This is a genomic window from Pedobacter sp. UBA5917 (assembly GCF_002432345.1).
Lineage (GTDB): Bacteria > Bacteroidota > Bacteroidia > Sphingobacteriales > Sphingobacteriaceae > Pedobacter.
In genome coordinates this window covers 1-44,216 of the sequence record NZ_DJDT01000173.1, presented here as the reverse complement: position 1 = coordinate 44,216, position 44,216 = coordinate 1, and the positions used below count along the sequence as shown (strand labels likewise).

41 protein-coding genes and 1 riboswitch are annotated in these 44,216 nt (G+C 37.9%); of the genes, 34 read left to right on the top strand and 7 right to left on the bottom strand.

Going from position 1 to position 44,216, the window contains the following annotated elements; genetic code table 11:
* Window positions 1–228: 228 nt before the first annotated feature.
* The 5 genes from pepT (at window position 229) to B2V92_RS11015 (ending at window position 5,167) form a co-directional block, all read left to right on the top strand.
* On the top strand, window positions 229–1,482 hold the full coding sequence (gene pepT / locus B2V92_RS11035; RefSeq protein ID WP_293307818.1) for a peptidase T: 1,254 nt from the start codon (window positions 229–231) through the stop codon (window positions 1,480–1,482).
* Between the two features lie 112 nt (window positions 1,483–1,594).
* Window positions 1,595–2,461, top strand: coding sequence for an aldose 1-epimerase family protein (locus tag B2V92_RS11030; RefSeq protein ID WP_293307816.1), 867 nt, complete (start codon window positions 1,595–1,597; stop codon window positions 2,459–2,461).
* 123 nt (window positions 2,462–2,584) lie between these two features.
* The gene (locus tag B2V92_RS11025; RefSeq protein WP_293307814.1) at window positions 2,585–3,013 is read left to right on the top strand and encodes a DoxX family protein; all 429 of its coding nucleotides are present in this window, start codon (window positions 2,585–2,587) and stop codon (window positions 3,011–3,013) included.
* Window positions 3,014–3,422: 409 nt separating this feature from the next.
* On the top strand, window positions 3,423–3,848 hold the full coding sequence (locus B2V92_RS11020) for a VOC family protein (protein ID WP_293307812.1): 426 nt from the start codon (window positions 3,423–3,425) through the stop codon (window positions 3,846–3,848).
* A 200-nt stretch (window positions 3,849–4,048) separates the two neighbouring features.
* The gene (locus B2V92_RS11015) at window positions 4,049–5,167 is read left to right on the top strand and encodes a TlpA family protein disulfide reductase (protein ID WP_293307810.1); all 1,119 of its coding nucleotides are present in this window, start codon (window positions 4,049–4,051) and stop codon (window positions 5,165–5,167) included.
* A 61-nt stretch (window positions 5,168–5,228) separates the two neighbouring features.
* Here B2V92_RS11015 and B2V92_RS11010 read toward each other — a convergent pair whose 3' ends face one another.
* Entirely contained in the window at window positions 5,229–5,795 is a 567-nt protein-coding gene (locus B2V92_RS11010; protein ID WP_293307808.1) for a Crp/Fnr family transcriptional regulator, read from the bottom strand.
* 179 nt (window positions 5,796–5,974) lie between these two features.
* On the opposite strand from B2V92_RS11010, the gene B2V92_RS11005 reads away from it, so the two are divergent.
* A complete protein-coding gene (locus tag B2V92_RS11005) occupies window positions 5,975–6,637 on the top strand; it encodes a DUF1349 domain-containing protein (protein WP_293307806.1) in 663 nt (220 codons plus the stop codon).
* Window positions 6,638–6,773: 136 nt separating this feature from the next.
* Here B2V92_RS11005 and B2V92_RS11000 read toward each other — a convergent pair whose 3' ends face one another.
* Together B2V92_RS11000 and abc-f are read right to left on the bottom strand one after the other, a co-directional pair.
* Complete coding sequence (locus B2V92_RS11000; RefSeq protein WP_293307804.1) at window positions 6,774–8,066, bottom strand: leucine-rich repeat-containing protein kinase family protein; 1,293 nt, start codon at window positions 8,064–8,066, stop codon at window positions 6,774–6,776.
* A 59-nt stretch (window positions 8,067–8,125) separates the two neighbouring features.
* A complete protein-coding gene (abc-f, locus tag B2V92_RS10995) occupies window positions 8,126–9,715 on the bottom strand; it encodes a ribosomal protection-like ABC-F family protein (RefSeq protein WP_293307802.1) in 1,590 nt (529 codons plus the stop codon).
* Window positions 9,716–10,010: 295 nt separating this feature from the next.
* Window positions 10,011–10,099: riboswitch (TPP riboswitch) on the top strand.
* A 64-nt stretch (window positions 10,100–10,163) separates the two neighbouring features.
* On the opposite strand from abc-f, the gene thiS reads away from it, so the two are divergent.
* The 7 genes from thiS (at window position 10,164) to moeB (ending at window position 16,615) form a co-directional block, all read left to right on the top strand.
* The gene (thiS, locus tag B2V92_RS10990; RefSeq protein WP_293307800.1) at window positions 10,164–10,367 is read left to right on the top strand and encodes a sulfur carrier protein ThiS; all 204 of its coding nucleotides are present in this window, start codon (window positions 10,164–10,166) and stop codon (window positions 10,365–10,367) included.
* Between the two features lie 194 nt (window positions 10,368–10,561).
* Window positions 10,562–12,445, top strand: coding sequence for a phosphomethylpyrimidine synthase ThiC (gene thiC, locus B2V92_RS10985; RefSeq protein ID WP_293307798.1), 1,884 nt, complete (start codon window positions 10,562–10,564; stop codon window positions 12,443–12,445).
* Between the two features lie 6 nt (window positions 12,446–12,451).
* Complete coding sequence (locus B2V92_RS10980) at window positions 12,452–13,066, top strand: thiamine phosphate synthase (RefSeq protein ID WP_293307796.1); 615 nt, start codon at window positions 12,452–12,454, stop codon at window positions 13,064–13,066.
* On the top strand, window positions 13,063–13,698 hold the full coding sequence (locus B2V92_RS10975) for a thiamine phosphate synthase (RefSeq protein ID WP_293307794.1): 636 nt from the start codon (window positions 13,063–13,065) through the stop codon (window positions 13,696–13,698). The genes B2V92_RS10980 and B2V92_RS10975 overlap by 4 nt, the downstream gene beginning before the upstream one ends.
* Before the next feature lie 10 nt (window positions 13,699–13,708).
* Complete coding sequence (locus tag B2V92_RS10970; protein ID WP_293307792.1) at window positions 13,709–14,479, top strand: thiazole synthase; 771 nt, start codon at window positions 13,709–13,711, stop codon at window positions 14,477–14,479.
* A complete protein-coding gene (thiH, locus tag B2V92_RS10965) occupies window positions 14,466–15,590 on the top strand; it encodes a 2-iminoacetate synthase ThiH (RefSeq protein WP_293307790.1) in 1,125 nt (374 codons plus the stop codon). The genes B2V92_RS10970 and thiH overlap by 14 nt, the downstream gene beginning before the upstream one ends.
* Window positions 15,584–16,615: a HesA/MoeB/ThiF family protein gene (gene moeB, locus B2V92_RS10960; RefSeq protein WP_293307788.1), complete on the top strand. Its 1,032-nt coding sequence runs from the start codon at window positions 15,584–15,586 to the stop codon at window positions 16,613–16,615. The genes thiH and moeB overlap by 7 nt, the downstream gene beginning before the upstream one ends.
* A 341-nt stretch (window positions 16,616–16,956) precedes the next feature.
* Here the strand turns inward: moeB and B2V92_RS10955 are convergent, their stop codons facing one another.
* Window positions 16,957–18,183: a hypothetical protein gene (locus B2V92_RS10955; protein WP_293307786.1), complete on the bottom strand. Its 1,227-nt coding sequence runs from the start codon at window positions 18,181–18,183 to the stop codon at window positions 16,957–16,959.
* Window positions 18,184–18,549: 366 nt separating this feature from the next.
* Between B2V92_RS10955 and B2V92_RS10950 the strand changes: the two genes are divergently transcribed.
* The 17 genes from B2V92_RS10950 (at window position 18,550) to B2V92_RS10870 (ending at window position 37,042) form a co-directional block, all read left to right on the top strand.
* The gene (locus B2V92_RS10950) at window positions 18,550–18,744 is read left to right on the top strand and encodes a hypothetical protein (protein WP_293307784.1); all 195 of its coding nucleotides are present in this window, start codon (window positions 18,550–18,552) and stop codon (window positions 18,742–18,744) included.
* A 105-nt stretch (window positions 18,745–18,849) separates the two neighbouring features.
* Window positions 18,850–20,511, top strand: a complete 1,662-nt coding sequence (locus B2V92_RS10945; protein ID WP_293307782.1) for a tetratricopeptide repeat-containing sensor histidine kinase — start codon at window positions 18,850–18,852, stop codon at window positions 20,509–20,511.
* A 10-nt stretch (window positions 20,512–20,521) separates the two neighbouring features.
* Entirely contained in the window at window positions 20,522–21,187 is a 666-nt protein-coding gene (locus tag B2V92_RS10940; RefSeq protein ID WP_293307780.1) for a response regulator, read from the top strand.
* A gap of 676 nt (window positions 21,188–21,863) precedes the next feature.
* Window positions 21,864–22,196 carry a YegP family protein gene (locus B2V92_RS10935; RefSeq protein ID WP_293307778.1) on the top strand — a complete coding sequence of 111 codons (333 nt, stop codon included), beginning with the start codon at window positions 21,864–21,866 and terminating at the stop codon, window positions 22,194–22,196.
* A 9-nt stretch (window positions 22,197–22,205) separates the two neighbouring features.
* The gene (locus B2V92_RS10930) at window positions 22,206–23,270 is read left to right on the top strand and encodes a type I restriction endonuclease (RefSeq protein WP_293307776.1); all 1,065 of its coding nucleotides are present in this window, start codon (window positions 22,206–22,208) and stop codon (window positions 23,268–23,270) included.
* Between the two features lie 301 nt (window positions 23,271–23,571).
* Entirely contained in the window at window positions 23,572–23,901 is a 330-nt protein-coding gene (locus B2V92_RS10925; RefSeq protein ID WP_293307774.1) for a hypothetical protein, read from the top strand.
* Between the two features lie 188 nt (window positions 23,902–24,089).
* Window positions 24,090–26,084, top strand: a complete 1,995-nt coding sequence (locus tag B2V92_RS10920) for a phospholipase D-like domain-containing protein (protein ID WP_293307772.1) — start codon at window positions 24,090–24,092, stop codon at window positions 26,082–26,084.
* A complete protein-coding gene (locus B2V92_RS10915) occupies window positions 26,084–27,022 on the top strand; it encodes a hypothetical protein (protein WP_293307770.1) in 939 nt (312 codons plus the stop codon). The genes B2V92_RS10920 and B2V92_RS10915 overlap by 1 nt, the downstream gene beginning before the upstream one ends.
* Window positions 27,023–27,035: 13 nt before the next feature.
* Entirely contained in the window at window positions 27,036–27,248 is a 213-nt protein-coding gene (locus tag B2V92_RS10910) for a hypothetical protein (protein WP_293307768.1), read from the top strand.
* Complete coding sequence (locus tag B2V92_RS10905; protein ID WP_414691894.1) at window positions 27,236–27,754, top strand: thermonuclease family protein; 519 nt, start codon at window positions 27,236–27,238, stop codon at window positions 27,752–27,754. Before B2V92_RS10910 ends, B2V92_RS10905 begins: the two co-directional genes overlap by 13 nt.
* A gap of 114 nt (window positions 27,755–27,868) precedes the next feature.
* Entirely contained in the window at window positions 27,869–28,276 is a 408-nt protein-coding gene (locus tag B2V92_RS10900) for a hypothetical protein (RefSeq protein WP_293307764.1), read from the top strand.
* Window positions 28,277–28,322: 46 nt separating this feature from the next.
* Window positions 28,323–29,552 (top strand): 5'-nucleotidase, encoded by a 1,230-nt coding sequence (locus tag B2V92_RS10895; RefSeq protein WP_293307762.1) that lies wholly within the window; start codon window positions 28,323–28,325, stop codon window positions 29,550–29,552.
* Between the two features lie 308 nt (window positions 29,553–29,860).
* Window positions 29,861–30,736, top strand: coding sequence for a DUF4007 family protein (locus B2V92_RS10890; protein WP_293307760.1), 876 nt, complete (start codon window positions 29,861–29,863; stop codon window positions 30,734–30,736).
* The gene (locus tag B2V92_RS10885; RefSeq protein WP_293307758.1) at window positions 30,729–33,965 is read left to right on the top strand and encodes a hypothetical protein; all 3,237 of its coding nucleotides are present in this window, start codon (window positions 30,729–30,731) and stop codon (window positions 33,963–33,965) included. The genes B2V92_RS10890 and B2V92_RS10885 overlap by 8 nt, the downstream gene beginning before the upstream one ends.
* Window positions 33,949–35,064, top strand: coding sequence for a phosphoadenosine phosphosulfate reductase family protein (locus B2V92_RS10880; RefSeq protein ID WP_293307756.1), 1,116 nt, complete (start codon window positions 33,949–33,951; stop codon window positions 35,062–35,064). Before B2V92_RS10885 ends, B2V92_RS10880 begins: the two co-directional genes overlap by 17 nt.
* A gap of 7 nt (window positions 35,065–35,071) precedes the next feature.
* The gene (locus tag B2V92_RS10875; protein WP_293307754.1) at window positions 35,072–36,127 is read left to right on the top strand and encodes a DUF262 domain-containing protein; all 1,056 of its coding nucleotides are present in this window, start codon (window positions 35,072–35,074) and stop codon (window positions 36,125–36,127) included.
* 3 nt (window positions 36,128–36,130) lie between these two features.
* Window positions 36,131–37,042 (top strand): protein kinase family protein, encoded by a 912-nt coding sequence (locus tag B2V92_RS10870; RefSeq protein WP_293307752.1) that lies wholly within the window; start codon window positions 36,131–36,133, stop codon window positions 37,040–37,042.
* A gap of 220 nt (window positions 37,043–37,262) precedes the next feature.
* Here the strand turns inward: B2V92_RS10870 and B2V92_RS10865 are convergent, their stop codons facing one another.
* Both B2V92_RS10865 and B2V92_RS10860 read right to left on the bottom strand, forming a co-directional pair.
* On the bottom strand, window positions 37,263–39,707 hold the full coding sequence (locus B2V92_RS10865) for a hypothetical protein (RefSeq protein ID WP_293307750.1): 2,445 nt from the start codon (window positions 39,705–39,707) through the stop codon (window positions 37,263–37,265).
* A gap of 85 nt (window positions 39,708–39,792) precedes the next feature.
* Entirely contained in the window at window positions 39,793–40,962 is a 1,170-nt protein-coding gene (locus tag B2V92_RS10860; protein WP_293307748.1) for a putative phage abortive infection protein, read from the bottom strand.
* Window positions 40,963–41,338: 376 nt separating this feature from the next.
* Between B2V92_RS10860 and B2V92_RS10855 the strand changes: the two genes are divergently transcribed.
* The 4 genes from B2V92_RS10855 to B2V92_RS10840 all read left to right on the top strand — a co-directional run bounded on the left by B2V92_RS10855 (window position 41,339) and on the right by B2V92_RS10840 (window position 43,864).
* The gene (locus B2V92_RS10855) at window positions 41,339–41,497 is read left to right on the top strand and encodes a hypothetical protein (RefSeq protein ID WP_293307746.1); all 159 of its coding nucleotides are present in this window, start codon (window positions 41,339–41,341) and stop codon (window positions 41,495–41,497) included.
* 84 nt (window positions 41,498–41,581) lie between these two features.
* On the top strand, window positions 41,582–41,917 hold the full coding sequence (locus tag B2V92_RS10850; protein WP_293307744.1) for a YegP family protein: 336 nt from the start codon (window positions 41,582–41,584) through the stop codon (window positions 41,915–41,917).
* 620 nt (window positions 41,918–42,537) lie between these two features.
* Entirely contained in the window at window positions 42,538–42,816 is a 279-nt protein-coding gene (locus B2V92_RS10845) for a helix-turn-helix domain-containing protein (RefSeq protein ID WP_293307742.1), read from the top strand.
* Between the two features lie 403 nt (window positions 42,817–43,219).
* A complete protein-coding gene (locus tag B2V92_RS10840) occupies window positions 43,220–43,864 on the top strand; it encodes a DUF6266 family protein (RefSeq protein ID WP_293307740.1) in 645 nt (214 codons plus the stop codon).
* Window positions 43,865–43,927: 63 nt separating this feature from the next.
* Here B2V92_RS10840 and B2V92_RS10835 read toward each other — a convergent pair whose 3' ends face one another.
* A complete protein-coding gene (locus B2V92_RS10835; protein WP_293307738.1) occupies window positions 43,928–44,134 on the bottom strand; it encodes a hypothetical protein in 207 nt (68 codons plus the stop codon).
* Window positions 44,135–44,216 lie beyond the last annotated feature (82 nt).

Here is a 44,216-nt window from a genome sequence, read left to right as displayed (position 1 = left end):
CATAAGCAGTGTAGCCATAACTGCCCTTGTAAACGTCGGTGTAAGATTTGTTTATACCACCCCCAAAACCAGCCGACAGTTTGAAATAGTTAGACTGTGCAAAAGAAAAACTTCCGATAAAAACAAGCAGAATGGTGGTGTATGTAGCTCTCGGCAAATTAAAAATCATATCGTTTTTTTACAAAAATAATATGTTTATCCAATATCTATAACTTTTACCTTTGAATTATGAGCACTTACAGCAACTTTAACAAATCATTAGAAGAACGTTTTATAAAATATGCAAAGATTGATACCCAATCTGATCCCACTTCGCCTACCTGTCCATCAACCCTAAAACAAAAGAATTTAGGACGCGAACTGGTAAATGAATTATTGGAAATCGGCGTTTCTGATGCGGAAATGGATGAAAATGGTTACGTGTATGGTACCATTCCATCAAATACCGATAAGCAGATCCCGATTATTTTTTTCTGTTCGCATATGGATACTTCGCCTGATAGCAGTGGCGAAAATGTAAAACCGATTATTCATGACAAATATCAAGGGCAGGATCTGATCCTACCGGATGATCCGAAAATTGTGATCAAAATGGCCGATCATAAAGACCTGAAACATCAGATCGGAAATGATATTATCACAGCCAGCGGAACCACTTTGTTAGGTGCCGATAATAAAGCTGGTTTAGCCGAAATTATGGAGGCCGCTACTTTTTTTATGAAAAACCCGGAAGTAAAACATGGAACTATTAAAGTCCTTTTTACACCCGATGAAGAAATAGGAAGAGGCGTTGATAAAGCTGACCTGAAAAAATTGGGTGCCGACTTTGGATATACCATAGATGGCGAAACTTTAGGTTCTATAGAAGATGAAACTTTCTCTGCAGATGGCGCTGTACTTAAAGTTTATGGGGTGAGTACCCACCCGGGTTTTGCAAAAGGGAAAATGGAAAGCGCCATTAAAATCCTTGCCGAAATTCTGGATACCTTACCAAAAGATACCTTAACCCCTGAAGCCACTCATCAAAAAGAAGGTTTTATCCATCCGGTAAGCATGCACGGACAGGTGGAGGAAGCAGAAGCGCAGTTTATCATCAGGGATTTTACCGACGAAAAACTTGCTGAACACGGTCGCTTTTTAGAAGAAACAGTAAAACAGGTAATGGCTAAATATCCGAAATCGACCTATACTTTAAACATTAAGGCACAGTACCGGAATATGAAACAGGTGTTGGATAAACACCCAAAAATTGTACAATATGGGATTGAGGCTATTGAGAGAGCCGGCGTTGTTCCAAAACAACAAAGCATCCGCGGCGGAACGGATGGATCAAGACTTTCGTATATGGGATTGCCCTGCCCGAATATTTTTGCCGGAGAACATGCTTTTCATAGCAAGCAGGAATGGGTAAGTGTACAGGATATGGAAAAAGCCGTGCAAACGATTATCAATATTGCCTGTATCTGGGAAGAGAGAGGCTAGTTTGGAGTTTTGAGTTACAAATCGCTTAAAACGCCCAGCGCTAGCCGCCAAACAAAATGTTAATAAAAAATAATACCCCCAAAGCATATCTTTTTGCTAATTTAGATTGCAAATGATTACTCTCGAAAACGACTATATAAAAGTTAACCTGGCGGCTAAAGGCGCAGAACTTCAAGGCTTATTCAGTAAAGAAACCAAACTGGAATATTTATGGAATGCCGATCCGAAATATTGGGCAAAACATAGCCCTGTTTTATTCCCTATTGTAGGCTCTTTAAAAAATAACAGCTTTAATTACCAGGGTAAAAATTACGAACTGCCGCGGCATGGTTTTGCCCGCGACCATGTTTTTAATTTCGAAAAAATAAGCGAAACAGAAGCCGTTTTTACTTTAACCCAAACAGAGGAAACCTTAAAAGTATATCCTTTTTATTTTGGCCTGAAACTGAAATATCAATTGATAGACCGTAAGCTGAATTTAACTTATGAGGTAATCAATACCGGTACGGATGAACTATTGTTTTCATTGGGCGCACATCCTGCATTTGCGGTTCCCAATACACCCGGTACAGTTTACGAAGATTATTACCTGGCGTTTAATGCCGATGATAAATTGACTTTTTGGAAACTGGATGACGGTTTAGTAGCTGATGAAACCGAAAATATCGAAATGGGTGCACATAAGCTAAAACTTAAACACGACCTCTTTTATAACGATGCCCTGGTTTTTAAAACCCTGCAGAGCAATTGCATCAGTTTATTGAATACCAAAAATGATTATGGGCTGCACTTCCATTTTGAGGATTTCCCTTTCTTTGGCATATGGGCAGCAACCGATGCTCCTTTTGTTTGTTTAGAACCCTGGTGCGGCGTAGCAGATGGTGTTAACCACGATCAGGAACTTGAACATAAAGAAGGTATTGTTAAATTAGATGCCGGCGAAAAATGGTCGAGGTTTTGGGAAGTAGAATGCTTTTAAGCCGGTTTTTCCTGGCGGATTAATTTTCGCAAGGGCCATTTCTTAATCTAGTTTAAGAAAGTTATGATGTTTAGATGCTAAATTGCCCTAATTCTATTCATTAAAAACAAGCCGTTAAACAAGATGAAAAATACACCGCATTTTGCACAATTATTCCTTAGACTAGCCCTGGGCATTGGTTTTATTCTACCCGTTATGGACCGATTCGGCTGGTTGGGCGCACCTGGTTCGCCAACTGTTGGCTGGGGCAGTTGGGCTATATTTTTAGATTATACCAATTCGCTTATGCCTTATTTAAGCCGCCCCCTGGCCAACATCATGGGCATTATTGCTACCGCAGGAGAATTGGTTTTTGGCATTTTGATGATTATCGGTTATAAAATTAAACCCGCAGCTATAGGCAGCTTTTTACTTACCCTGGCTTTTGCGTTATCGATGCTGATTTTTGCAAATTACAGGGCGCCCTTTAATTATTCGGTTTTTGTAGTAAGCGCTTCGAGTTTGGTGCTGGCCACTTTGCCGGGTTATAAATGGAGTATTGATGGAAGGTAGTCTGAAAGTCGGAAGACCGATGTCCGAAGTCTAAATTGTTAAAAAAGCATGGTTTGACCATTAAGAAGTTAAGGTAATTAAGCTGGACCTAGTCCCTCTGTGTTCTCGGTGCCATTTCTCTGAGGCCTCAGTGGTAAAAAAGTGAATTAGTCTGAAAGTCGGAAGACCGATGTCCGAAGTCTAAAGTGTTAGAAAAGCATGGTTTGACCATTAAGAGGTTAAGGTAATTAAGTTAAACAAAGTACCTCCGTGATCTGTGTTCGCATAGATCACCCAAAACTAATCACGCAAACCATCCGCATCACCCGATATATTTGGATGTTCGAATCACCCTTAAATTTGTCCGTTCTGCACCCATTTCGTTGTTTTTTGTCGCCGTAACTTAGTCTTAAACAAAACAAATAAGATTATGGCAACTATGCACCCTTACTTAAACTTCGATGGCAAGGCCGAAGAAGCATTTAATTTTTATAAGTCGGTATTTGGTGGAGAATTTATCTTCTTGGCAAAAATGAGCGATGCGCCAGAATCCGATAAATTATCAGACGAAGAAAGAAACCGGGTAATGCATGTGGCCTTACCGATTAATGAGCATACCATTTTAATGGCTTCTGATTGTGTACCTTCTATGGGGCATGTACTTAAAGAGGGTAATAACATGTATATCAACATTGCCGCCGAAAGCCGCGAAGATGCCGATCGTTTATTTAATGGTCTCTCTGCCGGCGGTACCATCGAAATGCCTATGGAAGACATGTTCTGGGGCGATTATTTTGGAAGTTTTAAAGATAGGTTTGGAATCCAGTGGATGGTTAACTTCGGAAGTTATAAATAAGCATGATTAAAATCCAGGGTAAATCTATTCTGGATTTTTTTATTCTCCACTTACATTTTTCCTTTCTGATAAAGGGGAGTTCAAATCTTTTTATCATGGCTATTCATATTGAAGCTGATTACCAAATCAATTATATAAAGCTGGTAGTTAAAGAGTGTTAAATATCTGATTTAAAGGAACTGATTTACCATTTTTATTGAATGAAAAATCTAAAGATGTCGCTTTGTTTCATCATGCTATTTATCTCCCCGCTCATTTACGGTCATGTTTCCAATGACTCGGTTCGTGTAAGTATTAGTATTGCCGACACCTCATTTCAACATAAGGTGCCAAAACTTTACCTTCAGAAATTGGGAGGTCAGGTTCGAATACCGATCAAGCCTAGCGGAATGAAGAATGGTCAGTTCCTATTTACCTTTAAAAATGAGAATTATTTTGAGTGCATATTAAGGTTTGATACTGATAACACCCCATTCGTACCCTTCTACTTATCACTTGAAAGCGATCATGTGCAGATAGAATATACTTTCCCTTCAAGTACAAAAATGGCCTTTGTTAGCCGTTCGAGTGGTTCTAAAGCGCAAGACGACCTAGCAAGGATCGAGAAGGGAATCAGCGAGATACTAAATAAAAATGATGAGCAACTTAGGCTAAAATATGAAAATTACGATAATATAGCTTCGCGGATTGATATTCGAAATGAGCACTACAATCTTGATTTAAATGAGAAGTTTCTTTTCATAAAAAAAATGTCTCATGACCCCAGTATCTATGCACCAGTTTTATATTTGTATATTGTTAATTCAATTGAGGATTGGTCTGTTGATCAGCTAAAAGAATTTTTATCCAATCACAACCCAAGAGAAGGTGGTTCTTATCACAAGCAAATTAAGGCGAGCTTAGCAATTAAGGAAGCCGCATATCGAGATGATAAACTTAGAACGATACTTAATAAAAATCTCGAAATACAAAGCGCTATTAAGTCTATTGATCAGAAATATATTTATCTCTCATTATGGGCATCTTGGTGTGGACCTTGTCGGTCACATAACAAAACGCTTATATCAGCAAACTATAAAAATTTAGGCTTTATAGGTATCTCATTCGATAAAAATTTGGCTGATATGCTTAGAGCAAGCAAAGAAGATAATATTGACAAGTGGAAACAGATTCAGATGAAGAAAGGCTTTGAATCTGAAATAGCTAAAAGCTTTGGTATTAATGCTCTGCCCGGAAATATTCTTTTAAACGATAAAAGAGAAATAATTGGCATTAATATTTCTGATCAAACATTGGAGCACGTCATCTTTCAAAAGTAGTTCAGATATGAAAATATTTGACCTCTAATCAATTTAAAACAGACGAGATTTTGCTTGTAAATTAGACCGATAACCTGCTCAAAGTCTCCCTTGTTACACCCAAATAAGAAGCAATAAGGGTTTTAGAAATCCTTTTCTGCAATGATGGATATTGGTTACGCCATTGTTTATAACGCTCGCCTGCATTATTGCTCAACAGGGCCAATACGCGTTTTTGCAAAGCCATATTGCCAGTAGTGTATTTTTTTCTGAAAAAATATTCCATTTTTCGCGAGGAGGCACACAGTTTTTCCTTGTTTTCAAATGAGATGGAAAGTGTTGTGGTATCCTCAATGCAATCAACATTTAAGGTAGCTGGCATACCGGTATTAAAAGCGTTCGGATCAGAGAACCACCATTCTTCCATAGCCAATTGTAAAATATATTCTTTCCCTTCGTTATCGGTGTATGAAGATTTTACTATGCCTTTAACAACAAAATGTTCCATACTTGCAGTATCACCTGCCTGAACGATGTACTGGTGTTTTTTGTATTTTCTTTTGGTGAAAAAAGATGCCGCATAATCAAATTCTTCGTCTGTTAAACAAACAATCTGGTGGATATGCGCTCTTAAAAAATCTAATTCCATGTTTCTGATACGGACAAATGTACAGTTTATTGAAGATTTACAAAACGGATCTGTTTTTCGTAGTCAAATATAAGCGTGATAATCATCACATTAAAATAGTGATGTATGTCCTTTCCTAAAGTTTGCCCTTGCATTATGTTTGCAGAACACAACACACAAAACCAACCAATAACACACAAATGAAACCTAAATTACTAATCCTTATTGCCGTATTATCCTATTTATTGGCCCCAAAAGCCAATGCCCAGAGTTTGGCCAAAATGAACTGGTTTAACGAACCAGAAAAGTGGGAAATTAAGGATAAAAACACTTTTAGCATGTTCGTCCCCGCCAAAACCGATTACTGGCGTATTTCGCATTACGGTTTTACGGTTGATGATGCCCCTTTTTATTATGCTACTTATGGCGGCGAGTTTGAAGTGAAGGTAAAAATCACCGGAAATTATGTAACCACTTTCGACCAGATGGGACTAATGCTCCGTATTAACGAAGAAGAATGGATTAAGGCCGGTGTCGAATTTGTAAACGGAAAACAGAATGTAAGTGCCGTGGTAACACATAAAACCAGCGATTGGAGCGTGGTTGAACTGGAAAAGGCACCAGCATCAATCTGGATGAAGGCCGTTAGAAAGCTCGATGCGGTAGAGATTTTCTATTCGTTTGATGATCAGAAATATACTATGCTGCGTACATGCTATTTTAAAGATAATGCGCCTGTAATGGTGGGTTTAGTGGCGGCTTGCCCTGATGGAAAAGGATTTAACGCCACTTTCGAAAACTTTAAGGTAACAACTACTCCTGATCAGCGCAGATTAGATTGGGCCAAGAAACAGCAGCATTAAAAATAATCCCCAAAACCGTCATTGCGAGAAGGCTTTTTCAGCCGACGAAGCAATCTTACTACGATCGCTACCAGACATGCGCTTTAAGATTGCTTCGTCGTTCCTCCTCGCAATGACGTACTCTTTTTATGTTCCATTAAATCTCAGCCAACGCCTCAACCAAATCTTTAAAACCTGGCCTGTTTAAAGGTATTTCAGACAAACAGGCATCCCTAAGCTTTCCTAGAGTTCTGTAAACCTCATTATCATCCTCTTTCAGCGAAAGTAAATCATCAAGTAGATAACCATAAGCACTTACTTCTATCCTTTCGAGTGCTTTGGCAGTTTGGGCAGTTTTATCATAAAAACTAGCCGCACCAAAATCCCCGAACAAAGTACTGCCTTCATCATCAATCAAGGTGTTATGTGCATATAAATCGCCATGCATAATGCCAGCTTCATGTAACTGTGCGGCTAATGAGGCAATGGTTTTGGCAATCCCTATAATCTGTTCTTCAGAAAGCTTCCTATCCGTAGGAAAAACATCTCTTGTACAGCTTTCTAAACTTGGTGGATTGCCGAGATTATAAAAATGATGCGGGATCAGGTCCATCACCAATCCTTTTTTATCCTCAGGATGGTGGGCAATCTGTCCGATAAGGTTAACCAAACCCGGATGGTAACCTGCGGCAATGTAAGCTGTCATTTCATCCTCGGGCAGGCCATCGCTGGTTACATTTCCCTTAAAAATTTTAACGGCCACTTCGGTAGTCTCTTCGCCGATGGTCCTGTTTGCTTTCGAAATGATTCCCGATGCACCTTCTCCCAATAAATGGTTAATCTCTAAATCGTGCCAGTGGATCAGCGAAAGTGTTTCAACAGCCGGTGTTTTGCTAAAATTATTGCCCGAAAATGCAATCCACGATAGCTTTGGCATTGCTGTTACCCATTGCGGTAATTCGTGTAATTTATTCGCTGCAATGCGTAATAAGGCCAGATTCAGGCAATTGCCCAATTCTTCAGGTAAAGATGATAACCTGTTGCCCGAAAGCATCAGTTTTTGCATCCGTTTACAAAGCCCGATTTCTTTTGGTAATTCGGCAATATTGTTATTTGTTAAAATCAACCAACGGATATTTGGATTGAGCGATTTCGGTGGAACTGTTTCAATCCGGTTCGATTTAAAACCAACAATATCCAGTAAAGGGCAATCGGCCAGTACCTCCGGCATTACCGTAAAAAGGTTTTCTGAACAGAAGAAAATACGTAGCTTTTTTAATCTACCAAAATCTGCAGGCAGGGCGCTCAGTTTATTAAAAGATAAATCCAGCACTTCCAGTGTATCGGCCAGTCCGAATATTTCTTCCGGAAATTCCGTCAGGTTTTCAGAAAGTTTTAACGATACTGCTCCTTTTAGTTCGCCGTTTTGTAGTGCTAACAGGTTTTGCATAGGTTGTGCCGGTTTTAATAATTTGAAACGAAGATAAGGCTAAGTTTTATCTTTAAGGATTAATGTAAATCGATTGTGTGTTCTATCTGGATCTGGTCCAGAAAATATGCATCATGCGATACCACGAAAAGCGTACCCTGGTATTCGTTAATCGCATTGGTTAAAATCTCCACATTTTGTATATCGAGGTTGTTGGTCGGCTCATCAAGAATAATCAGATCGGGCGATTGCTTGCTGATGGTTAGGGAACAGAGAATCAGCCGCATTTTTTCGCCACCGCTTAATGCCGAACAGGGTTTATCCCAATCGGTTTTGCCAAATAAAAACCTGTTTAAGCGTATTTTTACTTCATGTTCCTGCAATTCGCCCGGGTTATATTGCTGTGCCTGTTCGTAAACCGTAAGCTGATTATCGATCAACGAATAATCCTGATCAATATAAATGGTTTTAATATCTGCTTTGTTTATCACACCGGTTAAAGGCTCTATTTCTCCCAAAATAATTCTGATTAGTGTGGTTTTACCAGAACCGTTCGGCCCTTTTAGCACATATCGCTCTCCACTAAAAATCTGAAAACTGACCGGAGCTTCCCACAGCAACTGATCATGAAAACCAAAATTGATTTCCCTTGCCTCAACAATACTTTTGCCTTTGTGCAACGTAACCTGATTAAAACCTATTTTCATTTTATCTGCATCGGGCAGTGCCGAACGGAGCTGTGTGAGTTCGGTTGAAATATGGTCGAGTTTTTCAGTATGCACACCTTTTATTTTTGCCGTGCTTTTCTCCGCATTGTTTTTTAAAGTGTTCATCGCAATGGTGGGCAAACCTGCTTTTTCCTGCTTCTTTTTTCCCCTGGCATCGAGTTTCTGTTGACGTTCTATCGACTCCCGCTCTACTTCTTTTGCCTTGCGCAATGCTTTTTCTTTGGCTTTTAAATCGTTATTCAAGGCATCGTTTTCAATTTTTTTCTGTGCAGCATAAAAATCATAATTCCCGCCATAAACAGTTATTCCCTTAGTACTAAGCTCGCAAACTTTATTAATCAGGTTCAGCAGGGTACGATCGTGACTTACCACAACCAAAGTATTCCTGGTTGATCGGATGTAGTCGTATAACCTGTTTCTACCTTTCAGATCCAGGTGATTGGTCGGTTCGTCCAATAAAACAATTTCTGGGCGATGGATGATGATGCCAGCCAAAAATACACTCGTTTTCTGTCCGCCACTTAAATTCCCCATTTTTTGATTTAAGTCCAGTCCGGTTAAGCGCCAATAACCAAGCGCTTCCTGGCAACGTTCTTCGATGGTCCAGTCGTCGTTTAGCGTGGTTAAATTTTCATCCGTTACCTCTCCGTTCAGGATTTCAGCTAAAGCTTTTAATTTATCTTCAATTTTTAGTGCCTGTGCAACGGTAAAATCATTAAACTGACCGAAAAGCTGGGGTATGTAATATGGCGTCGATTCTGTTTTTACATGTCCTGCGGTTGGTAACAGTTTACCTGCCAAAATTTTTAAAAGTGTCGATTTCCCAACCCCATTATGGCCAATGAGTGCAATTTTTTCGTATTTGTTGATGGTGAGATTTAAATCTGAAAACAGTAAATCTCCATTAAGGTGGATATAGGTAGCCCCTTGTAGATTAAGCATAAATTTCTTTTTTATCGGTAAATAATTGCAGCAACGGAACCGTTCTGCCTGTTATCTATAGTCTGAAAAGAAATGAATCCTACATTTATCGGGTGATTTTGGTGATGGTACAAAGGTAGAAAAAGTTTTGCGTTTTGCGAAAAGCGGTTGGTTAGTCCATAGTCTTTAGTCCGAAGTCGGCAGTTTGGTGAGCGAAAAATTGTGCGTTCTCTACCTCCGGTTTGTCATCGACAAACTATAGATTTTATCTATATCATTTTTTATTTGCAATAGAAATTTAATCCTATATATTTACAAAAAACTTTAGGGGTGCCTACGCGCTGAGAAATACCCTTTGAACCTGATGCAGTTAGTACTGCCGAAGGGAAAAGTGAAGGCAATTGCGATTGCTGTCTTTTCGATCTCCATATTTGGGGCAATCTCTATAGTTTTTCCAATTTTTTAAAATATGGAAGTAACTATCAACAATCAGAACCATCAATTGAACGAAGCCTGTTCCATCGAACAGATGCTCGCTGCTGTAATCTCAACCGGAACGGATGGCCTTGCCATAGCCGTTAATCAAACCATCATTTCCAAATCTGCCTGGGCTGAGCATGTGTTGCATCCCGGCGACCAGATCATACTCATTAAAGCCACACAGGGAGGGTAAAAGGGAATTATTGAATGATTGAGTTTTGAATGAGTGAATGGAAGATGCAGTTTAATCAATCTTTCCTTCAATAACTCACTCACTCAATCTCTCAATCAATAATCCTCTCATTTGGTCAATCAATCATTCCCTCACTCAATCAATCTCTAATTCAACCATTCATTCTGTAATTCAACCATTCTATCATTTTAAATATGAAACAAGAAAAAACACCAAACCAGGAAGTGATTAGCCGCAGTCCATTTCCGGCTTCACGAAAGATATTTGTACCTGGAAAAATCCACGATATTCAGGTGGCTATGCGCGAAATCAGCTTGTCGGAAACCAAAATCCACAATGGATTCGGCCTTACGGAGCCTAACCCTCCCGTAACTGTTTATGATACCAGCGGACCTTATACCGATCCGAATGCAGAAATTGATGTTCGGAAAGGCCTTCCGCGCTTAAGGGAACAATGGATTAAAAACAGACAGGATGTAACCCAGCTCGACCAACTGTCGTCTGCCTACGGACAGCAGCGCCTGGCTGATGAGAAACTCGATGTTTTACGTTTTAACTATACCAATAAACCCTATAAGGCCCAGCCGGGCGCCAATGTATCGCAAATGCATTATGCCAAAAAAGGGATTATTACCGCCGAAATGGAATACATTGCCATCAGGGAAAACCAGCGGATTGAGTTGTTGAACGCACAATTGGGCGATCAGCATGAGGTAATGAACCACCAACACAACGGTAACAGTTTTGGAGCCAATACGCCAAAAGGTTACATCACGCCAGAATTTGTACGTGCAGAAGTTGCTGCCGGACGTGCTGTAATCCCCTGCAATATTAACCACCCTGAATTGGAGCCAATGATTATCGGGCGCAATTTTCTGGTAAAAATAAATGCTAATATTGGTAACTCGGCGGTTACTTCTACCATTGAGGAAGAAGTGGAAAAAGCCGTTTGGGCCTGCCGTTGGGGTGCCGATACCATTATGGATCTTTCTACAGGGAAAAATATCCACGAAACCCGCGAATGGATTATCCGCAATTCGCCTGTGCCGATCGGTACTGTTCCCATTTATCAGGCGCTCGAAAAAGTGAACGGAAAAGCCGAAGACCTTACCTGGGAAATTTTTCGTGATACTTTAATTGAACAGGCCGAACAGGGTGTTGATTATTTTACTATCCATGCAGGTGTGCTGCTCCGCTATGTACCTTTAACCGCCAAGCGGATAACCGGAATTGTTTCGCGCGGTGGATCGATCATGGCGAAATGGTGTTTGGCGCATCACAAAGAAAATTTCCTTTATACCCATTTCGAAGAAATTTGCGAGATCATGAAAGCTTATGATGTGGCTTTTTCTTTAGGCGATGGTTTGAGGCCGGGCTGTATTGCGGATGCCAACGATGCTGCACAGTTTTCGGAACTCGAAACCCTTGGCGAACTCACCAAAATAGCCTGGAAACACGATGTGCAGACCATTATCGAAGGTCCTGGGCATGTGCCGATGCACCTGATCAAAGCCAACATGGAAAAACAGCTTGAACATTGCTCAGAAGCACCATTTTATACCTTGGGTCCATTAACGACCGATATTGCCCCTGGTTACGACCATATCACCTCGGCCATTGGTGCGGCAATGATCGGCTGGTTCGGAACAGCGATGCTCTGTTATGTTACACCTAAAGAACACCTGGGTTTACCGAACAAAAAAGATGTGAAAGATGGTGTAATTACCTATAAAATTGCTGCGCATGCGGCCGATCTGGCTAAAGGCCACCCTGGTTCACAATACCGTGATAATGCCTTGAGCAAAGCAAGGTTCGAGTTTAGATGGGAAGACCAGTTTAACTTGTCGCTCGATCCGGATACGGCTAAAGAATTCCATGATGAAACCCTGCCTGCAGATGGTGCCAAGATTGCACATTTCTGTTCGATGTGCGGACCAAATTTCTGTTCGATGAAAATTACACAGGATGTACGCGAGTATGCCGCACAGCAGGGGGTTGAGGCAGACGAGGCCCTGGCCAAAGGCATGGCCGAAAAATCGAAGGAGTTTACCGAAAAAGGAAGCGAAATTTATTCTTAAACCATCATGGAACTGATCGTAATAGCCAAACCAACTGTTTTTAAGGAAGAAAGTGATCTTGTAAATCGGCTTTTTGAGGCTGGTTTGCAGGTTTTTCACCTGCGTAAAGAAAATGTTGGAGAGGCCGGTTACCGGAAAATAATAGAGGGGATTTCTTCTGAATACCATCCGCGGATCGCTTTGCATCATTTCCATTCGCTTGCCAACGAATACCATATCAACCGGATCCACCATACTGAAAGTTTCCGGAAAGAAAGAAATCATGAAGCATTGGCCGAAAATAAAATCTATAGTACCTCTATCCATCACTTAACAGATATGGAACAGGTTGGGCAATACGATTACAGTTTTTTCGGTCCGGTGTTTAACAGCCTTTCCAAACCTGGCTATCAGGGGGTAATTCCACCCGGTTTCCGTTTGGAAAAACAGCATATTAAGCCGAAAATCATTGCTCTTGGCGGTATAGGTTTAAACCAGATGGATCAGGTAAACGAGATGAATTTCGATGGTATCGCACTGCTGGGCACTATCTGGAACGATCCCGCGCAAGGCCTCCTAAACTTTAAAAAGGCACAGGCAAAATGTCTGGCTTATCATCAAAACCCAATAACAAAATCATGATTCAGCCCTTACAATATATCTCACAGGCTCCTCAAACAGGTACACATATCGATGCCATTGAGCAGGTGCTAAAAGCTGGTGGAAAATGGATCCAGCTCCGGATAAAAAATCAATCCGAAACCGAAATCCTTCCTTTTGCAAAAGCTGCACAGGCCTTATGCGAAAGTTATGGTGCTAAACTGATCATTAATGACTATCCTCACCTGGCCAAAGCCGTAAACAGTTATGGTGTACATTTAGGCTTGCAGGATATGCCCATACTGGATGCCAGAAAAATCATCGGAAAACACCAGATTATCGGTGGTACAGCCAATACCTTCGAACACATTAAACAAAGGGTAACCGAGGGTGCCGATTATATCGGTTTAGGTCCGTTCAGGTTTACACGGACAAAAGAAAATCTGAGTCCGATTGTGGGTTTAGAAGGTTATCAAAAGTTAATGGAGCAGGTAAGAAGGGCCGGTATCAGTACGCCGATTATTGCCATTGGAGGCATCGAGGCAGAAGATATTCCGGCTATACTCGAAACCGGAATTTACGGAATTGCGATATCCGCAGCGCTCACCAACCAAATACAAACGGCTGTAGTTCTCGAAGAGATCAACAGCAAATTTAACATTCATTCTATTTAAAATTACAGATATGTTAACCATAGCAGATCAAACTTTTAGCTCTCGTCTCTTTACCGGTACCGGTAAATTCAGTTCGGCCCGTGAGATGGAAAGCGCTTTAATTGCCTCGGCCTCCGAACTGGTAACCGTTGCTCTTAAACGTGTCGATCTAAAAGGAAAAGATGATGATATCCTTCATCACCTCAGGTATCCCCACATTAATTTATTGCCCAATACCTCTGGTGTCCGCAATGCAAAAGAAGCTGTTTTCGCGGCTCAACTGGCACGCGAAGCACTGGAAACCAATTGGATCAAGCTCGAAATCCATCCCGATCCCAAATACCTGATGCCCGACCCGATCGAAACACTTAAGGCAACCGAAGAACTGGCGAAACTCGGATTTGTGGTGTTACCTTACATCCATGCCGACCCTGTTTTATGTAAACGTTTGGAAGATGTAGGTACAGCTGCGGTAATGCCTTTGGGCTCGCCGATCGGAAGTAATAAAGGTTTACGCACCATCGATTTTTTAGAGATTATTATTGGCCAGAGCAGGGTTCCGGTAATTGTAGATGCAGGTATAGGCGCACCATCTGATGCGGCAAAAGCAATGGAAATCGGCGCCGATGCTGTGTTGGTAAACACCGCCATTGCCATTGCCAAAAATCCGACCAATATGGCCCTTGCCTTTAAACTGGCTGTTGAGGCCGGCAGAATGGCTTTCGAATCTAAACTGGGCAATCAGCAGCACTACGCTGCAGCGAGCAGCCCCTTAACCGCATTTTTGGATGAAGAGTTTTAACGAGGTATTCGAATCCTATAACTGGGACGATACCAAAGCCAGTATTTATGATAAAACAGCCGCTGATGTAGAAAGGGCTTTAAACAATCCACTGCGGACGCTTGAAGATTTTAAAGCATTGATCTCCCCGGCAGCATTACCCTATCTCGAAGACATGGCGCAGATCAGTCAGCGCTTAACTTTAGACCGTTTTGGCCGTGTAATCCAGATGTATATTCCGCTTTATCTATCTAACGAGTGTAATAACATCTGTACTTATTGCGGTTTCAGCTATGATAACAAAGTACGCCGGAGAACGCTTAATCCGATGGAGATTATGCAGGAAGTGGCCGTAATTAAAGGCATGGGTTACGATCATGTACTATTGGTAACAGGCGAAGCCAACCAAACCGTACATACAGATTATTTTAAAAAAGTATTGGACCTCATCAGTCCGCATTTCGCCCATATTTCGATGGAAGTGCAGCCTTTGGATGTAGCCGATTACGAAACCCTGATTCCACATGGTTTAAACACCGTGCTGGTTTACCAGGAAACCTACCACCAGGACGATTACCGCAAACATCACCCTAAAGGCAAAAAGTCGAATTTCTTATACCGTTTAGAAACGCCCGATCGTTTAGGGCAGGCCGGCATCCATAAAATGGGACTGGGTGTACTCATCGGTTTGGAAGATTGGCGTACCGATTCGTTTTTTACGGCGCTGCATCTATCCTATCTCGAAAAGCAGTACTGGCAAAGTAAATTCAGCATCTCTTTCCCGCGTTTGCGTCCTTTTAGTGGCGGTTTAGAGCCAAAAGTGGCCATGAACGATAAGGAACTGGTGCAACTCATCTGTGCTTACCGTTTATTCAACAGCGAAGTAGAACTTTCTATTTCCACCCGCGAAACTATGGCTTTCAGGAACCACATCATCAAATTGGGCATCACGGCCATTAGTGCAGGTTCTAAAACCAATCCGGGCGGTTACGAAGTAGAACCACAATCATTAGAGCAGTTCGAAATATCCGACGAACGTTCGGCACAGGAAATAGCGGCCATGATCAGAAAACAGGGTTACGAGCCGATATGGAAAGACTGGGATATGAGTTTAATCAGTAAATCATGTTAATAAAAGAAGAATTGAACCGCTACAACAGGCAGATGATTTTGCCTGAAATCGGCCTTGCCAAACAGGAAGAGCTGAAAGCTGCCAGAGTACTGGTTATCGGTGCCGGTGGATTGGGCTGCCCAATATTGCAATACCTGGCCGCAGCCGGCATCGGAACAATCGGAATTGTAGATGACGATGTGGTGGAATTGAGCAACCTGCACCGGCAGATTTTGTATAACCATACCGATATCGGCTTATCCAAATCAAAAACTGCTGCAGCGAAACTTGAACTGCTTAATCCGTATGTAAGTTTCAGGGCTTATCACGAACGTTTTACTCCTGGCAATGCAATATCCATCTGCCATGATTATGATTTGGTAATTGATTGTTCCGACAATTTTACAACCCGTTATCTGGTGAACGATACCTGTGTAAATTTAGAGAAAACACTCATTTTTGGCTCTATTTTACAGTTTGAAGGTCAGGTTGCGGTATTTAACCATAATGGTGGGCCAAGTTACAGGGACCTTTATCCGGCACCGCCGACCGAGAACATCAACTGTGTAGAGGGTGGCGTGATCGGCATCCTGCCTGGAATAATTGGTTTATACATGGCCAACGAAGTTATCAAACTGATCTGTGACATTGGTGAGACCCTTTCAGGAAAATTAATGACCATCAGTGCATTGAATAATACCGTATCTGTATTCAAAATTGCGCACGAAAAACAGACTGCAATAATTAAAATCGGAGCTAAAACAATAAATGAAATCGATAAAGCAACTTTAGAGCAATGGATTTCGGCTAACGAAAATGAAATTTTCCTGATTGATGTACGCGAAGATTACGAACATGAAGAAAACAATATCGGAGGCGTAAATATATCCTTATACGAATTAAGCAGTTCGCTTGCGTCTATTCCCCAAAACAAAAAACTTGTATGTTATTGCCAAACCGGACAAAGGAGTAAAATGGCAGTGCAGTTATTGGAAGGGGTTTATGACGGGGAAGTGTACAGTTTAAAGGGGGGATTGTTTCATTAGTTCATTGGGTTAACTGGTTAATTGTTGAAAGCGGTTAATTGGTTAACTGTAACGATAAGGCAATTGCCTGTAGCCCATCCTTGACAGATGCTTCGATTCCGCTTAGGATGACAGATCTCACAAGGGCAATACGACTTCCGATCCCGATCCTCCGACTTTTGAACGCCTTGCATTTTTTACCACCGAGAGCATAGAGAAAAGGCACAGAGAATACAGAGATGCTTTGTGCCTGATGTTAATTTCCCAAGGCTAGGCAAAACTTATCTATTGTAGATCCTTCGACAGGCTCAGGATGACAAATTGGATGGAACATTACTTGACTAAGGACTTCGGACTTATCCCTATCCTGTTCCCACCAAACCACTTTCATTTATTTCTTGGACCGATTCAGTCGACGACTGTACTTCTGTATTATCCACCTTTTTCGATTCATGAACTTTCTTTACTTCTTTCTTCAATCTACTTACCCAGATACCACAAAGGCTAATAAAGAAAGCCGCACATAAAAACCATATTAAGCGCGTTAGCAAATAGCGGTAATAGGAAAGATGATCTTTTAATATACCTGAAGAAAGTTTCTTTAGCGTTCTAACCGTATCTGGAGGGTATACACCAGCAGCGGTAAAAAACTCATGACCCTTTCCATGGCCTTTATACCACACTTTACCAACTGAATAACTCGTTAAGGTATCGGGTAAATTTATTTTCTGTTGCTGTTTTAATGTTTTAAGATTTAAAGGGATAATTGTAGCATTGTTAACTGTTTTTTTGCAATCAATCGGCTCGTAGTGATCCTCATCCCAATACATACACTCTTCACCAGATTTGGGCATTCTAAGCGCCGTAGGAGTAATCTCCCAAGCAACAAAAGAGGTGCTACCGATAAAAAGTAAGATGATACAAGAAAGAACGATGTAATGCGGTGAGAAGAGACGAACATATTTCGGTTCGGTATCAACTTCTTTAGTTTCTTCTTCTATCTCAATAGTTTGTTCGGTAACTCCTCGGTCAGTTGTTTCAACTATTGGTTCTTTTTCTTCTCCAACTAAGTCAGCTTGCTTATCTACTTCTTCATATGTAGTTATTTCTTCATCTTCATGACTCTGATTCTCACTGTCATTTCTACCAATTACTTCGCTATTTATTTCTTCTATTTTGACATCGGTATTTTCAATGACCTCTTTGGTTTCTTCATCATATCGTTTATCAAAACTATTGTAATATGATATACTTGTTCTTGGCTGAAAATCTATTAACCAAGCTAAAAGTTCAATAAACTTTATTCCAGGATTTGGTACTTTACCCTTTATAATTTTTGGCATTTGTTTAAATTTTGAAGCAAATGAACCATTTATCAGAGTGAAATACCCTTTTCCTTGTTCTGCTGCACCAAAGAATTGTCTAAGTATCTCATCGTCCTTAGATGTAAGTTGCCTTTCTTGATAAACAATCAAGCATTCTTCGCGTAAACTTCCTGGAGTAGGATTCAACAAATTAGATGATAAACTTTCATCTTCCTTTTTCTTCTGATAAGCATTTAGTACTGCTTTTCCATAATCTTCGGGCATTTTTCAAAAATTTAGTCGTAAAAATAAGACGGAATTTCCGGAATTTTTACGGTTAACCGGAATTCCAGCGGAATGAAAGGAACGAACGGAATCTTTTGATAACTAGCGATTTGAAGCCCCCATATTTGTATCGTTGATCAGCACAGGCGGCGATTCATTATCAAAGCTAAAATAAAAAACTGATTAATAAAAGAGTAGAAATCGCGGTAGTTATTAGCCGGTTTGGGAAGCAGTTATTAGCTCCCGCGACAGACACTCAAACACTTCCCAAAAATTTTCAGAAGGCCTTCTGATTACAAATCGTAGCAACCTCCGAGGAAGGATCTCGTGGGCCTACAAAGTAATTGAATCTAAAAATTTAAAGAAATGTTTATTCCACTTTTTATTGCAATCCTATTAGGATTGGCAACGCCTACAAATACAAATCACAATTGCAACCACGATGGAGGTACTACAGTAACTACCAATGGTGGAATAGATGATCCGGGAACCGATCCAGGTGATGGTGGCGACACCGGCGGAGACAATGGACACTTGCCTCCTCCAAAAATTGGAGATTAAATAAGTAATAAAAGGGCGACAATCAAGTCGCCCTTTTTCTTTTTAAACGATTTAAATCATAATAACTTTGATTAATTTTATAATTTAGAGTAAAAACTGAATAACTTGAAATACTGCTATTTAACGCTCATCTCTATATTATTTCTTTTTTCTTGTTCGCCAAATAAGACAAGAAAAGAAAAGGAAACAATCAATCCTTACTACGATCAGGCATTCGACTTCAGAGAAAAGAAGATTCCTGATAGTGCTTTTCGATATTTCAGCCAGGCAAAAGATCTCTTTTCGCAACAAAAAGATAGTTTAGGGATTGCAAAATGCCTGGTAAATATGGCTTTAATTTCTATCGATAGAGGAGATTATTTTGGTGGTCAGGAATTTTCACTAGATGCTTTACGTTATTTTAAAGCAAATGATAAAAGGCAATTTGCATATTTAGAGTCAAATCTACATGAACTTGCGCTTGCATCCTTTCATCTAAAAAATTATAATCAGGCCATAAAATATTATAACCTTTCTTTAAAATATGCTCCTGATAGTATTTCAACCTTAACAACGAGGAACAATATTGCAAATGCTTACAGAAATAAAAAAGAGTATGCGAAATCATTAACAATTTATCAAGATGTTTTACAGCAAAAAAATATTGGCCCAGAAATTTATGCTATGACATTAACAAACCTGGCATCTGCTAAATGGGAACAAAATGAGAAGTATAAAGCTGTACCAGAATTATTAGAAGCATTACAAATTAGAAAAAGAGAGAATGATACTTGGGGGCAAAACTCTAGTTATTCTCATTTAGCTGATTATTACTTAAAAACACATCCAGATTCTGCTCTTTTTTATGCTATACAGATGTATGATATTGCACAAAAAATCAAAAGTCCCGACAATCAAATAGAAGCCTTACAAAAACTAATTAAATTAAGCCCTCCAAAAGAAACCAAACATTATTTCAGTGTTTACGAAAAATTAAATGATAGCGTCCAAACTGCCCGCAGTGCCGCCAAAAATCAATTTGCCCTTATCCGTTACGAAACCGAAAAAAGCAAGGCCGATAACCTGGTTCTTCAAAAAGATAATGATGGTAAACGATACCAGATCATTATATTGGCTATTGGTATTGTTTTAATATCAGTTACGGGTACCATTCTTTACAAAAAAAGAAAACAACGGATAGAACTCGAAGCTCAAAATTCCATCCGCGATAACAAACTTAAAACCTCTCAAAAAGTGCATGATGTTGTAGCCAATGGCTTGTACCGAATCATGAGCAAACTCGATAATCAGGAAACCTTAAAAAACAATCCCATTATCAATGAAATTGAAGATTTGTATGAGCAATCGCGCGATCTTTCTTACGAAAAGCCAAGGTTGCAAAGCCAGCCTTTTCACGAAAAAATATCAGGCTTATTAAAAACCTTTGCTTCTGATGATACCAAAGTGATCATTGTAGGAAACTCTGCCCAGCTTTGGGAAAAAGTAACCGAACCAGCAAAGCATGAAATAGAACATATCCTGCAGGAGCTGATGGTAAATATGGACAAGCACAGCCAGGCAAGTGATGTAGTAATCAAATTTGAGCAGGCAGAACAGAAAATAAACATTTATTATACCGATAACGGCGTTGGCATATCTGGACAGGTGCAGCCCAATAACGGACTCACAAATACGGGAACCCGTATTGCAACAATTGGTGGTACCATTACCTTTGATACCAATGTAGAAAAGGGGCTTAAAATCCAGATCTCTTTTCCGGTTTCCTAATTGTATAGATATGTTTAAAAGAATACTTATTGCCGAAGATCAAGAAACACAGAATATTTCGCTACAAAAAACATTGGCCGAACTGGGCGCTCCAAAACCCGATTACGTATATTATTGCGATGATGCACTTACCTGGATCAAAAAAGCCATTAAAACAGCGCAGCCTTACGACCTGTTGATCACCGACCTTTATTTCGAAGAAGACCATAACCAGCAAAAAATCGACGGTGGCGCCGAACTCATCAAAGCCGCAAAAGAGATACAGCCCGATTTAAAAACGCTTGTGTTTTCGGGAGAAAACAGACCTGCGGTTATCGATATGTTATTTAAAGAAATGCATATTGATGGTTACGTGCGCAAAGCCCGTCACGATGGCCAGTACCTCAGGTTAGCCATATCGGCCATCCACAACCATAAAAAATACCTTTCGCCCGATTTAAAACAGGCAAGGAAAGAAAACAATTCGCACGATTTTACCGATCTCGATATTGCAATTATCTCCCAGCTGGTTGATGGGACGCCTCAAAAAAACATTCCTTATTATTTACAGGAAAACAATATTAAACCATCCGGATTAAGCAGCATCGAAAAACGCCTTAACCTGATGAAAGAAGTATTGGGTTTCTCCAAAAACGAACAGCTGATCGCTTATTGTAAGGATATTGGGATTATTTAGTATAGCGTTTGGCGGTTTATTAGTCCCAAGTCTTCAACCCGTAATCCTGGATCGATTATAGCGCTCATTCTTCCACGCGTTTGTCTATCCTGAGCGTAACCTGTCCCGAGTATTCGGGAGTCGAAGGATCTTTTGAATAACGATTACAACTAAGCACACTCTTATTTTCAACCATATCAGGGATATAGGATCATTTAAGCATACAAACCTCACCGCTCATCGTCATTTCGAGCGGACACGATAGCTATAGGGTGTAACCTAGTCGAGAACCCGAAGGCTCAGCGAAGCTAAATCTGTCTCGAGATAGATCTCTCCCTGCCCGAAGCAGGCGGGCACTTCACTGCGTTCCGGTCGAGATGACAATCCTTTTATACCGGAATATACCGCTTTAACAACCTCTGTGCTCTCCGTACCTTTTCTCTATGATCTCGGTGGTTAAAAAAGCAATAAGTCCGAAAGTCGGAAGACCGATATCGGAAGTTAAGTTGCAAAATAACGCACCAGTTTAGTATTCTTTGTGTTTTTATCGGTGGTTAAATAAGGCTGGCGTTTTTATCAGTTAACCCCCTGAGCGTAGTCGAAGGGTAACCAATTAACCAGTTAACCAACCCCGATACGGTTTCCCGTAAGGTTCCTCCTTGTGCCCCTCCTATTTTTGGGCAAATAAAAAACAACTATGGGAAAATTTATCATCACCAAAAGAACCAATAACGAATATCAGTTTAACCTTAAAGCGGCAAACGGACAGGTTATCCTCACCAGCGAAGGCTATAATGCAAAAGCATCGTGCAATAAAGGCATCGAATCGGTTAAAAACAACGCCTCAACCGATAGCCGTTACGACCGGAAAGTTGCCAAAAACGGTTCATATTATTTCAACTTAAAAGCGGGGAACGGCGAAATTATCGGAACCAGCCAAATGTATACTACCGAAGATGCACGCAACAGGGGCATCGAATCGGTTAAAGTAAATGCACCAAACGCTGAAGTTATTGATGAAACCCTATAACAGAAAACCATGGATCTTAAACTAAAATTAGAGCAGCTTCATCAACGGGTGGTGGGATTAAAAGACCAGATCAATACCGAAGAAGCCACAAAAAATGCATTTGTAATGCCATTTATCCAAATCCTCGGTTATGATATTTTTAACCCTACCGAGGTGATCCCTGAGCATATCTGCGATATCGGGACCAAAAAAGGCGAAAAAGTGGATTATGTGATCCGCAAAAATGATGAACCTATCCTTATTTTCGAATGTAAACACTGGAAAGAGAATGCCGATGCCCATAATTCGCAGTTGCACCGCTATTATCATGTTTCGAAAGCCAGGTTTGGTGTGTTAACCAATGGAACGGTTTATAATTTCTACACCGACCTTGAAAAACCAAACATTATGGACGAGAAACCTTTTCTCACCATCGATATCGAAGACCTGAAAGATAATGCCATAAAAATCCTCGAAAGTTTTACCAAAAACGAATACAATTTAGAAACTATCCTCGATTCGGCCGAAGGTTTAAAATACATCAAAGCCATCAGGAAAGAGTTTGAAAAAGAAATCGATAACCCTTCCGACGAAATGGTAAAATTATTGGTGAACCGTTTTTTTAATAAACCCTTAACGGCAAACCGGATGATTGCTTTTAAAGAATATACCAAAAAAGCCCTAGCAATTTCCATTAACGAATCCATCAGCGACCGTTTAAAATCTGCCTTGAATATCAACGAAAAAATAGAGAAAAAAGGCGAAGAGAAAGTAATTCCTATTATCGAAGATCCCGATGAATCAAAAATTGTAACCACCGAAGAGGAACTGGAAGCCTTTCAGATTGTGAAAGCCATTTTACGCGAAAAAATTCCATCTGCACGTATTGCCGCCCGCGATACGCAATCTTATTTTGGGGTATTACTCGATGATAATAACCGTAAACCCATCTGCAGGTTCCACTTTAATACGGCTAATAAATACCTCGAAACTTTCCAGAATGGAAAAGATGCCGGTGAGAAAAAACAGTTGTTTAGCCTTGATGAACTTTATGATTACAGGGTTCAATTGCATCAAACTTTAGAAAATTATTAATTATCCGCTCAATACTCAAAAAAAAATGCAGGGATTGCTCCATGATTTGTGTTGGGAGCAGGCAGGGCAATCTCTCATTTTTAAATAATTCTCTCCCGGAGTTTGTCATCCTGAGCGGAGTCGAAGGATCTTTTATGATGCAACATGAAATATACCTTTTGATGTGACCACTGTGCTCTCAGTGCCTCATCTCTGCGCATCTCTGTGGTTTAAAAAAGTGTTAGTCATTCTAAGCGGAGCACAAGGATTCCCCTAAGGTTAGCCGTAAGGAATCCGTTTTTAGCCTGAATACCTTAGCGATATGAAACAGCTCTTTATATTGCTCTTATCCGCATTTGCGTTAAAAACTGCACAGGCGCAGAAAGTTGTAACCTACCAGTTAATGGAACCCGGTTTTAATACCAAGGTAATAAATGGCACCATCAGCGAAGTGTATACCACAAAACGTTACGGAAAAACATTCTGGTGGGTGCGCATTGGCCCTGATACCATCATCCATGTATGGCGCCGGCACCTCGATACCGCTACCATGAAACCCGGTATTACCCGCAAGTTTTACTCCATAAAACGCCTCGATAATAGCTGGTGGAAAAAAGAAAAATCGGAAGACTATATTAAGCCTAAGGAGTAACTAAATAAGAGGAGGCTTTTAAGGCCGTTTAGTCCTTGCTATACCGTCATTTCGACCGCAGTGGAGAATTCTGATAGAAAGAAACTTATAAATTTTGCGTTACGGTTTCCCGTAAGGAAAGCCTCTTTAAGCTACATAGTTTTGGGGTATTAAAATTAAAAAATGTATTCATGTCTAAATAAAATCCCATGCTCACAGAAAATACCCAACTCGATCAGCAAGTGTTGCAAGACAACAAAGAGATTTTTGCCCGGATAGTTAAAGAGCTAGAGGGAGCTGATTTCGAAATTCTAATTGCCAGTGCATGGTTTACTGACGAGGAGTTATTCGATATCGTTAAAAGTAAGGCTGCTCAAAATGTAAAGGTTGAGCTGATCATTGCTGATAATCAAGAGAACCTAAAGTTAGATTTTGATGAACTCGTTTCGTTGGGAGCTTCAGTAACTAAGATAAAAAACGTAGGCTATGGTATCATGAACCAAAAGTTCTGTGTAATTGATAAACGGATCGCGCTACATGGTTCTTATAATTGGTCGGTAAATGCCAGGAAAAACAATCACGAAAGTATAATTGTAACCAATCATGCCGAAACTGTAGCGCATTTAATCGCCAATTTTAACGACATTAATCATAAGGCGGCCCTGCAGCGGGGCGAGGCAGTTGATGTTCCCTCAGTACCTCTAAAAATTGAGGCAAAAATCGAAACCTACACAGCTAAAGAACATGCTATTTCTGAGTTTACCAAGGTGCTCGATTCGATGATTGCTGCTGAGATTGGAAATTTTGATCGATCCATGTTAAGGGGGCAAGGTTATGAGCGTTCCAAATTTAATAATGGCGATCATCAGGTGCTTACTAAATCATTAGATACAGTTTATTCGGTTTTTATAAATGACATAGATGTAGTTGAAGACAAAAAGAAACGTTTAAAAACAAAGATTGATGAGCAGGAAGTGAAGAGCCTTAATGCATTTGAAGAAAATCTTAATTTGCAATTGCAAACTGCTGAGGCAGAAGCAGAAAGTGAAACATTAAATGCCAGGAACCAGCTCATTAACCTCAAAGCAGAGACCGAAAAAAATAAGCAGGAAATTCAGAGCCTTAAAGAAATTAAAATAGGTTTTCATGAAAAGATTACTGCTGAGATAAAGAATAAGATACGTATTGCACAAACAGATTTTGTTAGCCCCAAGTTTAAATGGTATGAATTTATTCCGGTATTGTTCGCAAATATCTGTCTAATCACTTACCTTTTTATCTTCTACTCTTCAGCATGTTATATTTTATTGTTCGCTGTTGAAGACTCGAAGGCAGCTAAGGCTGCGGGGCTCGATGCTATACCGATGGAAATATTTAATCCTAAAGCATTGTCGTTAACCTTATCAAAAGGCGGGGCAGGTATCATTTTTATCTTGCTCTTCGTAAGTATCCCGCTTTTCTGCGCACTCATCAAACTTTTTACAAAGCAAACATGGATTATCATATGCATGTTCCTCGTTGGAATTATATTGGTTGATACAGAAATAGCTTACAAAGTTTCGGCAGCTATTTATCAAATGAAATATGATATAGGAGATGCCACTGAGGCTTGGCGAATATCAATGGCTTTTAAGGATCCTAATTTCTATTTGGTGTTTTTATTAGGTGCCTTCGGTTTGCTGATGCTAAAGTTTGCTTTCGAAAAACTCATGTCAATTTTTGACGAAAGAAATCCTGATGTTGCTACATTAAAAAACAATCTATTGATTAAGCAGATGGACGAGGATTTAAAGTTAGAAGAACAAAAAAGTCTATTGGTTAAAGGTGAAATCTACTTGGTAGAAGGAAAAAACATCGGTTTAGAAGCGCAATACAAGATCATTGAATCCAAGCTCGCATCTATTCCAAGTAAATTAAACTTATTGCGGGAAATTAAAAAAACAGACTTAATTACAGGAAAACAACATATTGTAGATATTGCTACGATATACAAAAGCCATGTTGAAAATGACAATCTTCCAATTTCAATTGATTCGTTAAATGATAGGATCAATATCTTTTTAGAAGGCTGGAATGATTACCTGCACGAAGAATACGCAATCATAAAAGCTACAGAAAAATCGCGTGAGGCATTTGATACTGCTGTAAACTGGCAAAACGAAAAGGTAAAAAGTTCACAAATAGATAAACGGGTGGTAATCTGATGAAAAAGTATTTTTTAATAAGCATTTTGATATGCTCAGCCTGTACCTATGTTACGGCTCAAAAAACAAAAGAGGTTACTGATTATAACATCGTCTTCGCACCCGATTTATCAAATCGGCTGAATCCTAAATTTTATCCGAAAGCAGTAAACGATGTAGATATTGTACAGGGTGTATTGAAGAAAGTCTGGCCTGAAATATTGAAGTTTAAAAGAACAGATGGTCAATTAGACCACTATAGCGTCGATTTTATCAATAAAGGACTGATAGGTTTATATAAAATCAATACGAATTTATTAACGATCGACCTCCAGCAATTTGATAAACAGGTTGATAGAATTAATTATATATTAGAGAGAAATAAAGTTGCCTCTTCACTACCTAAGGACATCAATAGCTTTACTATAGAATACAAGAAGTTTAACGATAAAGCTGCAATCTCCAACAATGGCGCAGATATTTGGACCTATTTTCAATCTGGTATCGATGATCGGATTATTCTGCCAGATGTAGCTGTTGGTAAAATAACACACAAATTTCGCAACATCATGGTATTAATGACTGATGGATATATTGAGGCTGGTATTTATAATAAAGGCTACGACTTAAGTGCAAAAAAGATTGAAGATTTTCGAAATGCCTTTTTGAAATCTAAAGGTGGAGATATGGCTGTATTCCTATCTAAAAACACTAAGTATAAAATTAATCCTGCAAAAAATCCATATTTAAAGAACCTAGAGGTGATCGTGGTCGAAATGTATGACCGATCACTTTCTAAAACTGGGGCGGCCACAAAACATCCAACAGATATGGAAATCATGCGGTTAATCTGGACGGATTGGATGAAAAGCTCAGGTGTAAAAAGATTTGAACTTAAACCTGCAGCAAACAATCAAGCTGAAGCTATAAAATACATTCTAGATTTTATTAAAAAATAAATGTCCCATAAGCATGAAAACACTCTCCTTACTCATTATCGTCTTTTTAACCAACATTACCTGCAGAGAAAGTACAACGGTGTATATTTGCGACAGTCCGAATGCTAAAAAATACCACAATACTTCCAGGTGTAAAGGTTTAAGCAATTGTACATATAAGATTATAAAAGTAGATATCGAAAAGGCCAAAAAAGACGGGAAAACATTATGCGCTTGGGAAAAATAAGTTTATTTGTATTGTTGTTAACGCTCCAGGCCTGCATGATACAGCCTGGCGAAAGCAAAACCCTTAACAACAGTAAACTGTTTTTTGACGCAAAAGTCATCCGCATTCTGGATGGCGATACGATGGAGGTATTATACGAAAACCACCCTGTTAAAATCCGTTTGGCACATATCGATTGCCCCGAGAAACGCGGTAAGCAGCCTTTTGGCACTAAGGCCAAACAGGCATTATCTGATTTATGTTTCGGGAAAATGGTAACCGTACAGGGCCAGAAATACGACCGGTATAAAAGATTGATCGCTGTAATTATTAATGATAAAAAACAGGTGGTTAACCAGGAAATGATTAAACTGGGTATGGCCTGGCATTTTAAAAAATACTCCAGCGATCCACTTTATGCGCAGTTGGAGATAAATGCCAGGAAAAATAAAATAGGTTTATGGCAGGATAGTACTGCGGTAGCTCCATGGGAGTGGCGGGAAAAGAAGCATAACTTGGATAAATAACTACCTGATAATAGCTATAAAAACAAAAATTGTGATTGATAAGATTATTGTATATTGATATCCTAGCTAACGGGGCTTCCCAAAGATTTATTCTATTTTAACAAAACTTAATGTATGACTAGAGAAGAATTGAAGAAAATATACAATCAAAAAAAAGAAAAATTAAATAAGAAAAACTTAAAACTTATTGCTGGATTTAAAAGAATAAGCTTTAATGAGTTTAACCAATGGTTTAATAAAGATCATTTCAATCTAGGTTGTCATTATTGTGGCACCACTAATGAACAAAGCTTAAGATTTTACAACATGCAAAGATCAGGGATCAGACCTGATGCAACACGAGGTGGAAAAAGAGGCAAACGCCTTGAATTGGATAGAAAGGATCCATTTAAGCATTATGATGATCTTGATAATATTGTATGGTGCTGTTACTGGTGCAATAATGCTAAATCGAATTTCTTTACTTATGAAGAATTTAAACCAATCGCTTTGGCTATTGGCAAAACACTTAATGAAATTTAATCTTGGTTGAAAATTGCAATGCATATATCACAAAACTAAATTTACTATGCCATCATTTGAAAAAGTTTTAGTCGTAGCCATATCTACCCGTGCGCTTTTCGATTTGGAAGAAGAGAATAGGATTTATCATGAGCAGGGTGCCGATGCTTATAGAGCATATCAAAGAGAACATGAAGAAGATATTTTAAAAAAAGGAACTGCATTTTATTTAGTAGAGGCCCTACTGGGTCTTAATAAACTCTCAGAAGAACGGTTAGTTGAGGTAATTATAATGTCCAAGAATAGCCCAGAAACTGGAATTAGAGTGCTTAATTCTATAGATCATTATAATCTTGATATAACGCGGTCTGCTTTTACAGGCAGTGAACCCTTATCAATTTACATGAAACCCTTTACTGTAGATTTATTCCTTTCGCGAGATGAAGAGGATGTACAGAAAACTATTGATTCTAGGGTTGCGGCAGCAGCTTTGATTTATGATCCACCAAAAGATTATGTTGCTGATAACGATAGCGTAAGAATTGCTTTTGATGCAGATGCTGTTTTGTTTTCAGAAGAATCGGAATATATATATAAGACACAAGGCATGGCAGCTTTCCATGATAATGAGAAAACCAAAGTGCAAGAACCCTTAAAGGATGGTCCCTATGCTAAAGTGCTCAGGATGCTTTCTGAAATTCAAAGGAAAATCCAAGAAAAGCATAAGGCATCCCCATTAAGAATTGCCATTCTAACAGCTAGGAACAGCCCGTCACATAAACGAGTCCTCAATACATTAAGATATTGGAACGTTCAAGTAGATGAAGCGTTTTTTCTTGGAGGAATAAAAAAAGATGAAATACTGAAAGCATTCAAAGCACATATTTTTTTTGACGATCAAGAAGCACATTTAGAGAAAGCTGCATTAGTGGTTCCATCAGGTAAAGTTCCCTATAGCACAAATTCAGCATTAAGAAATCTTGATGTTGAAACCTTATCAATACTTAAGCATACATTTAGAATACCTGAACAAAATAATGTTATTACTACTTCAGATATTTCAAAGGGCATATTAAGAATTACTGCTGGAATAGATTTTATGTTGCCAAATGAGGCTGAACAGATTACTTTAGTTTTTGACAATAAAGACTATATATGTAAATACACCAAAAGGATTGGCAGATCAGATCTCTTAAACGTAGGCAAGAGGTTTGTTATTCATTCTAATTTGTCTACTGGCGATGTGTTAGCATTTACAGTTTTAAGCCCAGGAAAGTATTCGGTAGATAAAATATAAATCATGCGCGATGAGGAGTGCACTTTAGTTTAGATAAGGAATTACAGTACTCTGTGATGTTCCAGTTTTACGGATTTTTTTATTTATGCTAAGCACAAAGTTTTCAACAACTAAGCTGGTTATCAATGAATAATGCGTTTCGCTTGAATGCTTTAGCCTAAATAGTTTGCAAATGTGTAAAGTTTTGCGTGTTTGCATGCAAAACTTTGTCGATTTTTGTACTACTTTAAATAGTACAAATGTACTAATCTAGATAGTGTTTTAGCTATAGGCGAGATACATCTTTAGGGTTCAATTATTGATTTCGAATGAAAATAAGTTTTAGTGGCCACGAAACCTTTGTTTGCCGCCAGTTTTGGCTAAAGAAGGGATATGAACATATATTAGCAAATAGATCATTTACAGATGATGATGCTGTTGTGCATTTAGGTGTAGGCAAAAACATGACTACCGCTATTAAATTTTGGCTGCGTGGTTTTAATATTGTTGACGAAAATGGCGAGATTACAGCGTTTGGTAACTACCTTCTTGGAGGCTGCGATCCCTACCTTGAAGATACAGCAAGCTTATGGCTATTACATTATGAGGCAATTAAAAGTGAGAGACTATTCATTTTCAATACTTTTTTCAATCAATTCTTGAAAGAAAAAAATGAATTTACCAAGCCACAGCTGATCACTTATTTAAAACGTAAAACAGAAGAAAACGGGATCAAGCACTTTAGTGATAAGACTTATGATGCAGATACTAACGTTTTTTTAAGAACATATAATAGATCGAATGATGGCAAAGAAGATGTTGAGGAAGAAACGGCAAACCTATTGGTTGAGCTAAATCTAATACGTCCATTTAGTAGAACGGATTTAGATGGGAAGACTTCTGTACAATGGTTTAGGGTAATGCGCGAAAGTAGAGATGACTTACCACATGAAATTCTAGCCTATTCAATATTAGATTCTTACGATAGCAAAGCAAAATCAATATCATTTAAAGATTTATTAGAAGGAGTAAACTCTCCTGGTAATACGTTCTGCTTGACAGAAAAAGGTCTTGAAGAAAAGTTAATCGAATTGGCGAATATTTGGCCGAACGAGTTTAATTATAATGAAACAGCAGGCAACAGGGTGCTACAAATTAAGAAAGAAATGAATAAATGGGAGGTTTTAGATCAATATTATGGTTAAGCATTTTTCTCCTTCGCAAAACATACTGCTGAACAACTTTGATGTTACAGAGTATATTATCACGCCAAATACCCAAGAAGTATTTGAGTCGCTTGTCAATAACTATGCAGCAGGTATTCGTTCTATTAACCTAATCGGTGCTTATGGTACAGGTAAATCAACCTTTTTAAATGCCTTAAACTATCACTTAAACGAAGAAAAAGTTTTTATTGACAATAAAGAATGGAAGAAATATAAACACTTCGATCTATTAAAACTAGTTGGTAATTACGATTCAATTATCGAAAATGTAGCCCGTTTAATTGGCTCATCAAGCAATAAGCCAACGGTATTAGTTAACGAATTAGAAGCGCTGATTAAAACTACTAATGCGCAAGGCCGTGGTTTAATTCTTGTTATAGATGAATTTGGTAAATTTTTAGAATACGCCTCTGTAAATGGGGCAGAAAAAGAGCTCTATTTCCTGCAACAAATTGCCGAATTAATCAATAGTACGGAATACGAGGCTGCATTTATTACTACGCTACACCAAGATTTTTCTGCATATGCAACAAACTTAAATGCCACTCAACGCAATGAGTGGTTTAAGGTTAAAGGACGTTTTAAAGAGCTGACCTTTAATGAGCCGGTGGAACAATTGCTATTGCTAGCGAGTAAAAAAATAGCCGCAAAGCCTAATAAAATACAAACTGAAAATATTGGCAATCTAATCGAGATTATAGCCAAAGCAAAAGCATTCTCGCTAAAAGATTATTTTGATCAAAAAATTGCCAAAAATATTTACCCCTTAGATCTATTATCGGGTAGCGTCTTGGCATTGGCGCTACAGCAGTATGGCCAAAACGAACGCTCCTTGTTTAGCTTTTTAAACACTGATAGTTTTTATGGCTTAGGCGAGTTTAATGAGGATAGACAAAATTTCTATGCAATTGCAAATGTTTATGACTACCTGAATTATAATCTTTATTCTTATCTTAATTCAAAAGCAAATATACACTACAGTAAATGGGCTGAGATAAAAAATGCTTTAGAAAGAGTTGAAGGTGAGATAGAGGAGAAAGATCATACACTCTATCAAACGCTCATCAAAACTATTGGCTTATTAAATATCTTTAGTCATGCTGGGGCAAAGTTAGATCAAGAATTTTTGATTGCTTACATCGAGCTAACGGGCAAAATAACGGGGGTAGCAGAAGCACTACTACACCTACAGCGTAAAAACCTTTTGGCTTATAACAAATATTCTAACCGCTACTTCTATTCAGAAACCACAATTGTTAATATAGATGATGCTATACAAGAAGCTGGGTTAGAAATTAGTAGAGCCAATAATATAGTAAGTTTCTTAAATGGTTATTTACCGCTTGCACCAGTAGCAGCAAAAAGAGCTTATTACGATAAAGGCACACCAAGAACATTTGAATATAAGATTTCAGATGCACCTTACACAGCTTCAGTACCAAAAGGACAGATAGATGGTTTTATTAATTTAATTTTCAATGAGAACATCAAGGAAATTGAAATTGTAAAAGCCTCAGCAGAAAATAATCAGGCAATACTATATGCTCATTTCTTGAGAGTTGCCGATATCCAACATGCCATCGAAGAAATTGAGAAAGCTAAAATCGCCAAGGCTAAATATCCCAACGATAAGATCATTCAAAGGGAGCTTAGTGCTATAGAGGAAATCCAAAAAAGCCTATTAAACTATTATCTATATGAAGGTTTTTATGATGCTACATCTGTGAAATGGTATTATAAAGGGGAATCTAAGCATTTTCATAGCAGTAAAGAGTTTAATGCCTTTCTTTCGGTAATATCTGATGAAGTTTACCCACTTACACCAAAATTTATTAGTGAATTGGCGAATAGAAGCAAGCTTTCTGGAACAATTGCTTCCTCTAGGAGATCTTTGATTGATGCGATATTGGCCAATGAAAGTGAAGAAGGCTTAGGTATTGAAGGTTTTCCGCCGCAAAAAAGTATCTACCTCTCATTACTAAAACAAACAGGCATACATCAAGAGACTCAAAATGGTTGGGTATTAAATGAAATTACAGATCCTGCATTAGATCAAAACGGTTTTATCCCACTATTTGAAGTATCTAATGGCTTTGTAAGTAGCACCAAGGGCGCAAAAAGAAGCATCGCCGATTTTTATGATCAATTGGAGCAGGCGCCCTATAAGCTTAAAAAAGGTTTTCTAGATTTCTGGATTCCTATTTACCTAATCATGAAAACGGATGATTTTGCCTTGTATGGAACCAATGGCTTTGTCCCTGAAATTGATTCAGAGGTTTTGGAGCTACTGATCAAAAACCCTCATCAATATACTGTTAAGGCTTATGATACGGATGGCATAAAAGTGCGTTTATTTAACCAATACCGCGACTTGTTGGCGCTAAGTGAAGAGCAAAAAACTTCTAACGAGGCTTTTATTAAAACTATAATACCCTTCTTTAAATTTTACAAAGATTTAAAACCATATGTAAAGCAAACCAAGAACCTGAGCAAAAAAACCATAGGTATTAGACGGGCATTAACTGAGGCTACTGACCCCGAAAAATTGTTTTTTGAAGATTTTCCGAGTGCGCTTAATTACGACTTGGTACAATTAAACAATAATCCAGAGTTGTTAACCAATTATAGTGCCGAGCTAAAAGAATCGATTAGGGAATTGAGGAATGCCTACGATGTACTATTGCAAAAGTTCGAAAGCATTATTAATGGCCTTTGGAATAAAGATTATGATTTTGTGGCCTATACAGAACAATTAAGAACACGTTATCAGCGTTCTTTAAAGCAATATTTGCTATTGCCTTATCAAAAAACATTTTACGATCGTATATGTTCGCCATTAGATGATCGTGCAGCTTGGTTATCTTCGGTAGCCCAGGCAACCGTGGGGAAAACACTCGATCAAATTAGCGATAAAGAGGTAGATCAATTGCAGGAGCGTTTCCTTATGCTTATCCATGAGCTGGACAATTTGAATGACATGGCTTTGCAAAAAGTAGATCTTGATCAAGAGGAGGTTTTTAAGTTCGAATTAACAACGCCAGGCAGTAGTTATAGCCATAAAATTATCCGCATGCCTAAAACACAAGATGCCCAGTTCAAACATTTGGAAAGTGGATTGTCAGATTTAATGGAGAAAGCGAATAAAAGTACAAAAATTGCTATCTTGGCTAAACTTCTCAAACAAGTATTAGATGACGAAGGAAAATAATAGTGTAAGGCATGTATTAGGTATTTCGGGGGGCAAAGACAGTGCTGCCCTAGCTATTTACATGAAAGAACTTTATCCGCACATGGATATAGAATTTTATACTTGCGATACAGGTAAAGAACTAGAGGAAACCTACCAGTTGATCCGGAATCTCGAATCTAAATTAGGGGTAAGCATCCATAAACTTTATGCTAAAGAAGGCGACAAGGGTAATCCTTTCGATTTCTATCATAATCTTTATGGCGGCTATTTACCATCCTCCAATGCACGTTGGTGTACGCAAAAATTAAAGATCGAACCTTTCGAAAATTATATTGGTACTACACCGGTGATTTCTTACGTGGGTATTCGTGGTGATGAAGATCGTGAAGGTTACATTTCCACTAAACCACATGTACAGTCTATTTTTCCTTTTAGAGAAAATATATGGAGTGAAGAGGTAATTGGGAAAGTGTTAAGAAACGATAATCAACAAAAACTACTTATACTCTATAAAGAATTTTTAAGCCACAACTTATACCAGCGAGCTGCTGATATAATTAAAACTCCATTATCCCTATCATATAGCCAAAATCAAAAATTAAAAGCTTTAATGGGCTTAGGTATTAAGGAATTCAATCATGTTGCTTTTCAATCTTTAAAGGATAGCCAACTACCCATTGCATTAGTTGATGACTTCCCTTTATTGGATAACGAATCTATTCTGATCCGTGATGATATTTTTAGAATACTACGAGAAAGTGGTGTTGGCGTGCCGGCCTATTACGAAGAAATTCCTTATGAAGTTAATGGGCAGGTGGGTAAGTACAACCGTAGCCGTTCGGGCTGCTTCTTTTGCTTTTTCCAACGTAAAATAGAATGGGTTTGGTTGTATGAACAAAATCCAGCCAAATTCTTTTTAGCTGTAGAATATGAAAAGGATGGTTATACCTGGATGCAGGATGAACGCTTAGAAGAGCTTATAGATCCTAAACGGATTAAACAAATTAAAGAAGAATTTTTAACCAAACAACAAAACGCTGCTCAAAATTATCGCTCTAACAAACTTATTGATATTTTGGAAGCAGAAGAAGATGGGTGTTTAGCCTGTTTTATTTAAGATCCATATGAAATACAAAATTGAAGTATGGCCAATTATGAAATTGGTCTCATTGTACAATGAACAAAAGTTACAACTTAATCCTCCATATCAGAGGAATGCTATTTGGACTATTCAATCTCAAAAACTTTTAATTGATACAATTAAAAAAGGACTACCACTTCCTACATTTTTTTTGCAAGAAACGAATAATGGGTATGATATGGTTGATGGTCAACAGCGAACTCGCGCTATGATCTCATACACTCACCAAGATGGATTTCCTGACTCCAATGAAATTAAATATATTGAAAGAGAATTTGATAATTATAATATCGCAGTAGTCATCTTAAACCGTGACCTTGGCCTTAATGATGTAAGAGAATTTTATGTTCGTGTTAATCGTGCGGGGATCAAATTGGAAAGACCAGAGTTAAATAAGGCTGAACGTTTTAATACAGAATTTCTAAAAGTTACAACAGCCCTTTCTGAAATGGTTGAATTCCGTGAACTTAAGCTATTTAGATCGGCTGACATTAGAAGAATGTTTGATAGAGATTTTGTTGAAGAGCTCGCTGCACTAATATTGGAGGGACCGCAAGACAAGAAAAAAACCGTTGATCAATTGTATAAAAATGATATTAAACCTGACCAATCAAATAAAATACAAATTGTATTTCGAGAAACGTTAAATAGGATTTCTGTTTTAAATCAGAATATACTCCTGTCTGAAACAAGATTTACTCAAAAAAATGATTTTTATACTTTATTTAATCTTTTACTTATGATTGAACAGGTAAACAATGATGATTTAGTTAAGTTATATGAAGTCCTTGTATTTATTTCAAAAGGTATAAGTCCATCAAACCAAGAGTCTATTACTTTAAAAGAATATGCTTCAAATTGTGTAACTCAGTCGAATTCAAAAAAAGCAAGGATCAAAAGATTGGAGATTCTTACTGACATACTTTTAAATAAAGAAAAGACCATGAATGCTGCACAGGCAGATGTTGCTGCATACTATCATCTTTCCAAAACATTAAAAAAGATAAATGTTTTTTACACTTTAGATGTTGTAGGTTAGATAATGAAAATAGTGCAAAATAATATAGTATGTTCGATATCATCAGAAGATTATATTGAATATAGTGGCAAATATTATTCAGTTTTGCCATTGACTTCGAGCGAAGATCTAGAAGGAGGAAAAGGAGGGAATTCTAATGTTTTTAAGTTAATTGATCCTGATTATGAGGAAGATTATTCAATTATTAAGTTTTGCAAATATCATCTAGATTCAGAGGATGAAGTAGAGCAAACAAGAATTTCGAGATTTAAAAATGAAATCCGAGCACTACGTAAAGCTAAGGATAAAGGAAGTGAAGGAGTGATCGAATTACAATTCCACAGTATGGCAACTATTGAAGGAAAGGATTTTTTATATTATGTCATGGAAAAGGGGCAGACAGACCTGCTAGATTATATACAGACACAAGATATTACGGACCAACAAAAATTTGTCCTTTGCCTTGAAATTCTAAATGGGATTTATGAACTTCATAATATAGGAATTTATCATAGGGATATTAAACCGGATAATATTTTTTTAATAGATAATAGACCAAAAATAGGTGATTTAGGACTTTCTGAACATCGTGATGAAGATCAAAGTCTGGACATATTAAGAGAAAAAATTGGGCCTTCAGGATGGTTATCTCCTGAGGCAGTAAACAAAATGCTTTGTGAAGACACTAAATTTGAAGCTGTCCATTGTTGTACAATAAAAGATTATTCAGACATATTTCAGCTTGGTAAGGTTATCTGGTATATATTTGAAGGTACAGCTCCAGTTGGGCAACTTCACTATGAGTATTTTGCACAAGGGAATAGAACTGTATTCGACCTTATAATTTCAATGCTATTGTATAAAAAAATAGATAGACCACCTATGAAAAATATTATTGATACGTTTAATAATCAAGCTACTGCTTTCTTAAGTTAAAAAGTAACAGACGAAACGAAAACAATTAAATAGAACTCATTATAATGTAATCTAATCATAAAATAATCTCTTGGAAAGAGACTATCTTAGTTCTGTTTCCAAGAGATTAAGAAAGATGTTGGTAGATAAAAATCGTTGAGATTAAAATGATTTAGTATAAAAGAAAAAGTTGACATAAACTACTAAATTAGAACCATCGTGCAACTATGAAAAATCTTTATTATTCTGAAATCATTTGTAATAAATCATTAGTTCCAAAATTTAAAATAAATTCAGAATAATAGCTTGAAAATAAATCTCGTAAATAAACCTGTAAGTCAACTTCTTCTTCTTTAGAGTCTAGACCTTGGTAAATAGTATACTTTCTATTTTTTGTAATCGTATACAAAAATAGTGTATGGAAATATACAGATGAGATATACTTACGCTCGGAGATTTCTAGTTGTGATTGATCCTTGTATTTTGATTTAAAATTTTTTAGAACATGGCTATCCATATTGATGATGATCTTTTCAAGATTATCCCCACTAACCTGCGGAGCCATAACCGTATCATAATCCATTTCAGCATCTATTCCTTCACTAATTTGGTCCCAGGTTAAAAAGCCTTCTTTAGGTTCCTTATATACCAATACAAAGGGTGGTAACCCTAAATTATCAATGTCTTCTTTCTCCTCTTTCTTTATTGCTTCTTTTTTTTCTTCTGGTTCAGTAATCTTAACCCAAAATAATTCTTCAAAATCCTCACCTGCCCCTGTGAGAGTAGCTTTCATTTCTATCTCATCACCAACCCTGGTTTCATGTTTCGTCTTTAGATTTAGTCGTATGGTTCCATCGTGAGGGCTCGAAGTGGTAATATTAAAAACTTCTTCTACCGTTTCAGATTTTCCAACACTTGTTCCTCCCTCGGCATCATTTTGTTTAGGCTGGTAGGAAACTAAACCAATCGAAAAGATTCCCGGCTCCTCAACCCTATCAAAATAGTGATTTTCTACATCTGTGTTAAAATGAATAGTTTTTTCCTGGCCCCTAGGTAAGTTGATGCAAGATTTTCCATCTTTTAATTGTGATTTAACATGTAAAAACGAAGGAAATCGTTGTGGCTTAAACGGTTCCTGTTCTTTTTTTACCTGTTTCTTCTCATTGTCCTTTTTGTTTAATTTATTGTCTTTTTGCTCTAATTTAAAAGTTTGGTTCAAAAGTTTCATTAAGGAACTATCCATCGGTAGATTTTTGGAAAAAGATTTAAGCATTTCTTGCGTATCTTTGGAATCCACAGAAATACTGTCTTTTCTTCGTCTCTCAATTTCTGCCAATCGGCCTTTACTCGTCCCCAATTTAGAAGTTAAAAATTTTCGAAGCTTCGACGTATGATCGCCCTCTTTAAGTCTATCTCTTGAAGCCATGAATAAATCTTTACGGAAATTATAGTTCATCGCCGTACAGTCAACATGTATTAAAAGATGGTATTTTAACAGGTTAAATTTTAATGACCTAGTTATAAACTCCGAGCTAAAATTTCCATGTACTTGTCCATTCATCGAAAATAGAACAGACATATTGTTTTTAAAAAACTCTCTTTGGATAGACTCTTTAGTCTCTTTTATATTTTTATCATCAATACGCGAATTGAATACGTAACAGGTTACCTTGAATTTTCCGATTTCATCTTCTGCGTATTCTTCGGAGAAATAATCTTCTAAGTATTTATTCTCTTCACCTTCTAGTCGCCTTTTTAAACCGAAAAGGTCACGTTCAAGATTTCTATCATCGGGATATCTATCTTTTCGATCTACAGTTAAAATTGGAAGGGCGGGCTCAAATAAAAATTCATTAATACTCTGGTTTAAATCTCGGGAAATAACTGATCGGCTACCGGAGGGTAGGTCGTATGAGTAAAGCTTTATTATTGTGCCTGTCTCAAATAAGGTATCATGCAATTTAAGATCTATTTTATCAATCTTAAAAGATGGTATTTTGCCATCTATCTTCAGAAATTCGTACCACGTATTTTTCTTTTTTACCTGCTCTTCAACACTTAATGGATGTTGTCTCACCAAGGTAAAACCAAATTCACCTTTTTTATCATATTTTCGTGAAGCAATTAACTGATAGCCATTTTTTCCACAAAAAATAATTGCTCCACTACCTCCCATATTATACTTGCCCTGTACAAAATGGATTTCATTTTTATTGCCACTGAGTAGAGAAAGAAAGGATTTTTCAAAATCAACTGGATGCTGTCCCTCTCCATTGTCATAAATAGTAAGTGATGGATTTAACTTAGGTCCATCAGCAAGGATCTGTATGTTTTTTGCTTGATTTTTTCTATGACTATTTAAATCCCAGTTTTTATGTTCTGGAAAAAATAATGCTCTTGCGTTATCCATTGTTTTCGGTGCATTATCTGATTTTGGATCAATACCAGCTTCATAACATTTTTTCATTAGAGTTGCATCAATAGAATTGGTTATTTTTTCTATTAAAGCAGCAATTGGTGATGCTTGTTGGTTTTCTATAACTCCATAGTTATTTTCATTTCCACCTAATGGATGCCAGTTATATTGCTGAAAAATTTTAGTGTCATTATTTATAACATTTTCTATTTCTCCTTCCGTGTGACAATTGAATAGTTTGAAGAATAAATCTTGTTCTGAATTTTTCATTATGAGTCGTTAATTATTTAAATAATAGCGTTAATATAAGTATACCAAAAGACTACAGGTTTTAAGTCTAATTAATCGTAAAAAATCAAATGTCATCACCTACCTCAAATAAAGGTCCTTCTCTTAATTTAAATGGTTTTTTAATTAATTGTTGTATTTTTTTTCTAATAAAATCGTTATTTATCAATTCATCGTACCACAGGTTGTGTATCATACAATATTCAGTAAAATATGCATGCTCATTGTCTTCCCAAGGACCTCCGTAACTGCTTATCCAATTATAAAATAGCATAATTTGTTCATAATTTGAGAGTTGTGCTCTTAAAATTTTTAGGTAGCGCATTCTATCGTTATATGATGTTACGATTTTGCTCTCTGCAACAAATTTTACCATCATATATAAATGTCGAAAATAGTGGCCAAGCATTGATGAGTGCCCTTTGTAAGCTTTAATGCTGAAATTTAAATCAGAACCAGGCATTTCAAAATAATCTATTCCTGTTGGATAACGATCCACAAATACGTTATTGACCCAACTTAATGTATCTTTCGTTAAATTATAGTGTTTACTACTATCATATCCCCAAAAGAAAATTTTATAACACTCTTCAAACTGTTTTTGACTTAGTTCTATTCCAATATAGGGCTTTTGGGCATCTGCTGGTAACAAATCAATAGCAGCCCTTTCGATTAAGGACTCTAATTCCAATTGCATTTGCTGAAATACTTGACGTTTTGTAATTAAAAAACCGTCCCAAGAATTACCAATATACTCTTTTCCAGGAAGCTCCATTTCATTTACATTTTCTTTGTGTAAACGTAGCATTTCATAGAACTGTGATTCAAATTGTTGCTGATTTAATTGGTATTGAAATTGCTCATTACTATCTTTTTGCCCTTTCTCAAACAACCGAATTTGTAACTTATTTGCTCTATATTGCATAAAAAAAGCTAATCCAGTAACAATAACCCCTGCTAAAGCAATAAAAGGGTTCATTAATCCACCAACAGTATCTCCAATTGAGCCAGTTTCTGGTGTAAAAGGAAGCTGTATTGATATCTTTTTTCCTGTAAATAAAAATGGGGCATAAAAGGAGAATCCAATACTGGCTACAGAAAAAAATAAAAGAAGAATTGATAACCAGCCTAAATTTGTAAGCTTTTTCTCTTCAGTTTTTATTTTTGGCTCATAAGTAACCCAAAGTATGGCGATTATTGCAACACAATAGGTAGAATATAATAAGAGTGTGATCATGAGAGTGTTTTAAAAGTATGATTTTGAGTATTGGAAATAATTAAGTTAGTTTCACCCATCGGGTATAGGTGTTCTTTAATAATTCTACCCATATCTTTGAACACCTCATTTTTATAAACCTCATGAATTAAAACAATAACCTAAGAGGCATAGATTAACGTGAGGATAGGGAACAAATTTCTGAAGTGAATGATTAGTTGGTGCCAATTTTATAGTATGAATGACCTAATTTAATATCATATCTCCAAAGTAAATATCTTTTCCCAAAGAAGCAATACGGGTTACCGTAAATACACTTAAATGTGTAAAGATTTGTATCACTCTAATTATATAATATAAGGCTTAATAATACTATATTTGCTTAAACCCCAAAGAGATGGAAAAACTAACCCTGGTTAATTTTTCGTCCCTATTTTCTAATTTCCTGCATACCCCGCATAAATTAAACGTTTATGCCCCTAATAGCTACCCATGCAAGGTGGCCGGTATTCGTTTTACCCTTGGTTTAATTAGTTTAAGCAGGGGTTATCCATAACAGATCATCGCAAAAAAATCATCCCGAAAGCATTTAACATTATACAACAGGCCAGATTATTTTGGCGCGTAAAAAATAAATATCATGAAAAACCCAAAGTTTCAGGTTTTCAGGAGTGAGAAAAATTCCGAATATTATTATCGGTTAAGGGCCGCCAATGGCGAAATTATTTTAAGTGGCGAAGGTTATACCACCAAGCAGAACTGTTTAAACGGTATCAGTAGCGTTAAAGTGAATGCACTGCACGATAAACATTTTATCCGTAAAGATGCGGTTGGCAATTATACCTTTAATTTAAAAGCCGCCAATGGCGAAATAATAGGCCGGAGCGAAAATTACACCACTGCAGCGAACCGCGAAAATGGTATTGATGCCATTAAACGCATTGCACCCGATGCCTTAATTGAAGACATTACTTAAAAAATAACCCGGTGGTTTAACAAAGTTGGTTTTGTTAAACCACTAAAAAAGGGAGTGGTTTTAGTGCCTGTTTTTTTATACCCAATATCAAAATGCTGTTATTGTAGAAAAGGCATTTTACTTTAGTTTTTATACGGCATAATTTCCGAAACTTTAAGCCGTTATAAGAGGAACAGGCCGTTAATTTTTACTGCCGATTAAATTTATACCGATGGAAGAACTAACCGAAGTTATTTTTTCATCCCTATTGTTGAAATGTCCGTCCTTCCCGCATAAATTAACCATTTATGCACCTAACAGTTGCCCATGTAGGGTGGCCTGCATCTGTTTTAACCTGGGTTTAATCGGCCTAAGCAGGGGTTACCCATAGGCCAGCGCAACTTACCTATTGACCACCACACACAAATTAACCGATTTATTGCGATGATTGTTAAACACCGGTCTTTGTACACGCACTCAAATCCTTTGTAAATTAAACGTCCCGATGGGGTTTCTTTTGTTCAAAGCAATCATTTTAACACTCAGTAGCAGGGCAATGGCAATGTTTTTCTGAATCCGGATGGTATTTAAGCCAGTTTACCGGTTTTGCAGATTGGATTGCTGTTTTAAAACCCTATACCATGAAAGACTATGAAGCGCTTGTACAGATTCTGTACAATATTTACCTCGTACTGAATAAAGAAAACCAACCTTTTACTTTTATCGATCTTTTTGGTAGCCCCAACGAGCAGCTCACCCGCCAGCAGGTAAAAGATTACCTTAAAATAAGCGAAAGTACTTATAAACGTAAAGTAAAAGATGGAACTTTAAGGCCTATAAAACTACCGGGTGGCGACCGTTTTTACCTTAAAGACCTGTTGGCCGCCTACCTCGAAAGTCAAAGAAAAGGGCGCATTTAGTTACCCATCCTGTACCAGTTCTTTACCGGTTGCAGGTACCAGGTTAACCCCATGTTTACCTATTCTCTACCATTTGTTTACCTATTCTGTACCTTTTGTTTACCCCGGCGTTACCTTTTGTTTACCTAAAAGGTAAAGCCGGGGTGTTTTTATGCCGGCCATTTAGCGATGCGCTACACTGGCGGCTCCCTCGCAGGCAACTACCTGGTTATAATAACTCCCGTTTTTAAAAGTTTTATAGGTCCATTTTGGTTCAATTGGCTATATAATCGGCTCAATTTGGTCCATTACAGTCCAAAATAATACATCCTGAAAGCCTGTAACTAAGTTTGGGTATGGATTTAAAGCCCCGGATAAAAGGGGACATCCTGAAACAAACATCTTTCACTTAAAAAAACTGATCATGGCAACGTATTCAAAAGGCGCTAATGGCGCATTCTCAGGTAAAGTAGGCAGTATTGTTGGGAGCAACTGGCGTGGGGTAGATTACCTCAAAAGCCTGCCCAAAAAAAGCAGTAAACAGAGTTCCGATCTGCAGTTGGCACAAAGGAGCAAATTTGCACTGGCCCCAACTTACCTCAGCCCTATTAAAGACATTTTAAATATAGGTTTCAAAGATAAGCAGCTTAACAAAACCACGGGTTACAATGCTGCGGTAAAGATCTTTTTAAACCAGGCCATAGGTGGGGAATATCCGGATTTTGTGATCGATTTTTCGCAGATCGTACTCAGTAAAGGTTCGCTATCCGTTTTCCATGGTTTAAGTGCTGTTTTAAAGGGAAGCGATATTGTACTCAGCTGGCAGGGCATCTCTAACCGTTACAATGCTTTCGATGATGATATGCTGGTGGTGGTACTGTTTAACGACACGAAAAAAATGTACCTCGTGTACGAAGAAGCGCAACGGGCCGCTTTAACCTACACAGCAATTGTAAGAAATACTTTTGCTGGCGATGTGCTTTATGCCTGGGCCTTTGCCGTTAAGCGCGAAAATAGCGCGGTGGCCAACAGCCAATACCTCGGCAGTTTTACCATGCCGCAGGCTTAAGCATCAGCCCCGCCCTAAGCGGTTATTGCACTGGTTAGAGCGGGGTTTGTTAAATTGTTTGAGCTACACTTTCCTCAATGCGGTTTTTAATAGCGAAAGGAGAAAAAAGATAAAAAATACGATGATTACCGGTGCAAAAACTTCTAACCAGCCTATGCGTCCGAAAATGATTTTGATGATAAAGAGGATGCCGCTAAAAAGCATTCCTAGTAGGATTAAGATTTCTTTAAAACCTCTTTGTTTTGTTTTTTTGGTTCTTCTTTTTGCCACAGGATTTTTTTAAATAGTTAACTTATAAATCTGATTCCTAAGATTCATATCACACAAATGCTTTTTCCGCTCCTATGCCGCG

Excerpts from the sequence above, each read along its gene's own strand:
- B2V92_RS10880 (WP_293307756.1), top strand. The coding sequence starts at position 33,949 with ATGACGAAGGAAAATAATAGTGTAAGGCATGTATTAGGTATTTCGGGG.
- moeB (WP_293307788.1), top strand. The coding sequence starts at position 15,584 with ATGTTAATAAAAGAAGAATTGAACCGCTACAACAGGCAGATGATTTTG.
- pepT (WP_293307818.1), top strand. The coding sequence starts at position 229 with ATGAGCACTTACAGCAACTTTAACAAATCATTAGAAGAACGTTTTATA.
- thiH (WP_293307790.1), top strand. The coding sequence starts at position 14,466 with ATGAAGAGTTTTAACGAGGTATTCGAATCCTATAACTGGGACGATACC.
- B2V92_RS10890 (WP_293307760.1), top strand. The coding sequence starts at position 29,861 with ATGAAAATAAGTTTTAGTGGCCACGAAACCTTTGTTTGCCGCCAGTTT.
- B2V92_RS11010 (WP_293307808.1), bottom strand. The coding sequence starts at position 5,795 with ATGGAATTAGATTTTTTAAGAGCGCATATCCACCAGATTGTTTGTTTA.
- B2V92_RS10930 (WP_293307776.1), top strand. The coding sequence starts at position 22,206 with ATGGATCTTAAACTAAAATTAGAGCAGCTTCATCAACGGGTGGTGGGA.
- B2V92_RS10915 (WP_293307770.1), top strand. The coding sequence starts at position 26,084 with ATGAAAAAGTATTTTTTAATAAGCATTTTGATATGCTCAGCCTGTACC.
- B2V92_RS10865 (WP_293307750.1), bottom strand. The coding sequence starts at position 39,707 with ATGAAAAATTCAGAACAAGATTTATTCTTCAAACTATTCAATTGTCAC.
- B2V92_RS11015 (WP_293307810.1), top strand. The coding sequence starts at position 4,049 with ATGAAAAATCTAAAGATGTCGCTTTGTTTCATCATGCTATTTATCTCC.
- B2V92_RS10935 (WP_293307778.1), top strand. The coding sequence starts at position 21,864 with ATGGGAAAATTTATCATCACCAAAAGAACCAATAACGAATATCAGTTT.
- B2V92_RS10975 (WP_293307794.1), top strand. The coding sequence starts at position 13,063 with ATGATTCAGCCCTTACAATATATCTCACAGGCTCCTCAAACAGGTACA.
- B2V92_RS10940 (WP_293307780.1), top strand. The coding sequence starts at position 20,522 with ATGTTTAAAAGAATACTTATTGCCGAAGATCAAGAAACACAGAATATT.
- abc-f (WP_293307802.1), bottom strand. The coding sequence starts at position 9,715 with ATGCTTAATCTACAAGGGGCTACCTATATCCACCTTAATGGAGATTTA.
- B2V92_RS10860 (WP_293307748.1), bottom strand. The coding sequence starts at position 40,962 with ATGATCACACTCTTATTATATTCTACCTATTGTGTTGCAATAATCGCC.
- B2V92_RS11000 (WP_293307804.1), bottom strand. The coding sequence starts at position 8,066 with ATGCAAAACCTGTTAGCACTACAAAACGGCGAACTAAAAGGAGCAGTA.
- B2V92_RS10910 (WP_293307768.1), top strand. The coding sequence starts at position 27,036 with ATGAAAACACTCTCCTTACTCATTATCGTCTTTTTAACCAACATTACC.
- B2V92_RS10850 (WP_293307744.1), top strand. The coding sequence starts at position 41,582 with ATGAAAAACCCAAAGTTTCAGGTTTTCAGGAGTGAGAAAAATTCCGAA.
- B2V92_RS10870 (WP_293307752.1), top strand. The coding sequence starts at position 36,131 with ATGAAAATAGTGCAAAATAATATAGTATGTTCGATATCATCAGAAGAT.
- B2V92_RS11025 (WP_293307814.1), top strand. The coding sequence starts at position 2,585 with ATGAAAAATACACCGCATTTTGCACAATTATTCCTTAGACTAGCCCTG.
- B2V92_RS10855 (WP_293307746.1), top strand. The coding sequence starts at position 41,339 with ATGGAAAAACTAACCCTGGTTAATTTTTCGTCCCTATTTTCTAATTTC.
- thiC (WP_293307798.1), top strand. The coding sequence starts at position 10,562 with ATGAAACAAGAAAAAACACCAAACCAGGAAGTGATTAGCCGCAGTCCA.
- B2V92_RS10895 (WP_293307762.1), top strand. The coding sequence starts at position 28,323 with ATGCCATCATTTGAAAAAGTTTTAGTCGTAGCCATATCTACCCGTGCG.
- B2V92_RS10920 (WP_293307772.1), top strand. The coding sequence starts at position 24,090 with ATGCTCACAGAAAATACCCAACTCGATCAGCAAGTGTTGCAAGACAAC.
- B2V92_RS10925 (WP_293307774.1), top strand. The coding sequence starts at position 23,572 with ATGAAACAGCTCTTTATATTGCTCTTATCCGCATTTGCGTTAAAAACT.
- B2V92_RS10955 (WP_293307786.1), bottom strand. The coding sequence starts at position 18,183 with ATGCCCGAAGATTATGGAAAAGCAGTACTAAATGCTTATCAGAAGAAA.
- B2V92_RS10885 (WP_293307758.1), top strand. The coding sequence starts at position 30,729 with ATGGTTAAGCATTTTTCTCCTTCGCAAAACATACTGCTGAACAACTTT.
- B2V92_RS10970 (WP_293307792.1), top strand. The coding sequence starts at position 13,709 with ATGTTAACCATAGCAGATCAAACTTTTAGCTCTCGTCTCTTTACCGGT.
- B2V92_RS10900 (WP_293307764.1), top strand. The coding sequence starts at position 27,869 with ATGACTAGAGAAGAATTGAAGAAAATATACAATCAAAAAAAAGAAAAA.
- B2V92_RS11020 (WP_293307812.1), top strand. The coding sequence starts at position 3,423 with ATGGCAACTATGCACCCTTACTTAAACTTCGATGGCAAGGCCGAAGAA.
- B2V92_RS11030 (WP_293307816.1), top strand. The coding sequence starts at position 1,595 with ATGATTACTCTCGAAAACGACTATATAAAAGTTAACCTGGCGGCTAAA.
- B2V92_RS10950 (WP_293307784.1), top strand. The coding sequence starts at position 18,550 with ATGTTTATTCCACTTTTTATTGCAATCCTATTAGGATTGGCAACGCCT.
- B2V92_RS10980 (WP_293307796.1), top strand. The coding sequence starts at position 12,452 with ATGGAACTGATCGTAATAGCCAAACCAACTGTTTTTAAGGAAGAAAGT.
- B2V92_RS11005 (WP_293307806.1), top strand. The coding sequence starts at position 5,975 with ATGAAACCTAAATTACTAATCCTTATTGCCGTATTATCCTATTTATTG.
- thiS (WP_293307800.1), top strand. The coding sequence starts at position 10,164 with ATGGAAGTAACTATCAACAATCAGAACCATCAATTGAACGAAGCCTGT.
- B2V92_RS10840 (WP_293307740.1), top strand. The coding sequence starts at position 43,220 with ATGGCAACGTATTCAAAAGGCGCTAATGGCGCATTCTCAGGTAAAGTA.
- B2V92_RS10875 (WP_293307754.1), top strand. The coding sequence starts at position 35,072 with ATGAAATACAAAATTGAAGTATGGCCAATTATGAAATTGGTCTCATTG.
- B2V92_RS10845 (WP_293307742.1), top strand. The coding sequence starts at position 42,538 with ATGAAAGACTATGAAGCGCTTGTACAGATTCTGTACAATATTTACCTC.